The sequence below is a fragment of the Burkholderia pseudomultivorans genome (assembly GCF_902499075.1).
Classification (GTDB): Bacteria; Pseudomonadota; Gammaproteobacteria; order Burkholderiales; family Burkholderiaceae; genus Burkholderia; species Burkholderia pseudomultivorans.
Window position 1 is genome coordinate 1 of the sequence record NZ_CABVPP010000025.1, and the last position, 57,160, is coordinate 57,160.

Here is a 57,160-nt window from a genome sequence, read left to right on the forward strand (position 1 = left end):
GAGCCGCACGCGCTCGCGCAGCTGCGCGACCTCGCGCGCGCGGGTTCGGCCGCCGCGCAGGCGGCGCTCGGCATCGCGCTCGCCGACGCGCGCGAACCGGGGCTGCGCGACGAAGGGCGCGGCTGGCTGGAAACGGCTGCACAGGCGGAAGGTGCGGCCAACGCACCGGCCGCGCGGCGCGCGCAGCTTGCGCTCGGCAAGGCGCTGCTGCTCGGCAGCGGCGACGTCCCGAAGGACTATGCACGCGCGCACGCGCTGCTCGGTGCAGCGGCCGATCACGGCGATCCGGCCGCCGCGTACTACCTCGGGCTGATCTACCGCAGCGGCTACGGCACGGCCGCCGATCCCGTGCAGGCCGCGCACTGGTTCGAGATCGCGTCGCGCGCGGACATCCCGGCCGCGGATTTCATGCTCGCGAACGCGTACCGCGACGGCAGCGGCGTGCCGCGCGACGAAGCGCGCGCGCTCGCGCTGTACCAGCGCGCGGCCGAGCACGAGTTGCCGGAAGCCGTGCAGACGCTCGCGATGGCGTATCGCAACGGCGAACTGGGGCTGCGGCCCGACGCGGACGAGTTCCACGCGCAGTGGATCGAGACCGCGCATGCGTTGAAGCATCCGGTGGTGGCGCCGTGACGGTTCGGCGGGTTTAGCGCAACGCACGACGGCGGGCAGAACCGCAACGGCCCGACATGCCCGGCGTCCCTCGATCGATCCCTATGTTTCGGGACCGATCGAGGGACGCCGGTCGACGTGCGCCCGGCGCGCGCACCGCCGCCCCCTGTCGCTACAATAAGCGCCATGAACACCCCCACCTCCCCCGACACGCCCGAATCCGGCGCCGCGCACATCGCGCGCAACCGGCTCGACGCGCACCTGGACGCCGCGCCGCGCGCGTGGCCGCTCGACATCGTCGCCGCCACCGGCTCGACCAACGCCGACCTCGCCGCCCGCCTGAAGGCGCTGCCGCGCGCCGCGAACGCGCTGCCCGCGCCGCTCGTGCGCGTCGCGTTCGAGCAGACGGCCGGACGCGGCCGGCAAGGCCGGCCGTGGTTCGCGCAGCCCGGCAACGCGCTGCTGTGCTCGGTCGGCTGCATCGTGCCGCGCCCGGTCGACGCGCTCGGCGGCCTGAGCATCGCGATCGGCGTCGCGCTCGCCGAAGGACTCGCCGCCCTGCCGCTCGACACCCGCACGCGCGTCGCCGTCAAATGGCCGAACGACCTGCTGCTGACGGCCGACGACGACGGCACGCCGCGCATCGTCGGCAAGCTCGCGGGGATCCTGCTGGAAACCGTCTGGACCACCGCCGACGCCACCGCCGTCGTGATCGGCTTCGGCATCAACGTGCGCGGCGCGGAAGCCGTCGCGACGGAAGTCGATGCGCTGCGCGCCCGCGACGCCAGGCTGGCGAGCGGCCTGCCGCCGGCCGCGCTGTCGGCCGGATGGGCATCCGCGAACCTGACCGATACGCTCGCCGCGTCGCTGAACGCGCTCACGCCCGCGCTCGCGCAGTTCGCCAGCGACGGGCTCGCGCCGTTCCTGCCGCGCTGGCATGCACTGCATGCGTATGCGGGACGCGAAGTCGTGCTGCTCGAACAGGGCGTCGAGCGCGCGCGCGGCATCGCGACCGGCATCGACGCGGCCGGCCAGCTGCTGCTCGACACGCCGAACGGCCCGCAGGCGATCGCGGCCGGCGACGTCTCGCTGCGCGAAGCGCAATGAGCGAACCGCATCTGCTGATCGACGCCGGCAACAGCCGGATCAAGTGGGCGCTCGCCGATGCGCAGCGCACGCTCGTCGAGACGGGCGCATTCGGCCATGCGCGCGACGGCGGCACCGATCCGGACTGGGCGAAGCTGCCGCGCCCGCGCGGCGCATGGATCTCGAACGTCGCGGGCGCCGACGTCGCCGCGCGGCTCGATGCGCTGCTCGACGCGCACTGGCCGGGCCTGCCGCGCACGGCGATCCGTTCGCAGCCGGCCCAATGCGGCGTGACGAACGGCTATACGACGCCCGAGCAGCTCGGCAGCGACCGCTGGGCCGGCCTGATCGGCGCACGCGCGGCGTTCCCGGACGAGCATCTGCTGATCGCGACGTTCGGCACCGCGACGACGCTCGAAGCGTTGCGCGCGGACGGCCGCTTCACCGGCGGGCTGATCGCGCCGGGCTGGGCGCTGATGATGCGCGCGCTCGGCACCCACACCGCGCAGCTGCCGACGCTGACGACCGACATCGCGAGCGGGCTGCTCGCGGACGCGCAGGCCGAGCCGTTCCAGGTCGACACGCCGCGCTCGCTGTCGGCCGGCTGTCTGTATGCGCAGGCGGGGCTGATCGAGCGCGCGTGGCGCGATCTCGCCGCCGCGTGGCAGGCGCCGGTGCGGCTCGTGCTCGCGGGCGGCGCGGCCGACGACGTCGCGCGCGCGCTGACGCTGCCGCATACGCGGCACGATGCGCTGATCCTGTCCGGGCTCGCGCTGATTGCCGCGTCAACGGCGGCGCCGGCCTGACGCAAAGGCGTATCGAGCCTGCCCGCGCGAGCGACGATCAACGGCATAACGCCGCCGCGACGCCGGCACTGCCCGTGCAATCGCCGCACCGGCCGTCGCCGCAAACGGCAAAAAGCCGGCCACGTGGCCGGCTCGACTGAATGACGACAGGGAGTCTCGACGATGCTGCGCTGGCTAATCGCTGTTCTCTTTCTCGCCAACCTGCTCGCGGCCGCACTCGCGAACGGGCTGTTCGGCCCGCTGCCGGCGGCGGGCCCGCGCGAGCCGGGCATGCTGTCCCGCCAGGTACAGCCCGACGCACTGCATGCGATGCCGCTCGCGCAGGCGGTCGATCAGCCGGTCGTCGGCGGGCCGATCGCGCCGCCCGGCGTCGACGCCGAGCCGCTCGCGGCGCCCGCGCACTGACGGCGCACGGCCGCGACGCTTGCGGCTGCTCGCGACCGCTTACGGCTGCTGCGCGCGCACCTTCTTCAGCAGCGCCGTGGTCGAGCGGTCGTGCTCGAACGGAATCGCGAGCGCGCGACCGCCCCAGCCGCGCACGATGGCCGATTCCGGCAGCGCGTCCATGTCGTAGTCGCCGCCCTTCACGAGGATGTCCGGATGCACGGCCTCGATCAGCGACACCGGCGTCTTTTCCTCGAACTTCACGACCCAGTCGACGCTTTCCAGCGCCGCGAGCAGCGCCATCCGGTCGTCCTCGCGGTTGATCGGCCGGTCGTCGCCCTTGCCGAGCATGCGCACCGACGCGTCGCTGTTCACGCCGACGATCAGGCAGGCGCCGAGCGCCTTCGCGTCGGCGAGATAGGTCACGTGGCCGCGATGCAGGATGTCGAACACGCCGTTCGTGAACACGACGGGCGACGGCAGCGATGCGCGCAGCGCGACGAGGGCATCGCGGGTGATCAGCTTGCGTTCGAAGGAGACGGGCATGATGGAGGTCGGGCGGAATGGAAGATGGATGCGGCTGCGCGCCCGCAGGCGCCGGGCGGCCGCGCCAGATAAAAAGCCCGCCGGACGGGCCGGGCGGGCTTCACGTGGCTCACGCGATGCAGCGTGCGGCGCGCCGGCGGTGCATCGCGCCGGAGCCGCCGCTGCATACGGCGGCCGGCCTCAGGCCGGCTGCGCGGCCGACGACGGGCCGCCTTCGGACTGCAGGCGCCCCGTGACTTCCTTGCGATAGCGGTTCAGTTCCTGCGCGGTCGCGAACGTGCGCTCGAACAGGATAGACAGGTTGTGCAGGATGCGCTCGACGACCTTCTTTTCCCATTCGCCGTCGAAGCGGATCTGCTCGTCGAGCCAGCGCTCGAGCCATTCCGGATCGGGCAGGCGCGACTGCACGGTATCGCGCGGGAACAGCGCCTGGTTCACGTGCAGGTTGGTCGGGTGCAGCGGCTTCTCGGTGCGGCGCGCCGACGCCATCAGCACGCCGATCTTCGCGAACGCCGCACGCGCGACGTCGCCGCAGTTGTTCAGCGCCTTCTTCATGTAGCGCAGGTACGCGCCGCCGTGGCGCGCCTCGTCGCGCGAGATCGTCTCGTAGATGTGCTTGATGACCGGCTCCGTGTGCCAGTCGGCCGCGCAGCGGTACCAGTGGTTCAGGCGGATCTCGCCGCAGAAGTGCAGCATCAGCGTCTCGAGCGGCGGCGCCGGATCGAACTCGAAGCGCACCGCGTGCAGCTCCTCCTCGCTCGGCACCATTTCCGGCTTGAAGCGGCGCAGGTATTCCATCAGCACCAGCGAATGCTTCTGCTCCTCGAAGAACCACACGCTCATGAACGCGGAAAAATCGCTGTCGTGCTGGTTGTCGCGCAGGAACATCTCCGTGGCGGGCAATGCCGACCATTCGGTGATCGCGTTCATCTTGATCGTCCTCGCCTGCTCGTCGGTGAGCAGCGAAGCGTCGAACTTGTCCCACGGAATGTCCTTCTCCATGTCCCAGCGGACGGCTTCGAGCGACTTGTAAAGTTCCGGATAAAGCATGGTGTTCATGATGGTCCCGCCCCTGTTCTGCGCAATGCGACTTCTCTCAACGTGACTGTTGCCGCCAGGCGCGCACGCGCGCCTTTTGCAGCCAAGACTCTAATTTTACGCGTGAAACCAGCCCCCGGACGCGCGTTCCGCGTCCGGCAGCCGAGCGGCCGCGTCGCCGCCGTGGCGCACGCCGCAACCGCGCTCCGCTCGAACGGAACCGGCCGCGCGTGCCTGAGTGGGGGCCGGCGCCTGCCGGCTCGCTGGCGAACCCGTCCCCGGCTCCGGCGGGCCCCGGAGGGGTTCCCGTATGGACGCCGGCTCGGCGGGCTGCTCGATATGGTGTATTCGGCGGCGGCCATGATAGCACGCGTCCATGACGGATCCGAGAAGCCGACCCGGTCCCGTCCCGCCAATCGTGGTGCGGCGATCCGTCGCGGCCGCGCGTCGCGAAAATGCAACCCGATCGCATCAGACCCGCATTTCGCCGGCCGGACGGTCGTCGTCGGCGGGCATACCGGCATCGGGCATACCGGCATCGGGCATACCGGCTTCGGGCGTACCGGCTGCAAGTGCCGCCGCGGCACGCCCGCCCGCGGCACCCGAATCCGCCACGGCCATACCCGACGCAGCGGCACCGGCACCCGACCCGCCGCCGTCCGCCCTTGCGATCCAGTCCGCGAGCGTGTCGCGCTGCGCGCGCCCGTCGCGGTAGCCGAGCTCGATCAGCTCGCGCGTGAACGGTTCCTCGAACAGCAGATAGCTCGCGAACGACGAGCCGGCCGGCTGGCTGCCGCCGATCGCGCCGAGCAGCCCGCGCATCGTCGCCGGCATCTGCTTCAGGTGCTTCGCGGCAATCAGCTCGATGCGCTCGGACGGCGCGATCGCGAGCACGTCGACGTGCCGCCAGCCGCTGTCCACCTCGACCTGGTGCGGCAGGTGCTCGATCATCCGGTTGATGTGCTCGATGCGCTCGATGTCCGAGCCGATCGAATCGAGGAATACGCTCGCGAGCACCTGCTGGCCGATCTGCGCGAGCGTCGGATAGCCGCGCACGAGGCCCGCGCCGTTCGCGGCGGGGATCTCGGGCCGCGGATCGGCCGCGCCGATGACGACGATCCGGTCCGCGCCGAAGTGGATCGCCGGCGACAGCGGCGCGATCTGCCGGATCGAGCCGTCGCCGAAGTATTCGATCTGCCCGTCGAGCACGAGCGGCACGGCCGGAAACACGAACGGAATCGCCGACGACGCGAGCAGGTGCGACGCCGACAGATCGACGAGCCGCGCGGTGCGCTGCGCGCGCCGCCACGCCTGGATCGGTTCGGCCGCCTGGTAGAACGTCAGGTGACGGCCGCTCGAATAGCTGAGCGCCGTCACCGCGAGCGCGTGCAGCAGGCGCGCCTCGAGCATCTGCTCGATCCGGTGGAAGCTCAGCTCGCGCTGCAGCAGATGCGCGAGCGGCGTGTTGTCGAGCAGCCCGCGCGGCGAGCGGCGGGCGGCCCAGCCGAAGGTCATCGTCGCGAGCCAGCGCGCGCCGGCCGCGGCGATTCCGAGCCAGTCGGTGCGATAGACGTAGTCGGGACGCAGGTGCTCCCAGAATTCGAGCAGGCGCCGCACGCCGTGCGAGAAATCGTCCGCGTGGCTCGCGATCGACGTCGCATTGATCGCGCCGGCCGACGAGCCGCACACGACCGCGAACGGCAGCGTGTGCCGCTGCGGATCGGCCTCGCGCGTGATCTCGGCCAGCGCCTTGAGCACGCCGACCTGATAGGCGGCACGCGCGCCGCCTCCCATCAGTACGAGCGCGAGCCGCATGATCGACCTGCTACCGGCGGCGCGTCACGTCGAGCGCTTCGGCGGACGGGTTTCGGGCGACGAAGCCGCCGCCGCACGCGCCGCGGCCGAGCCGGCCGGCTTCGCACGCTTCGCGGCGGGCTTGCGCGGCGCGGCGGCTGCAGCAGCGGGCGCGGCCGCCGGTTCCGGCGCGGCGTTGCCCGCCGACTGCGCACCCGGTGCACCCGGCGCACCCGGCTGTATGCCCGGCTGCGCCATCGCCAGGCTGGCGAGCTGGTTGAACTGCGTCTGCAGCAGATTCCACCAGCCGGACGGGTCGAACGCCGCGTTCTGCGCGGCATCGCCATCCGCCGGCGCATTCGCGGCACCGGCGGCACCCGCAGCGGCGCCGGCATCCGGCGCGGCAGCCTTCGCGGCCGCGACGGCCGCGTCCTCGGCGGCCGACATCGAAGTTTGCGCGAACGCGCCGAACGCGCGCAGCGTCGCGAGCGTTGCGCGCTGCACTTCGAGCGCCTGGATTGCGGACTGCAGCATCCCGAGATTGAGTTTCAGCCACTGCTCGACCGCGCGCAGATCGGTGATGCGCTTGTCGAGTTCCTCGACGCTCGTGAGCGGCGCCATCATGTCGGACATGCTCGACAGCGACGGCGGCAGCCCCGACGCGGCGCCGGGAAACGGCGTCATCCCGCCGAACGGCGACATCCGGATCATGTCCCACATCCGGTCGAGCATATCGGCGGGCTTGAAGCCGGCAAAGCCGGCGAAAGGATTGGAGCCGGGGGTATCGGTGGTCATACGCGGATCCTGTTGACTGGGAAAGCACCGCGGCCGGCGTCTCGCGCGACCGCGTGGTTCGATCATAGCGCGCGTCAGAACGGCGCGTCGCCGGGGAACGCGGGCGGCCGGCGCTCGCGCAGCGAATGGATGCCCTCCTGAACGTCGGGCCCGGAAAAGCCCATGAATTCGAGCGCGAGCGACGCGTCGAAGGTCGGCCCGGCCGAGCGCAGCCAGTTGTTGAGCGCGTACTTGGTCCAGCGGATCGCCGACTGCGAGCCGTTCGCGAGCCGCTCGGCCAGCTCGTACGCCTTCGGCAGCAGGTCGGCCGGCTCGACCGCAAGCGACACGAGGCCGATGCGCTCGGCCTCCTCGCCGCTCACCGGCTCGCACAGCAGCAGGTAGTACTTCGCCTTCGCCATCCCGCACAGCAGCGGCCACACGATCGCCGCGTGGTCGCCGGCCGCGACGCCGAGCCGCGTATGGCCGTCGATGATGCGCGCGTCCTTCGCGGCGATCGAGATGTCGGCGAGCAGCCCGGCGACGAGCCCCGCGCCGACCGCCGGCCCGTGCATCGCGGACACGATCGGCTTGCTGCAGTTGATCACGTTGTAGACGAGGTCGCGCGCCTCGCGCCAGACGCGCGCGCGCACGTCGAAGTCGTTCGCCATCGCCTCGACGAGCGCGAGGTCGCCGCCCGCCGAAAAGCCCTTGCCCTCGCCGCGGATCACCGCGACGCGCGTGTCGGGATCGCGATCGACGTCGCGCCAGATGTCGGCCAGTTCGCGATGCATGCGATCGTTCGCGGTCGCGAGACTGCTGCGGTTCACGCCCTCGCCGCTCATCACGATATCGAGCACGCCGTGTTCGCGGCGTGTCACCTTCAGTGCTTGATAACCGCTGTAGGCGGCGAGATCGGCCATGCGCTGCTCCTTGCTGGGCTGTTGGATCGAGTGTAGCCAAGCCCGCGCGGGCAAACATCGGGCGAAACCCGGCGCGCGGGCCGAGGCCGTGTCTCGCCGTGGCGGCGAACGCGTCAGGCTGCGCCGTCGGGCGGTGCGACCGACTGCTCGATCGCGCCGAAGATCGACTTGCCGGCCGCATCGAACATCTCGATGCGCACCGTATCGCCGTAGCGCATGAATTCCGTCTGCGGCGCGCCGTGCTCGATCGTCTCGAGGCAGCGCTTCTCGGCGATGCAGCAGTAGCCGCGCTTCGCGTCCTTGTTCGACACGGTGCCCGAGCCGACGATCGTGCCCGCGCGCAGGTTGCGCGTCTTCGCCGCGTGCGCGATCAGCTGGCCGAAGTGGAACACCATGTCGGTGCCCGCATCGGGCTGGCCGACCTTCTTGCCGTTCCAGTGGACGATCATCGGGCGGTGCACGCGGCCTTCGCTCCACGCGTCGCCGAGTTCGTCGGGCGTCACCGCGACCGGTGCGAACGCGGTCGCCGGCTTGCTCTGGAAGAAGCCGAAGCCCTTCGCGAGCTCGGCCGGAATCAGGTTGCGCAGCGACACGTCGTTTACCAGCGTGACGAGCCGCACGGCCTTCAGCGCATCGTCGGGCGTCGCGCTCATGCGCACGTCGCCGGTGATCACGGCGACTTCCGCCTCGAAATCGATGCCCCACTCCTCGGACGGGCACACGACGTCGTCGCGCGGACCGATGAAATCGTCGCTGCCGCCCTGGTACATCAGCGGATCGGTCCAGAACTCCGGCGGCATCTCCGCGCCGCGCGCACGCCGCACCAGCTCGACGTGGTTCACGTACGCGGAGCCGTCGGCCCACTGGAACGCGCGCGGCAGCGGCGCCATGCAGTTGGCCGGGTCGAAAGCGAACGCATGGCGCGCGCGGCCGTGGTTCAGCGCGTCGTACAGGTCGCGCAGCTGCGGTGCGTAGAACGCCCAGTCGTCGAGCACGCGCTGCAGCGTCGGCGCGATCGTGTCGGCAATCGCCGCGGTGTGCAGGTCGCGCGATACGACGATCAGCTGGCCGTCGCGCGTGCCGTCCTTCAGCGAAGCAAGTTTCATAAGGGGGAATCTGCCGTTGTAGTGACGATGGAAGGAATCTATTTTACGATGGTGAATCCGCGCGGCGCGACGATGATGTGCGCCGCTTCCGTCCCGACCCTTGCCGCGTTTCGCGCCTGCAGCCCATGCCCGCCAGCCAGCTTCCCGACGACGATCTCGCCGAACCCGACACCGACGACGCCGCTGCCGGCGAAAACGGCGAAAAGGTCCGCTCCGGCATCCAGTCGATCGAGGTCGGCTTTCGCCTGCTCGACGTGCTGACGAGCGAGCCGCGCGCGATGATGCTGCGCGATCTCGCGCAGCGCGCGGGCATGAGCCCGGCGAAGGCGCATCGCTACCTGGTCAGCTTCTCGCGGCTCGGCGTCGTGTCGCAGGATCCGGTGTCGGGCCGCTACGAACTCGGCGGCTTCGCGCTGCAGATGGGGCTCGCGCGGCTCGCGCGCGTCGACGGCGTGAAGCTCGCGCGGATCGCGCTGACCGAATTCCGCGACCGCCTCGACCAGACGGTCGGCATCGCCGTATGGGGCAACCAGGGGCCGACGATCGTGCACTGGATGGAGTCGAGCCATCCGGCGAAGGCGTCGCTGAAGCTCGGCGACGTGATGCCGCTGCTCGGTTCCGCGACGGGCCTGCTGTTCGCCGCGTACCTGCCGCGCAGCAAGACTGCCGCGATGCTCGAGCGCGAACTCGCCGATACGCGCCGTTCGCCGCATCATGGCGGCCCGCGCACGCTCGACGAGGTCGAGACGGTGCTCGCCGACGTGCGCGCGCATCAGGCCGCGCGCGTCGAAGGGATGCTGCTGCCGACGATCCACGCCTTCTGCATGCCCGTGTTCGACGCGGTCGGCGAGCTGGCACTCGCGATCGTCGCGCTCGGGCAGGAAGGCTCGTTCGACATCGCGTGGGGCGGCGAGATCGACACCGCGCTGCGCGCCACCGCGCAAAAACTGTCGTACGAACTCGGCTATAGTCCCGACGCGCGCGACGATTGACGCATATGACGCGCCGCGAACGCGCGGCGCATCCGACGGTCCGATTCCTGTGGCGCAACCGCGCCGGATGCCACGCGCGCTCCAACCCCGTTCCGACTGCCGATGCCGCCTGCCGACGCCCGCCCCCGCTTCGCCCTGCCCCGCCGCTGGCTGCGCGCGGGCATTGCGCTCGTCGTCGTGCTGGTGCTGCACGCGCTCGCCGCGCTGTGGCTGATGCGCAATCGCGATGCGTTCACGCCGACGCCGCCTGCCGAAGTGCCCGTGCAGATCGAGCTGCTGAAGCCGCAGCCGATCGAGCGGCAGCCCGCGCCGCAACCGGTTGCACCGGCTGCACCGGCAGCGCCGAAGCCGGCCGCGCCGAAGCCGGCCGCGCCGAAACCCGCCGCGCCGAAGCCCGCGCCGCCGCAAGCGCCGGTCCTCACATCGACACAGACCGCCGATAACGGCGTGCCGCCGCCGTCGGCCGCATCCGCGGCGAGCGGCGTACCGGGCGCATCAGGCGCGTCGGGTGCGCAAGCCGCATCGGCCACCGCCGGCGCGAGCGCCGCCGCAACGCCCGGCCCGGCGACGAGCGGCGTGAAATTCTCCGCGCCGCCGTCCGGCGACCTGCAGTACGACACGTTCTACAACGGCATGCAGAACATGATCGGCACGATCCACTGGCGCACCGACGGCCGGACCTACGACCTGGCCGTCTCGATGCCCGTGCCGTTCGTCGGCCCGTTCAGCTATCGCAGCGAGGGCCGCATCGATGCGTTCGGCATCGCGCCCGACCGTTACGTCGAGAAGCGCGGCCGGCGCCCCGAGGACATCGCGATCTTCAACCGCGAGATCCGCCAGGTGGTGTTCACGCGCACGCCGAACAACGCGCCGCTGCCCGACGGCGTGCAGGACCGCTTCAGCATGCTGATGCAATTGTCGGGCCTCGTGCGCGGCAATCCGGCCGCGTACAAGCCGGGCGTCACGCAGCAGTTCTTCGTGATCGACAACAACAGCGGCGAGACGTGGCCGATCACGGTGATCGGCGACGAGCAGGTGCAGACGCAGGCCGGCATCGTGCAGGCGCGGCACTTCATGCGCCTGCCGCGCCGCGACGGCGACACGCGCCGCATCGACATGTGGCTCGCGCCGTCGCTCGGCTGGCTGCCCGCGCGGCTCGTGCAGACCGAGCCGAACGGCGCGCAGATCGAGCTGCTGTGGCACGGACGGCTCGCGCCGCCCGCGGCGGACGCAACGAACGCGCCTGCCGCCGCGTCGTCGCCGGAAGCGGCGCCACCCGCCGCGTCTGCGGTACAGCCGGCACAACCGGCGCCGCCGCCCGCCGTACAGCCGCCCGCCGAGCCGCCCGCACCGCCCGCGTCGTCGCCCGCAGCCCCCTGAATGCCGGCGAATCGGCAAATTCGACCGATTGCAATATCCGGTGAAATAGCCGATGACACTCTTTAACAACTATTTCAGTCCACGGGCACACAATGGGAAACGTTTCATAGACATCGGCTTCTAACCGATACACCCCACGCGAACGGGAACGGGGTGTGCAGCGCAAGCCCCTTGAAACCGGCAAAGCCTGCCCCACCTAGGGGACAACAAGGCCAGATGCCACTGCGAAGAGGAGTGCCGCCATGCAAATGATCTACAACAGCCCCAACTACTGCGTCGTCGAATTCGCGCCGCAGGCCGGCCACCATCTGATGAATGCCGGCGGATACGAAATCGTCGACAAGAACGCGCAGCGCGAAATCTTCATCGACGGCGAGCTTGCCGAACGATTCCGCGCCCACGTGAAGCAACTGATCGAGGAAGAACCGTCGCTCGACGAAGTCGACGAGTTCCTCGGACAATTCGACAGCCTGATGATGATGCCCGTCGTCCTGCACTGACGACCACGGCCCGGCGCTCGCGCGACCGGGCCATTCGCCGCGCATCCGCACGCGGCTCGCGAGCACTCCGATCACGCCCCCGCCCGGTTCGCCGGGCGGGGGTTTTCATTTGGCGCACCGGCGCGCGCGACACGTCATCCGCACGTCATACGCCCGGCCGCGCGAGCCCGGGCGGCGGCCGGGCGCACCGGCTACAATGTCGGTTTTCCCGTTTTCGCGCTCTTCCGCCATGTCTGCGTCCCCTCTCGCCGCTTCCGCCGCCCCGCTCGACGCGTCCTACACGCGCGGCGCCGAACTGCCCGCGCTGCTGAAGTCGCGGATCCTGATCCTCGACGGCGCGATGGGCACGATGATCCAGCGCTACAAGCTCGACGAAGCCGCGTATCGCGGCGAGCGCTTCAAGGATTTCGCGCGCGACATCAAGGGCAACAACGAGCTGCTGTCGATCACGCAGCCGCAGATCATCCGCGAGATCCACGACCAGTACTTCGCGGCCGGCGCGGACATCGTCGAGACCAACACCTTCGGCGCGACGACCGTCGCCCAGGCCGACTACGGGATGGAAGACCTCGTCGTCGAGATGAATGTCGCGTCGGCGAAGCTCGCGCGCGAGTCGGCGGCGAAATACGCGACGCCCGACAAGCCGCGCTTCGTCGCCGGTGCGATCGGGCCGACGCCGAAGACGGCCAGCATCTCGCCGGACGTCAACGATCCGGGCGCGCGCAACGTCACGTTCGACGAGCTGCGCGCGTCGTACTACCAGCAGGCGAAGGCGCTGCTCGACGGCGGCGTCGACCTGTTCCTGGTCGAGACGATCTTCGACACGCTGAACGCGAAGGCCGCGCTGTTCGCGCTCGACGAGCTGTTCGAGGACACCGGCGAGCGCCTGCCGATCATGATCTCGGGCACCGTCACCGACGCGTCGGGCCGCATCCTGTCCGGCCAGACGGTCGAGGCGTTCTGGAATTCGCTGCGCCACGCGAAGCCGCTCACGTTCGGCCTGAACTGCGCGCTCGGCGCGGCGCTGATGCGCCCGTACATCGCCGAGCTCGCGAAGCTGTGCGACACCTACGTGTCGTGCTACCCGAACGCGGGCCTGCCGAACCCGATGGCCGAGACCGGCTTCGACGAGACGCCGGACGTCACGTCGGGCCTGCTGAAGGAATTCGCGCAGGCCGGGCTCGTGAATCTCGCGGGCGGCTGCTGCGGCACGACGCCCGAACACATCGCCGAGATCGCGAAGGCGCTCGCCGACGTGAAGCCGCGCCGCTGGCCGAGCCAGTACGGCAACGACGCCTGACCCGACCGCCCCACGCTCTTCATCACACGAATTCGCACCGCCATGACCGATCACACGATGCGCCTTGCCGGCCTTGAGCCATTCAACGTCACGCCCGGGACGCTCTTCATCAACGTCGGCGAACGAACCAACGTCACCGGCTCGAAGGCATTCGCGCGGATGATCCTCAACGGCCAGTTCGACGAGGCGCTCGCCGTCGCGCGCCAGCAGGTCGAGAACGGCGCGCAGGTGATCGACATCAACATGGACGAGGCGATGCTCGATTCGAAGGCGGCGATGGTGCGCTTCCTGAACCTGATCGCGTCGGAGCCGGACATCGCGCGCGTGCCGATCATGATCGACTCGTCGAAGTGGGACGTGATCGAGGCCGGCCTGAAATGCGTGCAGGGCAAGGCGATCGTGAACTCGATCTCGCTGAAGGAAGGCGAGGACGCGTTCCGCCATCACGCGAACCTGATCCGCCGCTACGGCGCGGCCGCCGTCGTGATGGCGTTCGACGAGAAAGGCCAGGCCGACACGTTCGAGCGCAAGACCGAGATCTGCAAGCGCTCGTACGAGTTCCTCGTCAACGAGGTCGGCTTCCCGCCGGAAGACATCATCTTCGATCCGAACATCTTCGCGGTCGCGACCGGCATCGAGGAGCACAACAACTACGCGGTCGACTTCATCGAGGCGACCCGCTGGATCAAGCAGAACCTGCCGTACGCGAAGGTGAGCGGCGGCGTGTCGAACGTGTCGTTCTCGTTCCGCGGCAACGACCCGGTGCGCGAGGCGATCCACACCGTGTTCCTGTATCACGCGATCCAGGCCGGGATGGACATGGGCATCGTGAACGCGGGCCAGCTCGGCGTGTACGCGGATCTCGACCCGGAACTGCGCGAGCGCGTCGAGGACGTGATCCTGAACCGCCGCGACGATTCGACCGACCGCCTGCTCGAGATCGCCGACAAGTTCAAGACCGGCGCCGCGAAGAAGGAAGAGAACCTCGAGTGGCGCAACCAGCCGGTCGAGAAGCGGCTCGCGCACGCGCTCGTGCACGGCATCACGAACTTCATCGTCGAGGACACCGAAGAAGCGCGCGCGAAGATCGCCGCCGAAGGCGGCCGCCCGATCAACGTGATCGAAGGGCCGCTGATGGACGGGATGAACATCGTCGGCGACCTGTTCGGCCAGGGCAAGATGTTCCTGCCGCAGGTCGTGAAATCGGCGCGCGTGATGAAGCAGGCCGTCGCGCACCTGATCCCGTTCATCGAGGAAGAAAAGCGGCTGCTCGCGGAAGCGGGCGGCGACGTGCGCGCGAAGGGCAAGATCGTGATCGCGACCGTCAAGGGCGACGTGCACGACATCGGCAAGAACATCGTGTCGGTCGTGCTCCAGTGCAACAACTTCGAAGTGGTCAACATGGGCGTGATGGTCCCGTGCAACGAGATCCTCGCGAAGGCGAAGGTCGAGGGCGCGGACATCATCGGGCTGTCGGGGCTGATCACGCCGAGCCTCGAGGAAATGGCGTACGTCGCGTCGGAAATGCAGCGCGACGACTACTTCCGCGTGAAGAAGATTCCGCTGCTGATCGGCGGCGCGACGACCTCGCGCGTGCACACGGCAGTGAAGATCGCGCCGAACTACGAAGGCCCGGTCGTCTACGTGCCCGACGCGTCGCGCTCGGTGTCGGTCGCATCGAGCCTGCTGTCCGACGAGGGCGCGGCGAAGTATCTCGACGAGCTGAAGTCCGACTACGAGCGCATCCGCGACCAGCACGCGAACCGCAAGGCGCAGCCGATGGTCACGCTCGCCGAGGCGCGCGCGAACAAGACGAAGATCGACTGGGCGAACACGACGCCGGTGAAGCCGAAGTTCATCGGCCGCCGCGTGTTCCGCAACTACGACCTGAACGAGCTCGCGAACTATATCGACTGGGGCCCGTTCTTCCAGACCTGGGATCTCGCGGGCCCGTACCCGGCGATCCTGAACGACGAGATCGTCGGCGAATCGGCGCGGCGCGTGTTCTCCGACGCGAAATCGATGCTCGCGCGCCTGATCCAGGGCCGCTGGCTGACCGCGAACGGCGTGATCTCGCTGCTGCCGGCGAACACGGTCAACGACGACGACATCGAGATCTATACCGACGAATCGCGCTCGGAAGTGCTGCTCACGTGGCGCAACCTGCGTCAGCAGAGCGTGCGCCCGGTGGTCGACGGCGTGATGCGGCCGAACCGCTCGCTCGCCGATTTCATCGCGCCGAAGGAATCGGGCGTCGCCGACTACATCGGGATGTTCGCGGTGACGGCCGGCATCGGCGTCGACGCGAAGGAAAAGCAGTTCGAAGCCGATTTCGACGACTACAGCGCGATCATGCTGAAGGCGCTCGCAGACCGCTTCGCGGAAGCGTTCGCCGAAGCGATGCATGCGCGCGTGCGCCGCGAACTGTGGGGCTACGCGAGCGGCGAGACGCTCGACAACGACGCGCTGATCGCTGAAAAGTACACGGGCATCCGCCCGGCGCCCGGCTATCCGGCCTGCCCCGACCACCTCGTGAAGCGCGACATGTTCGCCGCGCTGCAGGCGGACGAAATCGGCATGAGCGTGACCGATTCGCTGGCGATGCTGCCGGCCGCGAGCGTGTCGGGCTTCTACCTCGCGCATCCGGACAGCACGTACTTCTCGGTCGGGAAAATCGGCCAGGACCAGCTCGAGGACTACGCGAAGCGCATGGCGCTGTCGCTCGACGACGCGCGCCGCGCGCTCGCGCCGCAGCTCTGAGCGCGTCGCCCCGGCATTCGCGGCCGGGGCGCGCACCGCGATTTTCGTCAGACAAAATAAAAAGCCCGCTCGAAAGCGGGCCTTCGGTTTCCTTTCTTTCCTTTCGGACTACCGGGAAAACGGGCTCAGAAGCCCCAGTGCACGTCGGCCTCGCCGGCCTTCGCTTCGCGCAGCATGGTCAGGAACGGCGCGACGCGCTGGGCCAGGCTCGGCGGCACTTCGTGGTGCGCGTGATCGGCGTCGTCTTCGTGGAAGTGGCCCGCGTGCTCCGCGCGCTCCTGCTTCGCCTGCGCGACGGCGCCTTCCAGCTTTGCGATCGCGTGGTCCAGTTCGTCGTGCGTAATCACGCCGCGCTCGCCCAGTTGCTTGCCGACCAGACCCAGCACGTATACGGCGAAATCCTTCAGCACGTCGAGATCCTGTGCCGCCTTGCTCTTGAACGTAATCATGACAATTCCCTTTTCATCTTGTTGTGCCTGCGCAGCGCGGTTGGGGGACGCCGGCAGACCGGCGTCCGGCCTCGCGGACGCGGGGCGCCTGAGCGGCATATTAGCACCTGTTAAAATTCTGCGATCCCTGAAACGCGCGCTTAAAAAGCGCGCCGGCGGCCCGGCCTTCCCGGCCGCCACCAACGAAGCCTTCTACCAGCATGCTGCCAGCACACAAACAGACCCTCGAAGCCCTGCTCGCGGATAGCGTCAAGCAGGTCGCACACGCGCTGAAAGGCGCCGACTCCGCGTTCGTCGCCCCGACCATCACGCTGGAGCGCCCGAAGGTCGCCGCGCACGGCGACGTCGCGTGCAACGTCGCGATGCAGCTCGCCAAGCCGCTCGGTGCGAACCCGCGCCAGCTCGCCGAGAAGATCGTCGCCGAGCTCACGGCCCGGCCGGACGCGCAAGGGCTCGTCGAGGCCGCCGAGATCGCCGGCCCGGGCTTCATCAACCTGCGCCTGACGGCCGCCGCCAAGCAGGCCGTGGTCGCCGCGGTGCTCGCGCAGGGCCGCGCATTCGGCACGTCGGAGCGCGAAAAGGGCAAGCAGGTGCTGCTCGAATTCGTGTCGGCGAACCCGACCGGCCCGCTGCACGTCGGCCACGGCCGCCAGGCCGCGCTCGGCGACGTGCTCGCGAACGTGATCGCGAGCCAGGGCTACGCGGTGCACCGCGAGTTCTACTACAACGACGCGGGCGTGCAGATCGGCAACCTCGCGATCTCGACGCAGGCGCGCGCACGCGGCCTGAAGCCCGGCGACGCGGGCTGGCCGGAAGCCGCGTACAACGGCGAATACATCGCCGACATCGCGCGCGACTACCTGAACGGCGAGACGGTCGCCGCGAAGGACGGCGAGCCGGTCAAGGGCGCGGGCGACGTCGAGGACCTCGACGCGATCCGCAAGTTCGCGGTCGCCTACCTGCGCCACGAACAGGACATGGACCTGCAGGCGTTCGGCGTGAAGTTCGACCAGTACTACCTGGAGTCGTCGCTGTACAGCGAAGGCCGCGTCGAGAAGACGGTCGACGCGCTGATCAAGGCCGGCATGACCTACGAGCAGGACGGCGCGCTGTGGCTGCGCACGACCGACGAAGGCGACGACAAGGATCGCGTGATGCGCAAGTCGGACGGCACGTACACGTACTTCGTGCCGGACGTCGCGTACCACGTGACGAAGTGGGAGCGCGGCTTCACGCAGGTGATCAACATCCAGGGCTCGGACCACCACGGCACGATCGCGCGCGTGCGCGCCGGCCTGCAGGGGCTGCACATCGGCATCCCGAAGGGCTATCCCGACTACGTGCTGCACAAGATGGTCACCGTGATGCGCGACGGCCAGGAAGTGAAGCTGTCGAAGCGCGCGGGCAGCTACGTGACGGTGCGCGACCTGATCGAATGGTCGGGCGGCGCGGCGCCGGGCCAGGAAGCGGCGCCCGACCTGATCGACGAGGCGACCATCACGCGCGGCCGCGACGCGGTGCGCTTCTTCCTGATCTCGCGCAAGGCCGACACCGAGTTCGTGTTCGACATCGACCTCGCGCTGAAACAGAACGACGAAAACCCGGTCTATTACGTCCAGTACGCGCATGCGCGGATCTGCTCGGTGCTCAACGAGCTGAAGTCGCGCTACAACGTCGAGGTGGCGCAGCTGCCGGGCGCCGACCTGTCGCAGCTCACGAGCCCGCAGGCCGCATCGCTGATGCAGAAGCTCGCCGAATATCCGGACATGCTGACGCACGCCGCGAACGAGCTGGCGCCGCACGCGGTCGCGTTCTACCTGCGCGATCTCGCTGGCGAATTCCACTCGTTCTACAATGCGGAGCGCGTGCTGGTCGACGACGAAGCGCCGCGCAATGCGCGCGCCGCGCTGCTCGCCGCGACCCGGCAGGTGCTCGAGAACGGTCTGGCGATGCTCGGCGTGTCCGCGCCCGCCAAGATGTAAGCGGCCCGAAGCGGGCTGCGAACGGCCGCGGCAGGCGCGCCTGCCGCAGGGGCGCCTGCCGCGGCACTTTCACGATTCTTTTTGCAGGTGACTCAAGCAATGGCACAACCACGCCGCACTTCGAAGCAATCGAAACAAGCCGGAGGGACATTTCTTGGAATCGTGCTGGGCCTGATCGTCGGCCTCGCGATTGCCGTGGTGGTGGCGCTCTATATCACGCGTTCGCCGTCGCCGTTCGTGTCGAAGGTCGCGCCGCCGCCGGCCGACAACGGCGCGAGCCAGCCGCAGCAGTTCGATCCGAACCGCGCGCTGCAGGGCAAGACGCCGGGCCAGCCGGTGCCGCAGGCTGCGCAGCCCGCGCCGCCTAACACCGCGCCGGGCCAGGCCGCAAACCAGACCCAGGGCGGCCTGCTGCCCGAGCCGCAGATCGTCGAGGTGCCGCCGTCGGCCAACGGCTCGAGCGGCACGCCGAACACGACCGCGTCGAACAACGGCGTCGCCGTCGCGCCGAAGCCGGCCGACAATACGCCGCCGAAGAAGACGCAGCCGCAGCAGCAGGCCGGCGAAGACGACCTCGCCCGTTTCGCCGCGCAGAAGCAGGCGCAGCAGGCTGCCGCGCAGAAGCAACAACAGCAGCAACTGGCCGCGAACACGCCGAAGCCGACGTCGTCTGCCGCGCCCGCCGCCGCCGCGAAGCCGCCGAGCGCGAACGACGCGAACACCGGCTACTTCCTGCAGGTCGGCGCGTACAAGACGGAAGGCGACGCCGAGCAGCAGCGCGCGCGCCTGGGCTTCCAGGGTTTCGAGTCGAAGGTGTCGAAGCGCGACGTGAGCGGCGTGACCTACTTCCGCGTGCGCGTCGGCCCGTTCTCGAAGTTCGAGGATATGAACTCGGCCCGTCAGCGTTTGTCCGATGCAGGTGTCGATACGGCGGTGATCCGCTTCACGAAGCAGTAAGCGGCCGGCCGCGCCACGCAGAACCCGTTACGTTTCGTAACCCGAGCAACTGATGCGACGTTCACAACATGAAAAAACTGATTAGCACGCTCCTTCTGTCCCTGGGCCTCGTGGCCGGCTTCGCGCAGACCGCGGCGGCAGCGCCCCCGCCGCCCAGCAAGGGCTTCGAGACCATGAAGTCGCCGCAGCCGGTGTCCGCGCCGGCCGGCAAGATCGAAGTGATCGAATTCTTCTGGTACGGCTGCCCGCACTGCTACGAATTCGAGCCGACGATCGAAGCGTGGGTGAAGAAGCAAGGCAGCAACATCGACTTCAAGCGCGTGCCGGTCGCGTTCCGCGACGATTTCATCCCGCACTCGAAGTTGTATTACGCGGTGTCCGCGCTCGGCATCAGCGAGAAGGTCACGCCGGCGATCTTCGACGCGATCCACAAGCAGAAGAACTACCTGCTGACGCCGCAGGCGCAGGCCGACTTCCTGGCGACGCAGGGCGTCGACAAGAAGCAGTTCATGAACGCGTACAACTCGTTCAGCGTGCAGAGCGAAGTGAACCAGTCCGCCAAGCTGCTGAAGGACTACGGGATCGACGGCGTGCCGACGATCATCGTCCAGGGCAAGTACAAGACGGGCCCCTCCTACGCGGACGGCATCCCGGCTACCACGCAGGTGCTCGACTACCTCGTGAAGCAGATCCAGGACAAGAAGCTCTGATCCCCGCCCGCGCGCCGGCATGACTACTCCGCTGAAGGTCTTCATCACCGGCGCATCGAGCGGCCTCGGCCTCGCGATGGCCGAGGAATACGCGCGACAGGGCGCCACGCTCGCCCTCGTCGCACGCCGCACCGATGCGCTCGACGCATTCGCGCGGCGCTTCCCCGCCCTCTCCATCTCCGTCTATTCCGCCGACGTGCGCGACCCCGACGCGCTGGCCGCCGCGGCCGCGTCGTTCATCGCCGCGCACGGCTGCCCCGACGTCGTGATCGCGAACGCGGGCATCAGCCAGGGCGCCGTCACGGGCCAGGGCGATCTGAAGGCGTTCCGCGACGTGATGGACATCAACTACTTCGGGATGGTCGCGACCTTCGAGCCGTTCGTCGGCCCGATGACGGCCGCGCGGCACGGCACGCTGGTCGGCGTCGCGAGCGTCGCCGGCGTGCGCGGGCTGCCCGGCTCCGGCGCGTACAGCGCGTCGAAGTCGGCCGCGATCAAGTATCTCGAATCGCTGCGCGTCGAGCTGCGGCCGGCCGGCGTCGGCGTCGTGACGATCGCGCCCGGCTACATCCGCACGCCGATGACCGCGCACAACCCGTACCGAATGCCGTTCCTGATGGACGCCGACCGCTTCGCCGCGCGCGCGGCGCGCGCGATCGCGCAACAGCACGCGTTCCGCGTGATTCCGTGGCAGATGGGCGTCGTCGCGAAGGTGCTGCACGTGCTGCCGCGCTGGCTCTACGACCGCCTGTTCGAAAAGGCGCCGCGCAAGCCGAAGGCCGGCGCGCACTGAACGCCGCGCGCGGCGACGCCGGCGCGTAGCATGCCCCGCCGCGCGGCGCCGCGCCGCGCCGCATCACCCCGTTCCCGCCGCCCCGGCGCCCGTTCCGTCGCGAACGCAGCCGTTTTTCGCCCAATTCGCGGCGTTCCGACGCCTTTTTCCACGCACCGCGCGCTTTGCCGGTATGCTATTCGTCAGCTGCGCGGGTCCGTGCGTTTCCGGGCCCGCGCCCGCATCCCGTCATCAAGCAAAAAGCAGAAGCCACGTGGGAGATCCTATGCAGGTCAAGCTGTTCGCCGCGGCCGCCGTCGCCGCCGCCCTCGCCGTTCCCGGCCTCGCCGCCGCCAAGCCGCTCACCGTCTGCACGGAATCGAGCCCGGACGGCTTCGACGTCGTCCAGTTCAACTCGCTCGTCACGACCAATGCGTCGGCCGACGTGATCTTCAACACGCTCGTGTCGTACGACGAAGCCGCGAAAAAGGTCGTGCCCGCGCTCGCCGACAAGTGGGAAGCCAGCGCCGACGGCCTGACCTACACGTTCCACCTGCGCCCGAACGTCGCGTTCCAGACCACCGACTACTTCAAGCCGAGCCGCCCGCTGAACGCGGACGACGTCGTGTTCACCTTCAGCCGGATGCTCGACGACGCGAACCCGTGGCACAAGGTGGCCGGCGCGAGCGGCTTCCCGCATGCGCAGTCGATGGGCCTGATCAAGCTCGTGAAGTCGGTGTCGAAGGTCGACGACAGCACGGTGAAGTTCGTGCTGAACGAGCCGAACGCGACCTTCGTGCCGATCCTGACGATGGGCTTCGCATCGATCTACTCGGCCGAATACGCGGACCAGCTGCTGAAGGCCGGCAAGCAGGCCGACCTGAACGCGAAGCCGATCGGCACCGGCCCGTTCGTGCTGAAGAGCTACACGAAGGACGCGCTGATCCGCTACGACGCGAACCCGTCGTACTGGGGCGCGAAACCGAAGGTCGACCGGCTGATCTACGCGATCACGCCCGATCCGTCGGTGCGCATGCAGAAGGTGAAGGCCGGCGAATGCCAGATCGCGCTGTCGCCGAAGCCGCAGGACGTACTCGCCGCGAAGGGCGAAAGCGCGCTGAAGGTCGTGCAGACGCCCGCCTTCATGACCGCGTTCGTCGCGCTGAACACGCAGAAGAAGCCGCTCGACAACGACAAGGTGCGCGAGGCGCTGAACCTCGCGTTCGACCGCGCGACCTACCTGAAGGTCGTGTTCGACAACACCGCGACGGCCGCGAACAACCCGTATCCGCCGAACACGTGGAGCTACGCGAAGGACGTCGCGCCCTATCCGTACGATCCGGCGAAGGCGAAGCAACTGCTCGCGCAGGCCGGTTTTCCGAACGGCTTCTCGACGACGATCTGGACGCGCCCGACCGGCAGCGTGCTGAACCCGAACCCGAAGGCCGGCGCCGAGCTGCTGCAGGCCGATCTCGCGAAGATCGGCGTGAAGGCCGACGTGAAGGTGATCGAATGGGGCGAGCTGATCAAGCAGGCGAAGCTCGGCCAGCACGACCTGCTGTTCATGGGCTGGGCCGGCGACAACGGCGATCCGGACAACTACCTGACGCCGCAGTTCAGCTGCAACGCGGTGAAGTCCGGCATCAACTTCGCGCGCTACTGCGACGCGCGGCTCGACAAGCTGATCGCCGACGGCAAGGCGACCGCCGATCAAGGCAAGCGCGCGAAGCTGTACGAAGCGGCGCAGAAGATCATTCACGACCAGGCACTGTGGATTCCGCTCGGCTATCCGACCGCGGCGGCGCTCACGCGCGCGAACGTGAGCGGCTATCGCGTGAGTCCGTTCGGACGGCAGAACTTCACGACGGTCGCCGTGCAGTAAGGTGCGGCAGGCGCGCGAGCGACGGTGCGCCGGCCCGTCGCTTGCGGCCCCGCTTATGGCTGCCGCCACGCCCACCGGCGCGCTCGTCGCATTTCCTTCCGCTTCGACGACGGCGTCACGCTGTTCGATTCGCTCGACCTCGTGATCGACCGTACGCCGAACCGACGCATACGATGCAATGGCATCGCGACGGGTGGCGCTACGAACCTGTCGCGTGACGAAACGAAAACGACATCACGGCTCGCCGCGACGACCGTCGTCGCCGAACAGCTGCTCGAACAGGCGCCTGGATTCGCGCAAGCCCTCGTCGGTCAAGACAATGGATTTCGCGTGGTTCACGGGATTGCCGATCAGGCCGCGCGCGTACAGGCGATTCAGGACATCCCAATCGAACCCCTTCCATGCGCGATTGTGATCGTGCAGCGTCAACTGCAGCAGCGCGAGGACTGCATCGTCAATTGCCGTCGTATCGATTGCCATGGGATTTGCACTCCGATATCCGTGCGTGTCCGGTCACGCGCCCTGCGCGTCAAGCGTGGCGAGCAACTTGATGAAGTTGCGCTTCGCACGATACGTCTGACGGATCGCCGCGAGTTCAGCGTCGAATTCCGCGCGTTGCCGATGCGCCGCGCGTAGCGCGCCGATCGCCTGCACGATGCGGAACGCGTCGTCGTAACGCGCACCGCCGGTTCCTCGTTCGACAGCGATCGGCAACAGCCGGTGATACAGCGCGATCGCATCGGCAGGATGCGTCTTCGCGCGTGCAGCCGCCATCGCCGGCCACACGCCGGTCTCGACCGGGCCGCCGCCGAACGCGTCCCATGCCGCAACATCGTCTTTTTCCGCGAGCAGCAGCTTGACGAGTTCGGTACGCGCCGGCGGTTGCCAGCCGCGCCGCACGTGGCCGGTGCGGGTCTGCGTTTCCTGGCTTCGCGCGAGCGTCAGCAAATGCGAAATCGCACGCTCCCGCACGGCAGCGCGCCGCTTCGTCGCGTTGGCAACCTTCATCAACGCCGCAAATCCTTCCGCAGTCGGATAATCGTCGAAACGCCGCCAAGCGAGTTCATCGGCCCGGTCGAAATCGCGGCGACGCAAGTATTCGTCGATACAGAAGCCGAGAAGATGCATATCGTGCCGCTCGCCTGCTTCGCGCAAACCGCGCTCGGCCCATGCCAGCGCTTCGTCGAAGCGGCCGTGCTCGGCACACAATTCGGCAATTTGCGCAAACCGGTACGGCGCCGACAAATCCTTAGACCAGATGCGAATCAGCGCATCGACGTCGCCGTCGTGCTTCGCCAGCGACTCCATCGCGTGCTCGAGGTTCGCGCGCACCGAATCGTACGCGCGTCGATCGTCCGCTCCCGCCGGCTGCGCCGGCAACGCAGCCCAGCTTCGTTCGACCAGCTCGCGATACCGGCTCAACCCCGTCTGGCCGAGCGATTCCTCGTAGGCCGGCAGCAGGTCGCGGAACGTATCCCATTTCCCGGCGACCTGCAGCCGGAACAGGCGCTCGGCAAGCCCGACCGGATCCGGTCGCGTCCGTCGGCAGGCGTCGAGATGCAGTTCCGCCAGTTCGTAGATCCCCGGCGCCACGCTGCCGTCCGAGTCGTCGATCTGCTCGAGGCTCGCTTCCGCATCGGCGATGGCGAGTTCGGTCAGCTCGACCACGTGTGCGGCGTGCGAGCCGTCGAGTTGCCGACGCAACATGCCGGCCAGCTCGACAAGGTTCTCGCCGTAAAGATGCGCCTCGTCCCAGGCGAGCGGCCGCGCCACGCGTGCCAGTTGACGGACCGCCGCCTTCAGGCTTTCGGCGTCGTCGGCCGTCGCGGCGCGCGCCTCGAACAGCAGTCTGTCGCGCAACGACCGGTCGCGCTCGGCCGCGTCGAACAGCCGGTCGCGCAACGCGTCCGCGTCCAGCGTCGCCAGATATTCGCGAATCAGTTCCGCATAAGTCTTGCGCTTTCGTCTCGGGCGCGCCGGCTCGGGCTCCTCGCGACGGAAGACTTCCTCGCCGCTGTTTTCGAGCCACGACAACGCAACGGCCACCGCATGCTTGCAGAACGCGCCGTCTTCGCCGACCGGACAATTGCACGCATAGTCCAGCGCGCCGTCGTCGCCCACCGCCAGTTCGACGTCGTAGCGATAGGTGCCGCGCACACGCGCCGAGACCGAGCCGTCGCGCTCGGTCAGCCGTGAGACGACGCCGTCGTGGTAATACGCTTCGCCACGTGCGAAGGATCGTGGGTCGGCCAGTTCGCGGATCGCCGCGAGCGTCAGGACATCGCCAAGGGAAACGCTACGCGGCATCGTTCATCGCGAATAGACTGGGTAACGCCGACGATTGTACAAAAACCGCCGCCGGCGCTTCCCCGATACGCTCCCGCTCAACGCCGCGCAAAATGCAGCACGCCGTCCTCGCCCTGCTCGCGCACGAGCTCGCCCGCGAGCCACAGCAGGTTCAGGTGCGCGATCGCCTCGCCGAGCGCGAAGGTCATCTGGTGAATGTCGAGTTCGCGGCGGCGGAACATGATCGGCACGATGTCGGCCGCGCTCGCCGGCCGCTCCGCGCACGCGACGCGCACTTCGTCGAGCCGCGCGTCGTGGTGCGCGCGCAGTTGCGCGACGCGCGTGCGCACGCCGCGAAACGGCTTGCCGTGCGACGGCAGCACCAGCGTGTCGGGCGCCATCGTCTCGTAGCGGCCGAGCGATTCGAGATACAGCGCGAGCGGATTCGCTTCCGGCTCGAGGTCGAACACCGACACGTTCGTCGAGATGCGCGGCAGCACCATGTCGCCGGAGATCAGCACGCCGTCCGCTTCGCTGTGCAGCGCGCAATGTTCAGGCGAATGGCCATAGCCGGTCACGACGCGCCACCTGCGCGCGCCGATCGTCAGCGTGTCGCCTTCGCGCAGGCGCCGGTAGCGCGGCGGCACGGACGGCACGAGATCCGAGTAGTAGCTGCGGCGGTTGCGCAGCTTGTCGAGCGCGACGGGATCGGTCAGGCCGTGGCGCGCGAAATGATCGGCTGCAGCCGCGCCGCCGGCATTCGAACCGTTGCCGGCCGCCATCAGGCAGCCGAACATGTATTCGCCGAGCGTCATCCACAGCCGCACGTTCCAGCGCCGCCGGTCGCCGCCTTCGCACAGCCAGTTCGCGAGGCCGAAGTGGTCGGGATGGCAGTGCGTGACGATCACGCGCAGCACGGGCAGGCCGTCGAGATGCGTGTCGAAGATCTGCTCCCAGTGCGTGCGGATCGCGTCCGACGAGATCCCGCAATCGACGATCGTCCAGCCGGCCTGTCCGTCGATCTCGTCGCGCAGCAGCCACAGGTTGATGTGATCGAGCGAGAACGGCAGCGGCATGCGCAGCCAGCGCACGCCGGGCGCGACCTCGAACGTGTCGCCCGCAGCGGGCAGCGTATCGGCGAAGGGGTAGTCGAGTTGGTGTTCCAGTGCGTTCATCGGTGGGGCGTCTCGTCGTTATCGGTGCGGGGCGCGCGTGCGGGCAGGCCGCCGCGGGCGTTCCGCCGATTCTATCGCCGTCTCGCGAAACACGCGCCCGGCGGCCCCGGGCAGGTCAAAAAAAGTTCGTGCCAGAATCGGTTCCGTACCCGCATCTTTACGCGAAGTTGCAGCGAACGGCGCCCAACCGCCGGCAACCGGCCGGTTCAGCGCCCGGCGCGCGGTGCGCGGGAACGCATTGCAACGCCGACTTGGGCGCTAAAATGGCGAGTGCAGCGAACGGCCCCTCTGCCCCTTTTGAGCGAGCTTGCCCGCATGAATCACTTCCCCAAACTGCTGTCGTCGCAGATCGGTTTCGACGTCGCGCAGACGATGCTCGAAAACTTCGACCGCCACTACCGGATCTTCCGCGAAGCGGCCGTCGAAGCGAAGACGCTTTACGAGCGCGCCGACTGGCACGGGCTGCAGCGGCTCGCGCGCGAGCGGATCACGTCGTACGACGAGCGTGTGCAGGAATGCGTGGAGCTGCTGGAGGACGAATACGACGCGGAGAACATCGACGACGAGGTCTGGCAGCAGATCAAGCTGCACTACATCGGCCTGCTGACGTCGCACCTGCAGCCCGAATGCGCGGAGACGTTCTTCAATTCGGTGTGCTGCAAGATCCTGCACCGTTCGTACTTCAACAACGATTTCATCTTCGTGCGCCCGGCGATCTCGACCGAATACCTCGAGAGCGACGCGCCGGCCGCGAAGCCGACCTACCGCGCGTACTATCCGGGCACCGACGGGCTCGCGGCCACGCTCGAGCGCATCGTCACGAACTTCCAGCTCGAGCCGCCGTTCGAGGACCTGACGCGCGACATCGGCTGCGTGATGCAGGCGATCCACGACGAGTTCGGCCATTTCGACGAAGCGCCGAATTTCCAGATCCACGTGCTGTCGTCGCTGTTCTTCCGCAACAAGAGCGCGTACATCGTCGGCCGCATCATCAACGCCGACCGCGTGCTGCCGTTCGCGGTGCCGATCCGCCACGTGCGCGCGGGCCTGCTGTCGCTCGACACGGTGCTGCTGCGCCGCGACCTGCTGCAGATCATCTTCAGCTTCTCGCACTCGTATTTCCTCGTCGACATGGACGTGCCGTCCGCGTACGTCGACTTCCTGTGCACGATCATGCCCGGCAAGCCGAAGGCCGAGATCTACACGTCGGTCGGCCTGCAGAAGCAGGGCAAGAACCTGTTCTACCGCGACCTGCTGCATCACCTGTCGCATTCGAGCGACCGCTTCATCGTCGCGCCCGGGATCAAGGGCCTCGTGATGCTCGTCTTCACGCTGCCGTCGTTCCCGTACGTGTTCAAGGTGATCAAGGACCAGTTCCCGCCGCCGAAGGACACGACGCGCGCGCAGATCATGGAGAAGTATCAGCTCGTGAAGCGCCACGACCGCCTCGGGCGCATGGCCGACACGCTCGAGTATTCGAGCGTCGCGCTGCCGCTCGCGCGGCTCGACCATGCGCTGGTGCGCGAACTCGAGAAGGAAGTGCCGTCGCTGCTCGAATACGAGGACGACAATCTCGTGATCCGGCATCTGTACATCGAGCGCCGGATGACGCCGCTCAACCTGTACCTGCAGAACGGCACCGACGCGGAAGTCGAGCACGGCGTGAAGGAATACGGCAACGCGGTGAAGGAGTTGATGAAGGCCAACATCTTCCCCGGCGACATGCTGTACAAGAACTTCGGCGTCACGCGCCACGGCCGCGTCGTGTTCTACGACTACGACGAGATCGAGTACCTGACCGACTGCAACGTGCGCCGCGTGCCGCCGCCGCGCAACGAGGAGGACGAACTGTCCGGCGAACCGTGGTATACCGTCGGCCCGCACGACATCTTTCCGGAAACCTACGGACCGTTCCTGCTCGGCGACCCGCGCGTGCGCGCGATCTTCATGCGGCATCACGCGGACTTCTTCGATCCGGCGCTGTGGCAGGCGAGCAAGGACAAGCTGCTGCAGGGCGAATTGCCCGACTTCTTTCCGTACGACGCGTCGCTGCGCTTTTGCGTGCGCTATCCCGAGCGCTTCGGCGCGACGGACGACGACCGCGCGGGCGGCGCGCAGCGCGCGGCCTGATCTTCAAACACACCATATCGACCGATTGCCGATAATGGAAACCACCCCGATGAATACCCAAGACCACCCGCTCTCGCACCTGTTCGACAACAACGACGCCTGGGTCAAGCGCAAGCTCGCCGACGACCCGCAGTTCTTCACGCGCCTCGCCGACCAGCAGGCGCCCGAGTATCTGTGGATCGGCTGCTCGGATTCGCGCGTGCCGGCGAACCAGATCATCGGCCTGCCGCCGGGCGAAGTGTTCGTACACCGCAATATCGCGAACGTCGTCGTGCACACCGATCTGAACTGCCTGTCGGTGATCCAGTTCGCGGTCGACATCCTGCGCGTAAAGCACATCATGGTGGTCGGCCACTACGGCTGTTCGGGCGTCAACGCGGCGCTGCACAACCGCCGCGTCGGCCTCGCCGACAACTGGCTGCATCACGTGCAGGACGTGCGCGAACGGCACGCGGCGCTGCTCGACGAATGGCCGGTCGGCGAAGCGCGCTATCGCCGCCTGATCGAGCTGAACGCGATCGAGCAGGTCGTCAACGTCTGCCGCACGACGATCGTCAACGACGCGTGGGCGCGCGGCCAGTCGCTGACCGTGCACGGGCTCGTGTACGGCGTGCACGACGGCCGGATGCGCAACCTCGGGATGGCCGTGTCGAATTTCGACGCGCTCGACGAAACCTACCGGCGCTGCGTCGCATCGCTGACCGCGCGCGGCCAGCACGCGCCCGACAACGACATGATCGCGGCCGACGCCGCGCAGCTCGACGAGGTCGCGCAAACGGTCGTCGATACGCTGAAGCACGCCGGCGACACGAAGTAAGCACCGACACGGCACACCGCACGAACAAGGAGTGGCGCACATGAAAACCGTACTGATCGTCGGCGCATCGCGCGGCCTCGGCCGCGAATTCGTCCGGCAATACCGGCGCGACGGCTGGAACGTGATCGCCACCGCGCGCGACGACGCGTCGCTCGCCGCGCTGCGCGAACTCGGCGCGCATGCGCACGCGCTCGACATCGCGCAGCCCGAGCAGATCGCCGCGCTCGGCTGGAAACTCGACGGCGAGCGGCTCGACGCGGCCGTCGTCGTGTCGGGCATCTACGGGCCGCGCACCGAAGGGGTCGAAACGATCACTTCCGAGGATTTCGACGCGGTGATGCACACCAACGTGCGCGGGCCGATGCAGCTGCTGCCGATCCTGCTGCCGCTCGTCGAGGACGCGCGCGGCGTGCTGGCCGTCGTGTCGAGCCGGATGGGCAGCATCGCCGAGGCGACCGGCACGACCGGCTGGCTGTACCGCGCGAGCAAGGCCGCGCTGAACGACGTGCTGCGCATCGCGTCGCTGCAGACGCGCCACGCCGCGTGCATCTCGCTCCATCCGGGCTGGGTGCGCACCGACATGGGCGGCTCGCAGGCCGCGATCGACCCGGAAACCAGCGTGACCGGCATGCGGCGCGTGATCGCCGAGGCCGGTGCGGACGTCTCGCAGGCCAACGGCCGATTCTTCCAGTACGACGGCATCGAGCTGAGCTGGTAAGCATTCGTCATAATTGACAACCAGCCGTCGTTAATTCCCGTCCTGCATGATTTCGAACCGACCTGACGCGTGCCCGTGCGGCGGCGCGTCCCCTGCTTCCGCCGGCAAAACCCCGGTGCCGCGCTATGCGGCCTGCTGCGGCCGCTTCATCGACGGCGGCGCGGCCGCGCCGACCGCGCTCGAGTTGATGCGCTCGCGGTACAGCGCGTACGTGCTCGGCGCGACCGACTACCTGCGCGCGACCTGGGATCCGCGCACCTGCCCGGCCGATCTCGACGCCGACCCCGACGCCCCCGACGCGCCGCGCTGGCTCGGCCTCGCGGTCAAGCGCCACGCGCCGCTCGACGAACGGCACGCGGAGGTCGAGTTCGTGGCCCGCTACAAGGTCGGCGGGCGCGCGTACCGGCTCCACGAGACGAGCCGCTTCGAGCGCGACGAGCGCGGTTTCTGGCGCTATGTCGACGGCGATGTAAGCGAGCGCTGACAAATACTTGCTGTGTCAGACGCCGGGTTATTCCTGCATTGCACAACCCGAATTTGTCGGGCTACGATGACCCTCGGTTTGGTCATGTTGCATGGCAGGGCTTACGAATGGCGTTCAGCAAGGTATTGGTGGGATGGATGGCGGCCTGTGCGCTGTCGGCCGCTCAGGCCGATACGCTGCCGGGCGTCAATGCTGGCGTCAGCCCCGCGAACGGGTCGCTCGCGCGCGCCGAGCGCTTCGACTATGGCGACTCGGGCCTGCCGCAGGTCGCGGCCAACCTGAACGAGCAGATCGTTCGCATTCCGGCCGACGCGTCGGGCGCCGTGACGCTCGAGGCGACGCTCTTCAAGCCGGACGGCCCCGGCCCGTTCCCGCTCGTCGTGTTCAACCACGGCAAAAATACCGGCGATCTCCATCTGCAGCCGCGCAGCCGGCCGCTCGCGTTCGCGCGCGAGTTCGTGCGCCGCGGCTATGCGGTGATCGCGCCGAACCGCCAGGGCTTCGCGGGCTCGGGCGGCACCTATCAGCAGGAAGGCTGCAACGTCGGCAAGAACGGCCTCGCGCAGGCCGCCGACGTCGATGCGACGATCCGCTACATGTCGCGCCAGCCGTACGTCGATGCGTCGCGCATCGTCGTCGCCGGCACGTCGCACGGCGGCCTCGTGTCGGTCGCGTACGGCACCGAAGCCGCACCGGGCGTGCGCGGCATCATCAATTTCTCCGGCGGGCTGCGCCAGGATCTGTGCGACGGCTGGCAGAAGAACCTGGTCGACGCGTTCGACCAGTACGGCGCGCACACGGCCGTGCGCTCGCTGTGGCTGTACGGCGACAACGATTCGGTGTGGACCCCCGCGCTCGTCGCGCAGATGCACGACGCGTACGTGTCGCACGGCACGCAGGCGCAGTTCGTCGATTTCGGCCGCTACAAGGACGACGCGCACCGGCTGATCGTCGATCGCGACGGCGTGCCGGTGTGGTGGCCGGCCGTGCATGCGTTCCTCGCGGAGCTGAACCTGCCGACCGCCGTGCGTTATGCGGTCGCGAACCCGCACGAGCCGAAGGCAACCGGCTACGCGTCGATCGACGCGGTCGACGCGGTGCCGTTCCTCGACGAAGCCGGCCGCGACGGCTATCGCCGCTTCCTGAGCCAGCATCCGAGCCGCGCGTTCGCGGTGTCGTCGGAAGGCGCGTGGTCGTGGGCCGAAGGCGGCGACGACCCGATGGCGCTCGCGCTCGACAACTGCTCGAAGCAGGGCGCCGGCGCGTGCCGGCTGTATGCGGTCAACGACCGCGTCGTGTGGAACGCGAATACGCAAACCGCCGACAACGGCGACGGCGATACGCGCAGCGCCGATACGCGCGCGCTGGCGTCGCGCTGACGCACCCCTTTCCTTTTCCGCTTGTTCCCTCCTCTGCGCAGGCGCGCCGACGCATGTGCCCGTGCCGACGGGCAGCGCCGGCATCACGCTCGTTCGACCGGCGATCCACGGCCTGAATGCGCGATGCGCCATCGCCCTCCCGGCCGGTTCCCATCCGTTCGCGCCGGAGGCAAGCGCCCGATCTCCACGGCCGGTCGATCGCTCCCCTGCGCCAACCCGCGCGCTGCGCCGCTCATCCTTCCCCGAATTCCACGCGCCGTCGCCCGCCCCTGCCGACGATTTTTTCCATTGGGGGGTCTCACTCGAACGTCGTCATCTGCGGCGATTTCGTGACATCTGGCGCGTACCGTCCCGAGCGCCCCCGATCTGCGTCCAACTCCCGTCCGGCAAGGCTTTGCGGCGTTTGTAACCGCTAGTGCAACGTGCCGCGGAACACGCTAATCTCTGCGCGTTTCAGTGTCCCGCCGGTCGTTCGCCGGCAGGCCGCAGTCCAGCGCGGCGCGCCGCATCCCGATGCCGCGCACCGCCGTTTTACCCCCGGAGTCGCCTTGAGTACGCCAGCCACCGACGACTGGGTCGCGCGCAGCCTGCGCGCGGTCTGGCATCCCTGCACCCAGATGAAGCACCACGAGCGCCTGCCGCTCGTTCCCGTCGCGCGCGGCGCGGGCGTATGGCTGTACGACCGCGACGGCCGCCGCTACTTCGACGCGATCAGCTCGTGGTGGGTCAACCTGTTCGGCCATGCGAACCCGGACATCAACGCGGCGCTGAAGGATCAGCTCGACACGCTCGAGCACGCGATGCTCGCGGGCTGCACGCACGAACCCGCGATCGAGCTCGCCGAGCGGCTGCATGCGCTGACCGCGAACACGCTCGGCCATGCGTTCTTCGCGTCGGACGGCGCGTCGGCGGTCGAGATCGCGCTGAAGATGAGCTTTCACGCGTGGCGCAACCGCGGCCGCGCGGACAAGCGCGAGTTCGTGTGCGTCGCGAACAGCTATCACGGCGAGACGATCGGCGCGCTCGGCGTGACCGACGTCGCGCTGTTCAAGGACGCATACGATCCGCTAATCCGTCACGCGCACGTGGTCGCGTCGCCGGATGCGCGCGGCGCGCTGCCGGGCGAGACGGCCGCCGACGTCGCGGGCCGCGCGCTCGCGGACGTGCGGCGCCTGTTCGTCGAACGCGGCGAGCGGATCGCCGCGCTGATCGTCGAGCCGCTGGTGCAGTGCGCGGCCGGCATGGCGATGCACGATCCGTCGTACGTGCGCGGGCTGCGCGCGCTGTGCGACGAATTCGGCGTGCACCTGATCGCCGACGAGATCGCGGTCGGCTGCGGCCGCAGCGGCACGTTCTTCGCGTGCGAGCAGGCCGGCGTGTGGCCCGACTTCCTGTGCCTGTCGAAAGGCATCAGCGGCGGCTACCTGCCGCTGTCGCTCGTGCTCACGCGCGACGACGTGTTCGCGGCGTTCTACGACGACGACACGACGCGCGGCTTCCTGCATTCGCACTCGTACACCGGCAACCCGCTCGCGTGCCGCGCGGCGGTCGCGACGCTCGACCTGTTCGCACGCGACGACGTGCTCGCAAACAACGCGCGCAAGTCGGCCGCGATGCGCGCGGCGCTGGCTCCGCTCGACGCGCACCCGGACGTGCGCCACCTGCGCGAGCGCGGCACGCTGTTCGCGTTCGACGTCGCGCTCGACGGCGACGCGGCGCGCGGCTTCTCGCGACGCTTCTTCGAGCGCGCGCTCGAACGCGAACTGCTGCTGCGCCCGATCGGCACGACCGTGTACCTGATGCCGCCGTACGTGATGACCGACGACGACATCGCTTGGCTCGCGCAGCGCACGCGCGACACGCTCGACGCCACGCTCGCGGAGGTCGCACGATGAGCCTGCTCGATACGCTGCAGCGCGGCCTCGCCGATCTCGACGCGCAAGGGCTGCGCCGCGTGCGCCGCACCGCCGACACCGCGTGCGATGCGCACATGACGGTCGACGGCCGCGCCATCGTCGGTTTCGCCAGCAACGACTATCTCGGCCTCGCCGCGCATCCGGCGCTGGTCGCCGCGTTGGGCGAAGGTGCGCGGCGCTACGGCTCCGGCAGCGGCGGCTCGCACCTGCTCGGCGGCCATTCGCGCGCGCACGCGACGCTCGAGGACGAACTCGCCGCGTTCGCGGGCGGCTTCTGCGACGCACCGCGCGCGCTGTACTTCAGCACCGGCTACATGGCGAACCTCGCCGCGATGACGGCGCTGACCGGCAAAGACGCGACGATCTTCTCCGACGCGCTGAACCACGCGTCGCTGATCGACGGCGCGCGGCTGTCGCGCGCGAACGTGCAGGTCTACCCGCACGCGGACACGGCCGCGCTCGCCGCGCTGCTCGACGCATCCGACGCCGAAACCAAGCTGATCGTCAGCGACACCGTGTTCAGCATGGACGGCGACATCGCGCCGCTCGCCGAACTCGTCGCGCTGGCCGAGCGGCACGGCGCGTGGCTCGTCGTCGACGATGCGCACGGCTTCGGCGTGCTCGGCCCGCAGGGCCGCGGCGCACTGGCCTCCGCCGCGCTGCGCTCGCCGCACCTCGTCTATGTCGGCACGCTCGGCAAGGCCGCCGGCGTCGCGGGCGCGTTCGTCGTCGCACACGAAACCGTGATCGAATGGCTGATCCAGCGCGCACGCAGCTACATCTTCACGACCGCCGCGCCGCCGGCTGTCGCGCATGCCGTATCGGCGAGCCTGAAGCTGATCGCCGGCGACGAAGGCGACACGCGCCGCGCGCATCTCGCCGCGCTGATCGAGCGCACGCGTGCGCTGCTGCGCAAGACGCGCTGGCAGCCGGTCGATTCGCACACGGCCGTGCAGCCGCTCGTGATCGGCAGCAACGACGCGACGCTCGTCGCGATGCGCGCGCTCGACGCCCACGGCCTGTGGGTGCCCGCGATCCGGCCGCCGACGGTGCCGGCCGGCACGTCGCGACTGCGCATCTCGCTGTCCGCCGCCCATTCGTTCGACGATCTCGCGCGACTCGAAGCGGCGCTGATCCACGCCAGCGAGGCCGCATGACCGCGCCGCTTTCACTGTTCGTCACCGGCACCGACACCGAGATCGGCAAGACCTTCGTCTCGGCCGCGATGCTGCACGGCTTCGCGCGGCACGGGTTGCGCGCGGCCGCACTGAAACCGGTCGCGGCCGGCGCGTACGAACGCGACGGCGTGTGGCGCAACGAGGACGCCGACCAGCTCGACGCGGCCGCGAACGTCGTGCTGCCGCCGGCGCTGCGCACGCCGTTCCTGCTGAAGGCGCCGGCCGCGCCGCATATCGTCGCCGCGCACGAAGGCGTGGCGCTCGACATCGACACGATCGTCGCGTGCCACCGCGAAGCGCTGACGCGCGCGGACATCGTCGTCGTCGAAGGCGTCGGCGGCTTCCGCGTGCCGCTGAACGACACGCAGGACACCGCCGATCTCGCGGTCGCGCTCGGCCTGCCCGTGGTGCTCGTCGTCGGCGTGCGGCTCGGCTGCATCAGCCACGCGCTGCTGACGGCCGACGCGATTCGCCAGCGCGGCCTCACGCTCGCCGGCTGGGTCGCGAACCACGTCGATCCGGCCATGTCGTATGCGGACGAGAACGTCGCGACGATCCGCGACTGGCTCGCGCGCGAACACGGCGCGCCGCTCGTCGGCCGCATCGCGCACCTGAGCCCGGCCGCCCCCGAATCCGCCGCGTCGATGCTCGACATCGACGCGCTCGTCGACACGCTGCACGCCGCGCAGCGTTGACCCCACCGATCCCCCGAATCCATCCAGTCCACGACAGGAAAACGATATGACCCAAGCCCAGACCGTCGCCGCGCAACCCGACGCGATTCCCGTGGCCGCTCCGGCGCCGCAGCGCTGGCGCGTCGCCGACGTCGTCGCGCTGTTCGAGCTGCCGTTCAACGACCTGCTCTTCCGCGCACAGCAGGTGCATCGCGAGCATTTCGATGCGAATGCGGTGCAGCTGTCGACGCTGCTGTCGATCAAGACCGGCGGCTGCGAGGAAGACTGCGGCTACTGCTCGCAGTCGTCGCACCACGACACGGGCCTGAAGGCCGAGAAGCTGATGGACGTCGACGCGGTGCTCGACGCCGCGCGCGCCGCGAAAGCGAACGGCGCGAGCCGCTTCTGCATGGGCGCCGCGTGGCGCAACCCGAAGGAGCGCCACATGCCGGCGCTGACCGAGATGGTGCGCGGCGTGAAGGAACTCGGCCTCGAGACCTGCATGACGCTCGGCATGCTGGAAGACGAGCAGGCGCAGCAGCTCGCAAGCGCGGGCCTCGACTACTACAACCACAACCTCGACACGTCGCCGGAGTTCTACGGCCAGGTGATCTCGACGCGCACGTACCAGGATCGCCTCGACACGCTCGACCGCGTGCGCGACGCAGGCATCAACGTATGCTGCGGCGGCATCATCGGGATGGGCGAGTCGCGCCGCGAGCGCGCGGGCCTGATCTCGCAGCTGGCGAACCTGAACCCGTATCCGGATTCGGTGCCGATCAACAACCTCGTCGCGATCGAGGGCACGCCGCTCGAAGGCACCGCGCCGCTCGACCCGTTCGAGTTCGTGCGCACGATCGCGGTCGCGCGGATCACGATGCCGAAGGCCGTCGTGCGCCTGTCGGCCGGCCGCGAGCAGCTCGACGACGGGCTGCAGGCGCTGTGTTTCCTCGCCGGCGCAAACTCGATGTTCTACGGCGACCAGCTGCTGACGACCAGCAACCCGCAGTCGCAGAAGGACCGCGCGCTGTTCGAGCGCCTCGGCATCCGCGCGAGCGACGCGGACGCGATGTCGGCCGACGCGTAAGCCGCCGCGCGTCGCGGATTCGTCCGTCCTCTAAACGAAAAAGCCGGGATCCGTCCCGGCTTTTTCGTTGCCGTCCGGCTCGCGCGCACCGGCACGGTGCCGCGCTCACGCGCCGCCGCCGACCGCCCTCGGCTCCATGAAGGTGTGCCGGAAATAATCGCGCACCGCGTGCATCGCGGGGCTCAGCTCGATATTCTTGCGCCATGCGAGGCCGACGCTCATCGGCGGCACCGGGTCGCGCAGCACGATCGTCTCGATGCGCCGCCCTTCGAGCGACCACGGCCGATACACCATGTCGGACAGCACCGCGACGCCGGTGCCGTTCGCGACCATGCTGCGCACGGCCTCGACCGACGAGGTGCGCAGGATCACGTTCGGCCGGTACGGCGTCTCGTTCCAGTAGCGCATCGCCGTCTGCCCGGCCTCGTCCACCGTCAGCATCACGAACGGTTCGCGCGCGACCTCGGCGAACGTCACGCTCTCGCGCCTGAGCAGCGGATGATGCGCGCCGACCCACAGCCGGCGCACCGAATGGATCACCGGCTCCAGCACGAGTTCGGGGTTCGACACGTTCGACGTCAGCAGCACGGCCATGTCGTAGCGGCCCGCGATCAGCCCTTCCTCGATCGATTCGCGGTTCAGCTCGTGCAGATGGATCGTCAGCCGCGGATACAGCGTGTTCAGGCGCAGCACGTGATGCGGCAGGAAGTAGCCGAGCACCGTGTAGCTCGCGGCGATCGCCAGCGTGCCCGTCAGCGTGCTTTCGAGGTTCGGGATCCGCATCGCCTCGTCGACCGACGACAGGATCGCGTACGCATGATTCAGGAAGCGCCGCCCCGTATCGGTCAGCGTGACGCCTGCCGACGTGCGCAGGAACAGCTGCGTGCCGAGGCTGTCCTCCAGCTCCTTGATCGCGCTCGTCACCGCGGACTGCGAGATCGTCAGCTGGATCGCGGCCTGCGAGATCTGGCCGAGTTCGGCGGTCGCGACGAAGTACTTGAGCTGTCTGAGGGTCAGGGCCATGGTCGACGGAAAACTGATGGAGGCGCGATAAACATCATATCAACCGTGCCGCGACGCTGAGCCGGCTTTCGTGAAAACCCTGCCGTCCCTGCTTCAGCAGCCCTGGCGGGCCGTTTTCGGCGATATCGAAAAAATCGATACCCTGGCATATAAAAATAGAACTATTTTGACTCGCCCCACGCGGCTAACCTCGCTTCAACACGGTTTCGACACGCGCACCGACGCCGGCGAACCGGAGAACCTGGAGGAACACACCGTATGAGGAAGCACAGCGTCGACCTGAATTCCGACATGGGCGAAGGCTTCGGCCCGTGGACGATCGGCGACGGCGTCGACGAGCAGATCATGCCGCTGATCAGCTCGGCGAACATCGCCACCGGCTTTCATGCCGGCGACCCGAACATCATGGCGCGCACGGTGCAGCTCGCGCGCGACGCCGGCGTCGGCATCGGCGCGCACCCGGGCTTTCGCGACCTGGTCGGCTTCGGCCGCCGCACGATCGCCGAATCGCCGCAGGCGCTCGTCAACGACATCGTGTATCAGCTCGGCGCGCTGCGCGAGTTCGCGCGGCTGAACGGCGTGAGCCTGCAGCACGTGAAGCCGCACGGCGCGCTGTACATGCACGCGGCCGCCAGCGAGACGTTCTCGCGGCTGCTGATCGAGACGCTGCAGCGCATCGATCCGGGCCTGTTGCTGTACTGCATGGAAGCGTCGGCCACCTGCCGCGTCGCCGCCGAATACGACCAGCCGGTGGTGCGCGAGTTTTATGCGGACCGCGACTACGACCGCAGCGGCTCGATCGTGTTTACGCGCCGCGTCGGCCGGCTCGACCCGCGCCAGGTCGCCGACAAGGTGCTGCGTGCGTGCATCGACGGCAAGGTACGCACGGTCGACGGCGACGACATCGACATCGATTTCGATTCGGTCTGCATCCACAGCGACACGCCGGGCGCGCTCGCGCTCGTGCGCGAAACGCGCGACGCGCTGACCCGCGAAGGCATCCGCACCGCCGGCCCGCAGCCGCTCGCCGCGCAACACTGATTCAAGGAGACAAAAAGATGGCATTGCACGACATCGTCAGCCCGCTGCCGGGCACCTTCTACCGGCGCCCGGCGCCCGATGCGGACTACTACGTCGCGCTCGATGCGACGGTGGCCGCCGGCGCCGTGGTCGGCCTCGTCGAAGTGATGAAGCAGTTCACCGAGATCGAGGCCGAGGTGCCGGGGCGCGTTGTCGAGCTGCTCGTCGAGGACGGCGAGCCGGTCGACGCGGGACAGGTGCTGATGCGGATCGAGGGGTGATGCGATGAATCCGGCAACCTCCTGCGACGCGTTCTATCGCCCGTCGCGCATCCGCACCGTGCTGGTCGCGAACCGCGGCGAAATCGCGGTGCGCGTGATTCGCGCCGCGCACGAGCTCGGGATGCGCGCAGTCGCCGTGGTCAGCGATGCGGACCGCGACAGCCTCGCCGCCCGCATGGCCGATGAAGCGATCCACATCGGCTCGTCGCATGCGGCGAAGAGCTACCTGAATCCCGCCGCGATCCTCGATGCCGCGCGGCAATGCGGCGCGGACGCGATCCATCCCGGCTACGGCTTCCTGTCCGAGAACGCCGCATTCGCCGCGCAGGTCGAAGCGGCCGGCCTGATCTTCGTCGGCCCGGACGCGCGGGTGATCGCGACGATGGGCGACAAGGCGCGCGCCCGCGACACCGCGCGGCGCGCCAACGTGCCGACCGTGCCGGGCAGCGACGGCGTCGTGCAGTCGCTCGACGCCGCGCGCGAGGTGGCGGCGCGCATCGGCTATCCGGTCATGATCAAGGCGGCCGCGGGCGGCGGCGGGCGCGGCATCCGCGTCGCGCACGACGCCGCGCAGCTCGACGCCGAGCTGCCGCTCGCGCAGCGCGAGGCGCAGGCCGCGTTCGGCGACGGCGGCGTCTATCTGGAGCGCTTCATCGCGCGCGCGCGGCACATCGAAGTGCAGGTGCTCGGCGACGGGCGCGACGTGGTCCATCTGTTCGAACGCGAATGCTCGCTGCAGCGCCGCCGCCAGAAGATCCTCGAGGAAGCGCCGTCGCCGTCGCTGACGCCGGCGCTGCGCGCCGAGCTGTGCGCATCGGCGACGCGTCTCGCGCGCGAAGTCGGCTATCGCAGTGCGGGCACGCTCGAATACCTGTTCGACGACGCGCGCGGCGAGTTCTACTTCATCGAGATGAACACGCGCATCCAGGTCGAGCATCCCGTGACCGAAGCGATCACCGGCATCGACCTCGTGCGCGAAACGCTGCGCATCGCCGACGGCGAGCCGCTGCGCTTCGCGCAGCAGGACATCGCGATGCGCGGCGCGGCGCTCGAATGCCGGATCAATGCGGAAGACCCGCTGCACGACTTCCGCCCGAATCCCGGCCGGATCGACGCGCTCGTGTGGCCGACCGGCCCCGGCGTGCGCGTCGACTCGCTGCTCTATCCGGGCTACGTCGTGCCGCCGTTCTACGACTCGCTGCTCGCGAAGCTGATCGTGCACGACGAGAGCCGTGCGGCGGCGCTGCAGCGTCTGTCGCGCGCGCTCGGCGAACTGCAGGTCGACGGCATGAAGACCACCGCGCCGCTGCACGCCGCGCTGCTCGCCGACGCCGACGTCCGCGCCGGCCGCTATCACACCAATTTCCTCGAGGCGTGGATGCCGCGATGGCGTGCGGCGCTCGACGCTGCGGCTGTCGCGGCGAGCCGGTCCGCACCCGCCTCCGGATCCGAATCAGCAAACGCAAACGCAGACGCGACGCGCGTCGGGGAGGCGCTGTGACGACCCGCTATACGTTCGGCGGCGACGAGTTCGTGTTCGTCGAGATCAGCGAAGCGATGTCGCTCGACGCCTTCTTCAAGGGCACCGCGATCACGCGCGAGCTGCAGCGCCGCGCGGTGCCCGGCATCACCGAGATCTGCCCGGCCAACGCGTCCTACCAGGTGCGCTACGACCCGGACACGCTCGCGCCCGACGCGCTGGTCGCGCTGCTGAAGTCGATCGAGGCCGACGTCGGCGAAGCGTCGCTCGAGCTCGACACGCGCATCGTCGAGGTGCCGGTGCTCTACAACGATCCGTGGACGCACGAGACGATGATGCGGTTCCGCGAGCGCCATCAGGATCCGTCGTCGACCGATCTCGAATACGCGGCGCGCATCAACGGCAAGCGCGACGTCGACGACTTCATCGCCGCGCATTCGGGCGCGCCGTGGTTCGTGTCGATGGTCGGCTTCGTCGCGGGCCTGCCGTTCATGTACCAGATGGTCGAGCGCGAACGCCAGCTCGAAGTGCCGAAATACCTGCGGCCGCGCACCGACACGCCGAAGCTGACGGTCGGCCACGGCGGCTGCTTCGGCTGTATCTACTCGGTGCGCGGCGCGGGCGGCTACCAGATGTTCGGCGTGACGCCGGCGCCGATCTTCGATCCCGAACAGCGGCTCGACTATCTGCGCGACTTCATGGTGTTCTTCCGCCCCGGCGACATCGTGAAGTTCCAGCCGATCGATCGCGCCGCGTACGACGCGGCCGTCGCGGCCGTCGAAGCCGGCACGTTCTCGCTGCGCGTGCGCCCCGTGAAATTCTCGCTCGACGCGTTCCGGCGCGATCCCGATGCGTACAACCGTTCTCTCGTCGAGGTGCTGCATGCAAGCTGACGCGCACAAGCTGATCGAGGTCGTGAAGCCCGGCCTCGCGACCTCGGTCCAGGACCTGGGCCGGCAAGGCTACTACCACGTCGGCATTCCGCCGTCGGGCTCGCTCGACCTGTACGCGTCGCGTGCGGCGAACCTGCTGGTCGGCAATCCCGAGCAGGCAGCCGTGCTCGAATGCACGCTGCTCGGTCCCGAGCTGCTGTTCCACACCGACGCGCTGATCGCCGTGACCGGCGCGGAGATGACGCCGAAGATCGACGGCGTCGGCCAGCGCTGCAACGTCGCGCTGCGCATCCGCGCGGGCAGCGTGCTGTCGTTCAGCTACGTGAAGGGCGGCGCGCGCGCGTATCTCGCGGTCGCGGGCGGCATCGACGTGCCGGTCGTGCTCGGCAGCCGCTCGACGTATGCACTCGGCGCGATCGGCGGCCATGCGGGCCGGCGTCTGCAGAAAGGCGACCGGCTGCCGGTCGGCGCGGCACGCGGGTCGGCCCGCGAAGGCCTCGAGCTGCCGCCGGCCGTGTGCCGGCCGCTCGACAGCCAGGTCGAGCTGCGCGTGCTGACCGGCCTCTACCACTACCGTCTGAGCGACGAATCGGCGCACACGTTCTTCGACGACGAATGGACGGTCGCGCCCGAGGCGGACCGCATCGGCTATCGCTACAAGAACGGTCGCGCGCTGCAGTTCAGGCCGCGCGAGCAGCCGTTCGGCGCGGGCGCCGATCCGTCGAACATCGTCGACGCGTGCTACCCGATCGGCTCGATCCAGGTGCCGGCCGGGCTCGAGCCGATCATCCTGCATCGCGACGCGGTGTCGGGCGGCGGCTACGCGACGATCGGCACGGTGATCAGCGCCGACCTGGACCTGATCGGCCAGATGCAGCCCAACCATCGCGCGCGCTTCGTGCGCGTGACGATGGCCGATGCGCTCGCCGCGCGTCGCGAGTACCAGCGACGCCTCGCGCTGCTGCACGCCGTGCTGCAGGACTGAGCGCAGGACGCCCGGCCGCCGCGCCGGGCGCTTGCCGCCGCAGCACCGCTGCCCCAGCGGTCGTTTTCCGCCTTTCGTATTTCGTTTCCCGCCCGCGCAGCCGCGCGCCGCGCGGCGGGGACGCTCGCGCGTTGTTTCTGCCGGACCGGTTGCCCGCCCGACGTCGGGGCAACCCTGCGGAGCGCATGCGCCGCAGCCGCGACGTCGTTCGCCGTTTCGCTCACCAAGGAGCACGCTCATGGCCAACCTGGCTCAGGCCCGCACCGACGAGGATCTCGACCTGTCGACGCTCGCCATTCCCGATCACGCGCGCATGCCGCCCTTCTCGCTGACGATGGCGTGGTGGGCCGTGTGCAGCGCGGTGTTCTACATCGTCGTCGGCGCCACGCTCGCACTCGCCTACGGCGCGCGCAACGCGCTGATCGGGATGGCGCTGTCGGTGGTGTCGTACGGCGCCGTCAACGCGATCATCAGCCGCTACGCGATCCGCACGGGGCTGTCGGTCGCGCTGTTCTCGCGCGTGCTGTTCGGCAGCGCGGGCGCCGCGCTCGCGACGCTGATCTTCTTCGCGACAGCGATCTACTACGCGGTGTTCGAAGGCTCGGTGATCGCGATCGCCGCGCATCACCTGTTTCCGGCGCTCGACTACAAATGGGCCGCGCTGCTCGTCGTCGGCTACAGCGTGCCGCTCGTGTTCGGCAGCGTGCAGCACTGGCTCGACAAGTTCAACGGCGTGCTGCTGCCGTTCTACCTGCTCGGGCTGCTCGCGGCGGTCGGGCTCGCGACGGCCGAATACGGCTATCACGCCGCGTGGCTCGACGTCGGCCCGGCCGGCGGCGCGCCGGCTGGCGGCTGGTGGCACTGCTTCGTCTACTACATGGGCGTGTGGGTGCTGATGATGTTCACGTTCGACTATGCGCGCTTCGGCCGCAGGCAGGACGCGCGCTATCACGGCCGCTTCAACTTCGGGATGCCGTTCTACCTCGTCACGTTCCTGCTGAACGGCGCGGCCGGCATCTATCTGGTCGGCACGATTCCCGGGCTCGGTACGCTGTCCGAAGTCTCGGTCGTGCTCGCGCTGCTGAAGCTGATGGGGCTGTGGGGCCTGCTGTTCGTATGGGTCACGCAGTCGCGCATCAACACCGCGAACTACTACCTCGCGACGGTCAACATGCAGGCGTTCTTCCAGAAAGTGGCCGGCCTGCGCGCGCCGAAGTTCGTGTGGGCGCTGGTGGTCGGCGCGGTGGTCTATGCGCTGATGATGGCCGACATCTTCTCGCGGATCCTGCAGGCGCTCGCGTACCAGGGCATCTTCGTCGTCGCGTGGGTCGGCGTCGCGCTCGCGCATATCCTGTCCGCGCGCTACGGCGAACTCGTCGGCGACGACGTCGAATGCCGCGACGCGCATGTGCCGACCTTCAACCCGGGCGGGCTCGCCGCGTGGTTCGCGGGTGCGTTCGCCGGGCTCGCGCTGAACCAGGCGAGCGGGTTTGCCGCGTCGCTGTCGGCGCCGGCGACCTTCGCCGTGTCGTGGCTCGTCTATCGCGCGCTGCTCGGCAGCGCGAAGCGCACCTGGTTCGTGCGGAACACGTGACGGTGCGGGAACGACCGCGTCACACGTGCTGCGCGGCGCCGTCGAGCGTCGCGCGCACCTTCGCGACGAGCGTTTCGTCGACCGGCGCCAGCACTTCGCCGCGCGGGCGCACGCCCGAACCGAAATGCACCGCGCGCACGCCGGTGGCCCGCACGAAATCGCCAACCGCGTCGAGCGTGAGGCCGGAGCCGGCCAGCACCGTGCAGGTCGTGCCGGCGGCCTGCCGCACCATGCGCGTGATCGTCGCCACCGCATCGAGCACCGACGGACGGCCGCCCGAGGTCAGCACCGAGGTGACGGCCGGCACGCGCAGCAGCGCATCGAATGCGGCGTTGAGATCGCGCGACACGTCGAACGCGCGATGAAAGGTGAGCGCGCGGCCGTCCGCGGCCGCGGCGATGCGCGCGAGCGCGTCGAGGTCGATGTCGCCGCGCGCGTCGAGCGCGCCGAACACGACGCCGTTCGCGCCGGCCGCGACGGCCGCGCGCACGTCGCGCTCGATCACGCGCAGATCGTCGGCGTCGTAGACGAACGAGCGGCTGTGCGGCCGCACGATCACGTTGACCGGAATCGGCACGGCCGCCACGACGGCCTCGACCAGACCGACGCTCGGCGTCAGCCCGCCTTCGCCGATCGCGGTCACGAGTTCGAGACGGTCGGCGCCCGCGCGGGCGGCGGCCTTCGCATCGCCGACGGTCGTGGCGATCACTTCGAGCAGAACGGAAGAAGCGGCGGTTCGGTTCATGGGCAGGGCGCGAATCGTCGGAGGGATTCGCGCATCCTAGCCGAGCGGCGCGAACGGCGCCAGCGTGCGGGCGCGGGTGCGGCGCACGCCGACGTCGCGCAGGCGTGCGGCGCCGGGCGCATCCGGGCGCGGCCTCCGGCACGCCGCGCGCTCACCCGTCAGCCGATCGCTGCCGCAAGCCGGCCCTAATTCGCGTCGGCGGCGTCCTCGGCCCAGTCGATATCGCCGCACAGCACGCGCTGCGCATCGCCGACCCGCACCGCGACCGACAGCGTCACGCACGGCTGCACCTCGTTGATCGACAGGTACGGGCGCGTCACCTGCACGCGCCCGGGTTCGGCGATCGCGGTGCGGAAATACGGCCGCCGCAGCCAGTTCGCGCCCTGCGCGTCCGACAGCGGCGAGAAACGCGCCTCGCGCAGCGCGCGATCGGCGCGCAGCACGACGTTGCGGCCGGCCTGCCGGCCCTGCGCGTCGAGCAGGAAGCAGCGCGCCGCGTCGTCGAGCGCGAGGAAGTTCCAGCACACCTCGTCGAGCGGCTCGCCTGCCGCGAGGCGTTCGGCCGCGCGCTCGAATGCACGCAGGTAGGGCACGAGACGCTGCGCATCGCGCCGCTCGCGCGCGTCGGCCTGCTGGCGATAACGCTCGGTCAGCTCGACGATGCAGCCCGTCGCGGCCGCGCTGTCGGGCAGCCCCGGCGCCGGGCGGCCGAAGTAGTAGCCCTGCACGAAATCGGCTTCGCACGACAGCGCGATCTGCGCCTCGTGCTCGGTCTCGATCCCTTCGACGAGCACCAGCTTGCCGGCCTCGTGCAGCAGCGTGACGAGCCCGTGCAGGATCGCGCTCGGCCCGGTGCGGTGCGCAGCGTGCGACAGCATGATGCGGTCGAGCTTCACGATGTCGGGGTCGAGCTGCCAGATCCGCTCGATATTCGAGTGGCCCGCGCCGAAATCGTCGAGCGCGATCAGGAAGCCCTGCGCACGGAACGCGCGCACCGCGTCGGCGAGCCGCTCGATGTCGTCCGCGCGCTGTTCGAGCACCTCGAGCACGATGCGGCGCGGCGGCACGCCGAGCCGCTTCAGGTTCGCGAGCAGCGCGGCGGCCTGGAACGGATCGGTCAGCACGCCCGGATGCACGTTCAGGAACAGCCACTCGCGCTCCGCGCCGAGCAGCGCGAAATTCTCGAGATGCAGCGCCTGCGCGAGCCGGTCGAGCTGCAGCAGCTCGCCGTGACGCGCGGCGTCGCCGAATACGTCGAGCGGCGACACGGGCCGGTCGAGCGTGTCGTGCGCGCGCAGCAGCGCCTCGTAGCCGACCGCGCGCTGATGCGACAGGCTGAATATCGGCTGGAACACGGTCGTGAGCGTCAGGTCGCGATGCCGCGTCGCGAGGCGCTCGAAGCCGGAGCTCACCTCGCGCTCGAACCGGTATGGCGACGCAGCGGCCGGACGCTCCTGTTGCACGATCGTCATACCTTCCTCCTCGGAGCGGTTTGCATGGGGAACGCGGCGGCTGACGAACCGGACGGCGCGCGGCATGGAAATATCATGGATCAACCCTCGGTTTTCCGGTCGGGACCGGACGGCAGCCATGCATCAAGCAAGCTCCGTGCAAGCCGCGACGACGCCCGCCGCGCGGTTGCGCACGGCTGCCGCACCAGCGTGGCGCAGCCGCGATGCACCGTTTTGAGGCATCCGCACCGGCGCACTCGAGCGCAGCGGTCACGCCGGCACGCTAAACTCCGTACGGTCGTTTCATTTCCCGCATGCGCCGTATCGATGGAAATCGTCTTCACAGTCCTGATCCTGCTGCTCACCGTCGCGCTGTCCGGCGCGCTGACGCGCACCTTGCCGCTGCGGCTGCCGTTGCCGCTGATGCAGATCGCGTTCGGCGCGATCCTCGCGTGGCCGAAGTTCAACCTGCACGTCACGTTCGATCCCGAAATCTTCATGCTGCTGTTCATTCCGCCGCTGCTGTTCGCTGACGGCTGGCGGATTCCGAAACGCGAGCTGTACCTGCAGCGCCGCGCGATCCTGATGCTCGCGTTCGGGCTCGTGTTCATGACGGTACTCGCAGTCGGGTACTTCGCGCATTGGCTGATTCCCGAGTTGCCGCTCGCCATCGCGTTCGCGCTCGCGGCCGTGCTGTCGCCGACCGACGCGGTCGCGCTGTCCGGCATCGCCGGCAAGGGACGGATCCCGCCGCAGCTGATGCACATCCTCGAAGGCGAGGCGCTGATGAACGACGCGTCCGGCCTCGTCGCGCTGAAGTTCGCGGTCGCCGCCGCGCTGACCGGCATGTTCTCGCTGCGCGACGCATCGCTCACCTTCGTGATCGTCGCCGCCGGCGGGCTCGCGACGGGCGCGGCCGTGTCGTGGATATTCAGCGCGGTGTCGACCCGCTTCCTGAACGCCGAGCAGGAAGGCGATCCGGCCCCCGGCATCGTGATGACGCTGCTGGTGCCGTTCGCGGCCTACCTGATCGCCGAGCACCTCGGACTGTCGGGCGTGCTCGGGGCCGTCGCGGCGGGGATGATGATGAATTACACGAGCTTCTCGCGCAAAAGCACGGTCGCGTCGCGCGTGCGCGCGGAAAGCACCTGGGCGATGATCGAGTTCGTGTTCAACGGCATGGTGTTCATCATGCTCGGGCTGCAGCTGCCGCACATCATCGGCCGCGCACTCGTCGATGCGCACCACACCAGCGACGCGCTGCTCGGCCGGATGCTGTTCAACGTCGTCGCGATGACGCTCGCGCTGTACGCGATCCGCTTCCTGTGGGTGTGGCTGCTGCGCTGGTTCGCGAGCCGGCGCGCGGCGCGCCAGGGTCTCGCGGGCACGATGGCCGGCGTGCGCACGATCGCGGTGATGACGGTCGGCGGCGTGCGCGGCGCGGTTACGCTCGCCGGCGTGCTGTCGATCCCGGTCGCGCTGCGCGACGGCGTGCCGCTGCCCGGCCGCGACACCGCGATCTTCATCGCGTCGGCGGTGATCCTCGTGTCGCTGGTGGTCGCGGTGATCGGCCTGCCGCTGCTGCTGCGCGGCGTGCGTTCGACGCGCAACCCGCTCGCCGACGAGGAGCGCATCGCGCGCGCGGCTGCCGCGCAGGCGGCGATTCGCGCGATCGATTCGTCGCACGACGCGATCGCGACCGACCTCGACGAATCGGGCGCCGCACGCTGCGCGGACATCTCCGCGCGCGTGATGGACCAGTATCGCCGCCGGCTCACCGCGCTCGCCGACGATGGCCCGACGCCGCGCGCGGAAGCGAAACAGTCCGAGACGATGGAACTGCAGATGCGGATCGCGGCGGTGCGCGCGGAGCGCTCGGCGCTGTACCGGCTGCGCAGCGAGAGCAAGATTTCGGACGAGACGCTGACGAAGCTGCTGCGCGAGATCGACCTGTCGGAAACCGCGCTGTCGACCCGCAAGAAGGGTATCGTCTGACGGCGCGGTGAACGCCGCGGGCGCGCAAAGCCGTGCGGCCTGCGCCGGCCCGTAAAGAAACGGCGACGCCCGCGCGTCGCCGTTTTCACGTCCGGGCGGTGTCGAGCCTACTTCGCGACGACGACCGGAATCCCCTTCAGCATGCCCGCGCCCTTCATCTCGTCGAGCGCATGCTGGACGGCCGCGCTTGTCGCCGCGTCGATGCCGAGCTGCAACGCCAGCTCGCGCTCCGTGCGCTTCACGCCGGCCAGGTTGCGCAGCTTCACGTGACCGAAGCCGCGCACGCGCGCATGCAGTTCGGCAAGCTGCACGACAAGCGCCGCGTTGCCGGCCGTCGTCACGGCGAACGCGCGCGTCAGCGTCGTCTCGTAGTCGTCGGCGAGTGCGCGCTCCATCCTGCGCTCGACGGTGCGGCCGAACGGATCGAGCCACGTGCCGCGCAGGCCGCGCACGCGCGCCATCACGCCGAACACCGGCCACATCCACTGGCCGAACACGCGCTTGCGCGGCGCGCTGCCGTCGCGGCCGGCCTTCGCGACCGTCGGCGGCGCGAGGTTGAACTTCACGCGGTAATCCTGCCCCGGCACGCCTTCGAACTGCGCTTCGAGCGCGGTGCGGAACGCGCCGTCCGCATACAGACGCGCGACTTCGTATTCGTCCTTCACCGCGAGCAGGCGATAAAAGGTCGTCGCGACCGCGCGCGTCAGCGTATCGTCGCCCTTCGCGCGCGCGGCGCCCACGAGTGCGCGGTAGCGCTCGACGTAGCGCGCGCCGCCGTATGCGTGAAGGCGCGTCTCGCGATCGGCGACCAGTTCGTCGAGCGTCTGCGGCGCGGCGTGCGCGGCCGCCGTGTGGCGCGCGTTCCACAACGCATCGAGGCCCGCCGCATCGCCGGCTGCCATCCGGCCGACCGAGAACGCGAGCTTGTTCATCGGCACCGCGACGTTGTTCAGCTCGATCGCGCGCATCATCGCGGCGAGCGACACCGGCACGAGGCCGAGCTGCCACGCGTAGCCGAGCATCAGGATGTTCGCGCCGATCGTGTCGCCGAGGAACTTCGCGGCGAGCGCCTGCGCGTCGCAGCTCGACAGGAAGCCGTCGCCGGCCGCGTGGCGCATCTTCTCGAGCAGCGCGTCCGCATGCAGGTTCGCGTCGGGGTTCTGCACGAACGATGCATTCGGAATCCGGTGCGTGTTGACGACGATTCGCGAGCGCTCGTGACGCACCGTCTGCAGCGCTTCGGCGCTGGCGCCGACCACCATGTCGCAAGCGAGCAGCACGTCGGCCTGCTGCGTGTCGATGCGCACCTGGTTCAGCCAGTGGTCGTTCGACGCGATCCGCACGAACGACAGCACCGAGCCGCCCTTCTGCGCGAAGCCCATGAAGTCGAGCACCGACGCGCTCTTGCCTTCGAGATGCGCGGCCATGCTGATCAGCGCGCCGACCGTCACGACGCCGGTGCCGCCGACGCCCGTCACCAGCATGTCGTACGGCGCCGCGTCGAGATGGGTCGCGGGCACCGGCAGCGCGTCGACGCGCACGGCCAGCGCCGCCTCGTCGAACGCCGCGCCGGCGGCCTTCTTCAGCGCCGCGCCTTCGACCGTCACGAAGCTCGGGCAGAAGCCGTTCACGCACGAATAGTCCTTGTTGCACGACGATTGATCGATCCGGCGCTTGCGGCCGAGCAGCGTTTCCAGCGGCTCGACCGACAGGCAGTTCGACTGCACGCCGCAGTCGCCGCAGCCTTCGCACACCGCGTCGTTGATGAACAGGCGCTTGTCCGGGTCGGGGAATTCGCCCTTCTTGCGGCGGCGGCGCTTCTCGGCCGCGCAGGTCTGGTCGTAGATCAGCACGGTGACGCCCGGCGTCTCGCGCAGCTCGCGCTGCACCGCGTCGAGTTCGCTGCGGTGATGGAACGTCGTGCCGGCCGGGAACAGCCCGTGATGGCCATCGTACTTCTGCGGCTCGTCGGACACGACGACGAAGCGCGACACGCCTTCGGCCTCGACCTGCCGCGCGATCTGCGGCACCGAGATGCTGCCGTCGACGGGCTGTCCGCCCGTCATCGCGACCGCGTCGTTGTACAGGATCTTGTAGGTGATGTTCGCCTTCGCGGCGACCGCCTGGCGGATCGCGAGGATGCCCGAGTGGAAGTAGGTGCCGTCGCCGAGGTTCTGGAACACGTGCTTCGTGTTGGTGAACATCGCGTGCGCGGCCCAGTCGACGCCCTCGCCGCCCATCTGGATCAGCCCGGTCGTGTCGCGCTCCATCCACGACGCCATGAAGTGGCAGCCGATGCCGGCCTGCGCGATCGAGCCTTCCGGCACTTTCGTCGACGTGTTGTGCGGGCAGCCCGAGCAGAAATACGGCGTGCGCTTCACCGCATCGGCCTCGTTCGACAGGATCTGCGGCGCGACCAGGTCGACGACGCGCTCGCGGCGGTCGAGCGCCGGCTTGTGGCGCGCGAGCCATTCGGCGAACACGGGCAGGATCCGCGACGGACGCAGTTCGCCCAGCTCGGACAGCAGGCACGCGCCCGCCGCATCGTGCTTGCCGAGCACGCGCGGACGCGCGGCGTCCGAGCGGTTGTACAAGTAGTCCTTGATCTGCTGCTCGATCACCGGGCCCTTTTCCTCGATCACGAGCACTTCGGCGAGGCCGTCGACGAAGGTTTCGATGCGCGTCATCTCGAGCGGATACGACAGGCCGACCTTGTAGATCCGCACGCCGGCCGCGTCGAGATCGGCGACCGTCAGGTCGAGGCGGCGCAGCGCCTCCATCAGGTCGAGGTGCGCCTTGCCGCAGGTGACGATGCCGACGTTCGCGTGCGCGGACGGCGCGATCCATTTGTCGATGCTGTTGGTGCGCGCGAAGTGGCGCACCGCGTCGAGCTTCGCGGCGAGGCGCGCCTCGATCGTCAGGCTCGGCAGGTCGGGCCAGCGGTTGTGCAGGCCGCCTGCGGGCGGCGTGAAGCCTTGCGGCGCGGGCCAGTGCGTCTGCAGCGCGTCGAGATCGACGGTCGAGCCGGACTCGACGGTCTCCGAGATCGCCTTGAAGCCGACCCACGCGCCCGAATAGCGCGACAGCGCCCAGCCGTACAGCCCGAATTCGAGCATGTCGGCGATGTTCGACGGGTTCACGACCGGCATGTGCCACGCGATCATCGCGAAATCGCTCTGGTGCGGCATCGACGACGACACGCAGCCGTGATCGTCGCCCGCGACCACGAGCACGCCGCCGTGCGGCGACGAGCCGTACGCGTTGCCGTGCTTCAGCGCGTCGCCCGCGCGGTCGACGCCCGGGCCCTTGCCGTACCACATCGCGTACACGCCATCGACGGTGCGTTCGGGATCGGCCTCGACGCGCTGCGTGCCGAGTACCGCGGTGCCGCCGAGTTCCTCGTTGATCGCGGGCAGGAAGCGCACGCCGCTCGCGTCGAGCAGTTTCTTCGCCTTCCACAGCTGCTGGTCGACCATGCCGAGCGGCGAGCCGCGATAGCCGCTGACGAAGCCGGCCGTGTTCAGGCCCTGCGCGGTATCGGCCGCGCGCTGCATCAGCAGCAGCCGCACCAGCGCCTGCGTGCCGGTCAGGAAGATCCGGCCGCGCGTCGCGCTCAGGTTGTCGGTCAGACGGTAGTCGGAAAGGGCGGGCGTGCCGTCGATCGGCAGGCGGGCTGTCATGGGGACGTCTCCTGATTTGTGCTGTTCTGGCTGCGCGGCGCGGCGTCGGGCGACGTCGGGCCGGCGGCAGCGCGATGGCTCTATTTTTTCGCGCGCAGCCGAGAATGTTTTTTCTCATCTTGCGCGGACCGCGCGGTGGCGAGAAAAACTGCGCAGCTTTTGGCGCGGATTTGAGAGAGTTTTCGCGCAGCGCCGGATCGGTCGGCGGTACGTGCCGGAACGGGGTGGCGGCATTGCCGGTCGCGACGGCGGCGGCCGGCGGGGATGGCGGCCGCGGGTTGGAAGCAGCCGGCTGTGGGCCGTGCGGCCAGGGTTTCGGGCGATTCGCGGCGGCATCCTCACCGTTGCCGCGCACAGCGTTTCGAGTGTCGCGGAAGGCCGGATGTCCACATTGCAGCTCGGCGGGCACCCTCACCGTTCGGTTGCACAGCGTTTCGGGTGGTTTTCACTCGGCGGCCGGATGATGCTCACCGATGAAATGCACAGAGATGCGAGTGATTGCCGGAAGAGGATATCCACATCGGCATTGGCCGAATCATGCGATTGCGCATGCTCTCACCTTGCAAATGCACAGGCGTTCGAGTGGTCGGTCGAGCCGGATATCCACATCGGAAACCGGCTTCGTTCATTGAACGCGGGTTGCGTTTGATGGACAATGCGCGGCGCGGCGGGCGATGAAAATCCGCCCCTTGCTCGGCCTGCTCTCCGATGCTCACCGTCGAAATGCACAGCGCGTCGAGTGGCTTCGGAGGCGGGATATCCACATGCGCGCGCATTCGTCGGGCGATCGGGAGGCCGCGCTCGTCGCGGAAAATGCCTGCCGCGCCGAATCGCTGCAACCGCGGGGCAGCCCCGCTGCATCGACGTTGCGCGCGATTGCGCAGCGACGCTCACCATCGAAATGCACAGGGTTTCGAGTGGGCGCGGAGGCCGGATATCCACATCGGCGCCGCTGCCGCCGTTCGCTCGCGCGCCGGCGCGATGCGATTCATGTCAGGGAATCATTCGCTCAGGATGTCCATCGAGCGAAGCGCGCTGTTTTCGTCGAAATCGCCTTCCCGATATATTCCGCCCGCGAGCCGCTCGCTGAATCCGGGCTTCGCTTTGACGAACCCGCAGTCACCTCCCGTCGCCAGCGCTTTTCCGTCCGGCAGCGGCGCAAGCGCGAAGCCGCTTCCCACCGCCTTGTTCATAGAACCGGTGGCGCACTGCGTACCGTTTTCCGCGTGGTTGAGATCAGCCGAATCGAGATCGAGGTTCTCGTGGGTCAGTGGCTATCGCGACGCGCTGCTCGGCATGATCGACCGGCAGTCGCGGAAAGCGAAAATCGAGGCCGCAGGCCGCCCCGTATGGCCCGCGCGCGATCATGCGCACGCGCTCACCGTTGCAAGACACAGGATGTCGAGTCGTTGCGACGGGCAGATATCCACAACGCATGTCGGTCAGGTTGATTCGAGTCGCAGTTCGAAGCGGCTGGCGGAAGCACCAGCGCCTTGACGGCGCGAAACCCTTGCCCGGACGGCCTCTGCCGGCAGATGCGCACACCCTCACCATCGAAATGCACAGCGCGTCGAGTCGTTTCGAGCGGAGATATCCACATCGATGCTCGCCCGATCGCTCGGCGGCGGGCACGCGTCCGCGTCACGTCCAATACCGCGAGCATCCACGTCGAAATCCTCGTCCGGTGCGGCCGAACGCACATCCTCACCATCGGGACGCACAGCGATTCGAGTCTTTGCGTGAGCCGGATATCCACATCGCCCCATGCTTCGTCCACCCGATCGCTCGCGCTCACCGTCGAGATGCACAGCAATGCGAGTCTGCCCGGGTCTCGGTTATCCACATCGAAACGCCGGCCCTGGTTCGATCGGCCACTCACCGTCGCGCGCGAAATGCGCGGCGAAGCGATCCTATCCGCGCCGCGGAAAAGCGCCCCGGGCACGGCCGTCACGCAGCGGACGGCTCCCTCTCACCGATGAAATGCACAGCGATGCGAGTCCATTCGCGGCCCGGATATCCACATCGCGACGCCAGCTTCGTCATACCGGACGCGCTTCGCACCCGTTCGAATACCGGATATCCACACGCCGCTGACACTCCGCCGGACCGCATTCCCGCGCATCGAATCGTGCGGGGGACCGGATACTACATCGAAACGAGCGTTTCATCCCGTTGAATGTTCGACGCTCACCGTTGAAAGTCACAGTTTTTTGCGTCGATTCGATCCACGGTTCCCGCATCCCGGCCGCCGCATCGGCATCGGGAACCTGACGTGCATGCGGCGCTGTCCGACGCGCCCGCTCTGCACAATCTGTTCACGGACCGCCCTGTCATCCGGAAAGTCGTGTGGATTTTCATTGCTAGTGCTTTTATAACTAGTTATAAAAATCCGCCCTCATCCATACGCCTCCCGGACGATGTTGCCCAAAGAAATCAAAGTCCCGCTCCCTCCGCGCCGCCCGCCCCTGTCCGAACCGCCTTCGGTCGGGTACGCTTGAGCCTCCAGCGATACCGACACCCCGACGCGGAGGCGCGATGAAGCTCTACTACTGGCCGAAAACCCGGGCGTTCCGGGCGCTGTGGATGCTCGAGGAGATCGGCGCCGTCTACGAGCTCGTACCGATCGACCTGCGCTCGCACGAACAGGGCAGCGACGCGTTCATCCAGGTCAATCCGATGGCGAAGCTGCCCGCGCTCGACGACAGCGGCGGCGGCGGCGCACCGTTCGCCGAATCGGGCGCCGTGCTGCTCTATCTCGCCGACCGTTGTCCAGCCGCCGGCCTCGGCGTCGCGCCGGACGATCCGCTGCGCGGCCGCTTCCTGCAGTGGATGTTCTTCACGCCGACCTGCCTCGAACCGGCGATGGCCGAGAAATTCACCGGCGCGTCGGGCAACCCGGTCGCATTCGGCTGGGGCAACATCGCGCGCGTGCAGCGCGCGCTCGCGCAGACGCTCGCCCATAGCCCGTGGCTCGTCGGCGACCACTTCACCGCGGCCGACCTGCTGCTCGCCAGCACGCTGAAGATTGCGTTCGATGCCCGTCTGCTGCCGCACGAAGGTGTGCTCGGCGACTACGTCGCACGCGCCGAGGATCGCGACGGCTATCGGCGCGCAGCCGCGATCGAACAGCGCGAAGCGGCGCGCCTGCTGCATGCGTGACGCGCGCGGCCGGCGCGCCTGCACCGCGACGGCCGGGCAGATCGCGACGCGCTCGACGTAACGCCATCCGCGCTGCGCATCGTCGCGGCGCGGCGGCGCATGGCGTGTCCCGCCCCGCCATCGGCAAAACGACGCTAGGCGCGCGGCGAAGCCTGCACCGCGCCGCCGGACACCACCGTCGCGCCCGGCAGCCCGCCGTCGCCGTCCGTGTCCGTGTCGGCCTCGACCGCGACGACCTCGTGAAAGTGCGTGTAGTCGATATGCGTGATGCCGCCCTCGTCGCGCATCAGATCGACATAGCGGTGACGCCAGCGGATCTGCGCGTGCGTCCACTCGTGACGCGCCTGCATCACCTGCGCGGTGGTCTCGTCCGAACCCTCGATCCGAAGCAGCAGCGACGCATCGCGCGCCGCGAGCGACTCGGGCGTCTCGCCGAACAGCGGGCTCGACTCGTCGATCACGTGCATCAGGTTCCAGCCGAGCAGGAAAATCGGATGCTCGCTGCGCACGAGCGGCAGGTCGTGGATCTTGCGCAGCGTGTAGCCCTCGTGCGTGGCTTCGATGCGCATCAGCCGCAGTTTCGCGCGCGCCTCCGCGATCACGTTCTGGCGCGCGTTCGCGGCCCGCACCATCAGCGTCATGCGGCCGTTCAGCGGCCGGACGATCGCGTACCGCGCGAACAGGATCTTCGCCTGCGGACGGGAAAACCGCGCGAACACGAGGCCCGTGGCCAGCGCGATGCCCGACATCCCGATGAAGATCTCGAACGTCGCGACCAGGTGCGCATAGACGGTCTGCGGGTGCATGTCGCCGTAGCCGACGGTCGCGAGCGTCTCGACGCTGAAAAAGAACGCGCCGCCGAAGCCGGCCGGCGACTGGTTCGCAATCGGCGCATGGCCGAGCAGGTAGAGCGTCGCGAAGCCGCCGTTGAGCAGCAGGAACAGCAGCGCGAGCGACAGGAAGAACACCGGCCAGCTCACCGTCAGCGCGCGGTGATAGAGGTCGCGCCAGCCGAGCGGCGGCATCCCGTACGCGACCACCGGGCGCGTGCCCGACCAGATCTTGCGGCCACGGCCGCGGGAGGCTGAGGAGGACGAATCGACGTTCATCGCGCGGCGCCTGAAGCAGGGAGGCGATGAGCGTAGCACGCGCGACGGCGCCCGGGAATGCGCGCCGACGCGAAGCAGGTACGAGGCGCCGCATGCCGGGCCGGCGAAAAAAACCGGCCGCGTGGGCGGCCGGCTTCGTTCGTATCGTGCGGCGCGATGCGCGGCCGTTACTTCCGGTCGACGATCACGCGATCGAACGTGCCGCCGTCGGCGAAGTGCGTCTTCTGCGCGTTCGCCCAGCTGCCGAAGACCTGCTCGACGCTGAACGTCTTCAGCGGCTTGAATTCGGCCGCATGCTTCTTCAGCACGTTCGCGTCGCGCGGCCGCAGATGATGCTGCGCGATGATCTCCTGCGCTTCCGGCGTGTACAGGTAGTCGAGATACGCCTGCGCGACCTTGCGCGTGCCCTTCTTGTCGACGACCTTGTCGACGACGGCGACGGGCGGCTCCGCGAGGATGCTCGCCGACGGATACACCGCGTCGAACGCCGCGCCCGACGCGCCGCTGTCCATCAGCGCGACCTCGTTCTCGAACGTGACGAGCACGTCGCCGATCCCGCGCTGCGTGAACGTCGTCGTCGCGCCCCGGCCGCCCGAGTCGAGCACCGGCACGTTGCGGAAGATCGCCTTCTCGAAATCGAGCGCCTGCTGGTCGGTCGCGCCCTTCAGCTTCTGATAGCCCCACGCGGCCAGGTACGCGTAGCGGCCGTTGCCCGACGTCTTCGGATTCGCGATGATCACCTGCACGCCCGGCTTCGCGAGATCGCTCCAGTCCTTGATCGCCTTCGGGTTGCCCTTGCGCACCAGGAACACCATCGTCGTCGAGTACGGCGAGCTGCTGTCCGGGAAGCGGGCGCGCCAGTCCTTCGGCAGCAGCTGGCCGCGCTCGGCGAGCAGGTCGATGTCGTTCGGCTGGTTCATCGTCACGACGTCGGCCTGCAGCCCCTGCAGCACCGACAGCGCCTGCGCGCTCGACGCGCCGTGCGACTGCTTGATCGTGACCGTCTCGCCGGTCTTCTGCTTGTACGCGGCGGCGAAGCTCGCGTTGATGTCCTTGTACAGCTCGCGCGTCACGTCGTACGACACGTTCAGGATCGACGTGTCCGCGTGCGCGGCCGTCGCCGCCATGACCAGCGCCGCCGCGCCCGT

General features: G+C 68.8%; 49 protein-coding genes (1 of these 49 cut by a window edge). 32 read left to right on the plus strand and 17 right to left on the minus strand.

What is annotated here, in order from left to right; all coding sequences use genetic code 11:
- The 4 genes from BST28156_RS17685 to BST28156_RS17700 all read left to right on the plus strand — a co-directional run.
- On the plus strand, positions 1 to 633 hold a 633-nt coding region (locus BST28156_RS17685), incomplete at its 5' end, for a tetratricopeptide repeat protein (RefSeq protein WP_174902920.1).
- 165 nt (positions 634 to 798) lie between these two features.
- The gene (locus BST28156_RS17690; RefSeq protein ID WP_174902921.1) at positions 799 to 1,719 is read left to right on the plus strand and encodes a biotin--[acetyl-CoA-carboxylase] ligase; all 921 of its coding nucleotides are present in this window, start codon (positions 799 to 801) and stop codon (positions 1,717 to 1,719) included.
- Positions 1,716 to 2,504: a type III pantothenate kinase gene (locus tag BST28156_RS17695; RefSeq protein ID WP_174902922.1), complete on the plus strand. Its 789-nt coding sequence runs from the start codon at positions 1,716 to 1,718 to the stop codon at positions 2,502 to 2,504. Before BST28156_RS17690 ends, BST28156_RS17695 begins: the two co-directional genes overlap by 4 nt.
- Positions 2,505 to 2,666: 162 nt before the next feature.
- Positions 2,667 to 2,909 carry a hypothetical protein gene (locus BST28156_RS17700; protein WP_060246729.1) on the plus strand — a complete coding sequence of 81 codons (243 nt, stop codon included), beginning with the start codon at positions 2,667 to 2,669 and terminating at the stop codon, positions 2,907 to 2,909.
- Between the two features lie 39 nt (positions 2,910 to 2,948).
- On the opposite strand, the gene rfaE2 is transcribed toward BST28156_RS17700, so the two are convergent.
- The 6 genes from rfaE2 to BST28156_RS17730 form a co-directional block, all read right to left on the minus strand.
- Positions 2,949 to 3,434: a D-glycero-beta-D-manno-heptose 1-phosphate adenylyltransferase gene (gene rfaE2 / locus BST28156_RS17705; RefSeq protein WP_060246727.1), complete on the minus strand. Its 486-nt coding sequence runs from the start codon at positions 3,432 to 3,434 to the stop codon at positions 2,949 to 2,951.
- A gap of 180 nt (positions 3,435 to 3,614) precedes the next feature.
- Positions 3,615 to 4,493 (minus strand): hypothetical protein, encoded by an 879-nt coding sequence (locus BST28156_RS17710; RefSeq protein ID WP_009695773.1) that lies wholly within the window; start codon positions 4,491 to 4,493, stop codon positions 3,615 to 3,617.
- A gap of 450 nt (positions 4,494 to 4,943) precedes the next feature.
- Positions 4,944 to 6,287 (minus strand): patatin-like phospholipase family protein, encoded by a 1,344-nt coding sequence (locus BST28156_RS17715; protein ID WP_059601021.1) that lies wholly within the window; start codon positions 6,285 to 6,287, stop codon positions 4,944 to 4,946.
- A gap of 24 nt (positions 6,288 to 6,311) precedes the next feature.
- Complete coding sequence (locus BST28156_RS17720) at positions 6,312 to 7,061, minus strand: PhaM family polyhydroxyalkanoate granule multifunctional regulatory protein (protein WP_174902923.1); 750 nt, start codon at positions 7,059 to 7,061, stop codon at positions 6,312 to 6,314.
- A 74-nt stretch (positions 7,062 to 7,135) separates the two neighbouring features.
- On the minus strand, positions 7,136 to 7,963 hold the full coding sequence (locus BST28156_RS17725) for an enoyl-CoA hydratase/isomerase family protein (protein ID WP_174902924.1): 828 nt from the start codon (positions 7,961 to 7,963) through the stop codon (positions 7,136 to 7,138).
- A 113-nt stretch (positions 7,964 to 8,076) separates the two neighbouring features.
- Entirely contained in the window at positions 8,077 to 9,069 is a 993-nt protein-coding gene (locus BST28156_RS17730; RefSeq protein ID WP_174902925.1) for a fumarylacetoacetate hydrolase family protein, read from the minus strand.
- A gap of 125 nt (positions 9,070 to 9,194) precedes the next feature.
- On the opposite strand from BST28156_RS17730, the gene BST28156_RS17735 reads away from it, so the two are divergent.
- From BST28156_RS17735 to metH, 5 genes are all read left to right on the plus strand, one after another.
- A complete protein-coding gene (locus tag BST28156_RS17735; RefSeq protein ID WP_060246715.1) occupies positions 9,195 to 10,061 on the plus strand; it encodes an IclR family transcriptional regulator in 867 nt (288 codons plus the stop codon).
- A 102-nt stretch (positions 10,062 to 10,163) separates the two neighbouring features.
- On the plus strand, positions 10,164 to 11,441 hold the full coding sequence (locus tag BST28156_RS17740) for a DUF3108 domain-containing protein (protein ID WP_174902926.1): 1,278 nt from the start codon (positions 10,164 to 10,166) through the stop codon (positions 11,439 to 11,441).
- Positions 11,442 to 11,683: 242 nt separating this feature from the next.
- Positions 11,684 to 11,941, plus strand: a complete 258-nt coding sequence (locus tag BST28156_RS17745; RefSeq protein ID WP_009693455.1) for a BTH_I0359 family protein — start codon at positions 11,684 to 11,686, stop codon at positions 11,939 to 11,941.
- Positions 11,942 to 12,170: 229 nt separating this feature from the next.
- Positions 12,171 to 13,241 (plus strand): homocysteine S-methyltransferase family protein, encoded by a 1,071-nt coding sequence (locus BST28156_RS17750; RefSeq protein WP_060246711.1) that lies wholly within the window; start codon positions 12,171 to 12,173, stop codon positions 13,239 to 13,241.
- A 42-nt stretch (positions 13,242 to 13,283) separates the two neighbouring features.
- Positions 13,284 to 16,001: a methionine synthase gene (gene metH, locus BST28156_RS17755; RefSeq protein ID WP_174902927.1), complete on the plus strand. Its 2,718-nt coding sequence runs from the start codon at positions 13,284 to 13,286 to the stop codon at positions 15,999 to 16,001.
- Positions 16,002 to 16,126: 125 nt separating this feature from the next.
- On the opposite strand, the gene BST28156_RS17760 is transcribed toward metH, so the two are convergent.
- Positions 16,127 to 16,450 (minus strand): DUF1840 domain-containing protein, encoded by a 324-nt coding sequence (locus BST28156_RS17760; RefSeq protein WP_009693452.1) that lies wholly within the window; start codon positions 16,448 to 16,450, stop codon positions 16,127 to 16,129.
- A gap of 200 nt (positions 16,451 to 16,650) precedes the next feature.
- Between BST28156_RS17760 and argS the strand changes: the two genes are divergently transcribed.
- The 5 genes from argS to BST28156_RS17785 all read left to right on the plus strand — a co-directional run bounded on the left by argS (position 16,651) and on the right by BST28156_RS17785 (position 22,753).
- On the plus strand, positions 16,651 to 18,432 hold the full coding sequence (gene argS / locus BST28156_RS17765; protein ID WP_060246706.1) for an arginine--tRNA ligase: 1,782 nt from the start codon (positions 16,651 to 16,653) through the stop codon (positions 18,430 to 18,432).
- 99 nt (positions 18,433 to 18,531) lie between these two features.
- Positions 18,532 to 19,389, plus strand: a complete 858-nt coding sequence (locus BST28156_RS17770; protein WP_060246704.1) for an SPOR domain-containing protein — start codon at positions 18,532 to 18,534, stop codon at positions 19,387 to 19,389.
- Between the two features lie 68 nt (positions 19,390 to 19,457).
- The gene (locus BST28156_RS17775; RefSeq protein ID WP_060246703.1) at positions 19,458 to 20,099 is read left to right on the plus strand and encodes a thiol:disulfide interchange protein DsbA/DsbL; all 642 of its coding nucleotides are present in this window, start codon (positions 19,458 to 19,460) and stop codon (positions 20,097 to 20,099) included.
- Positions 20,100 to 20,118: 19 nt separating this feature from the next.
- Entirely contained in the window at positions 20,119 to 20,892 is a 774-nt protein-coding gene (locus tag BST28156_RS17780) for an SDR family oxidoreductase (RefSeq protein ID WP_174902928.1), read from the plus strand.
- Between the two features lie 265 nt (positions 20,893 to 21,157).
- On the plus strand, positions 21,158 to 22,753 hold the full coding sequence (locus BST28156_RS17785) for an ABC transporter substrate-binding protein (RefSeq protein ID WP_060246700.1): 1,596 nt from the start codon (positions 21,158 to 21,160) through the stop codon (positions 22,751 to 22,753).
- Positions 22,754 to 22,987: 234 nt separating this feature from the next.
- Here the strand turns inward: BST28156_RS17785 and BST28156_RS17790 are convergent, their stop codons facing one another.
- The 3 genes from BST28156_RS17790 to BST28156_RS17800 all read right to left on the minus strand — a co-directional run bounded on the left by BST28156_RS17790 (position 22,988) and on the right by BST28156_RS17800 (position 26,214).
- Positions 22,988 to 23,233, minus strand: a complete 246-nt coding sequence (locus BST28156_RS17790; protein WP_174902929.1) for a DUF6429 family protein — start codon at positions 23,231 to 23,233, stop codon at positions 22,988 to 22,990.
- 33 nt (positions 23,234 to 23,266) lie between these two features.
- Positions 23,267 to 25,060, minus strand: a complete 1,794-nt coding sequence (locus BST28156_RS17795) for an SWIM zinc finger family protein (protein ID WP_174902930.1) — start codon at positions 25,058 to 25,060, stop codon at positions 23,267 to 23,269.
- A 77-nt stretch (positions 25,061 to 25,137) separates the two neighbouring features.
- Complete coding sequence (locus tag BST28156_RS17800) at positions 25,138 to 26,214, minus strand: MBL fold metallo-hydrolase (protein WP_174902931.1); 1,077 nt, start codon at positions 26,212 to 26,214, stop codon at positions 25,138 to 25,140.
- A 315-nt stretch (positions 26,215 to 26,529) separates the two neighbouring features.
- Between BST28156_RS17800 and aceK the strand changes: the two genes are divergently transcribed.
- From aceK to bioB, 9 genes are all read left to right on the plus strand, one after another.
- A complete protein-coding gene (aceK, locus tag BST28156_RS17805) occupies positions 26,530 to 28,344 on the plus strand; it encodes a bifunctional isocitrate dehydrogenase kinase/phosphatase (RefSeq protein WP_060246693.1) in 1,815 nt (604 codons plus the stop codon).
- A 49-nt stretch (positions 28,345 to 28,393) separates the two neighbouring features.
- Complete coding sequence (gene can, locus BST28156_RS17810) at positions 28,394 to 29,161, plus strand: carbonate dehydratase (protein ID WP_060246691.1); 768 nt, start codon at positions 28,394 to 28,396, stop codon at positions 29,159 to 29,161.
- A 40-nt stretch (positions 29,162 to 29,201) separates the two neighbouring features.
- Positions 29,202 to 29,879 carry an SDR family oxidoreductase gene (locus tag BST28156_RS17815; protein WP_060246932.1) on the plus strand — a complete coding sequence of 226 codons (678 nt, stop codon included), beginning with the start codon at positions 29,202 to 29,204 and terminating at the stop codon, positions 29,877 to 29,879.
- 46 nt (positions 29,880 to 29,925) lie between these two features.
- The gene (locus BST28156_RS17820; protein WP_060246690.1) at positions 29,926 to 30,363 is read left to right on the plus strand and encodes a YchJ family protein; all 438 of its coding nucleotides are present in this window, start codon (positions 29,926 to 29,928) and stop codon (positions 30,361 to 30,363) included.
- Positions 30,364 to 30,470: 107 nt separating this feature from the next.
- A complete protein-coding gene (locus tag BST28156_RS17825) occupies positions 30,471 to 31,742 on the plus strand; it encodes a dienelactone hydrolase family protein (protein ID WP_174902932.1) in 1,272 nt (423 codons plus the stop codon).
- A gap of 548 nt (positions 31,743 to 32,290) precedes the next feature.
- The gene (bioA, locus tag BST28156_RS17830; RefSeq protein WP_174902933.1) at positions 32,291 to 33,637 is read left to right on the plus strand and encodes an adenosylmethionine--8-amino-7-oxononanoate transaminase; all 1,347 of its coding nucleotides are present in this window, start codon (positions 32,291 to 32,293) and stop codon (positions 33,635 to 33,637) included.
- Positions 33,634 to 34,815 (plus strand): 8-amino-7-oxononanoate synthase, encoded by a 1,182-nt coding sequence (gene bioF, locus BST28156_RS17835; RefSeq protein ID WP_174902934.1) that lies wholly within the window; start codon positions 33,634 to 33,636, stop codon positions 34,813 to 34,815. Before bioA ends, bioF begins: the two co-directional genes overlap by 4 nt.
- Positions 34,812 to 35,531 (plus strand): dethiobiotin synthase, encoded by a 720-nt coding sequence (gene bioD, locus BST28156_RS17840; RefSeq protein ID WP_060246680.1) that lies wholly within the window; start codon positions 34,812 to 34,814, stop codon positions 35,529 to 35,531. The genes bioF and bioD overlap by 4 nt, the downstream gene beginning before the upstream one ends.
- Positions 35,532 to 35,577: 46 nt before the next feature.
- Complete coding sequence (gene bioB / locus BST28156_RS17845) at positions 35,578 to 36,597, plus strand: biotin synthase BioB (protein WP_060246678.1); 1,020 nt, start codon at positions 35,578 to 35,580, stop codon at positions 36,595 to 36,597.
- Positions 36,598 to 36,702: 105 nt separating this feature from the next.
- Here the strand turns inward: bioB and BST28156_RS17850 are convergent, their stop codons facing one another.
- Positions 36,703 to 37,620, minus strand: a complete 918-nt coding sequence (locus tag BST28156_RS17850; protein ID WP_040128345.1) for a LysR family transcriptional regulator — start codon at positions 37,618 to 37,620, stop codon at positions 36,703 to 36,705.
- Positions 37,621 to 37,690: 70 nt separating this feature from the next.
- On the opposite strand from BST28156_RS17850, the gene BST28156_RS17855 reads away from it, so the two are divergent.
- The 7 genes from BST28156_RS17855 to BST28156_RS17885 all read left to right on the plus strand — a co-directional run bounded on the left by BST28156_RS17855 (position 37,691) and on the right by BST28156_RS17885 (position 43,873).
- Positions 37,691 to 37,882 (plus strand): hypothetical protein, encoded by a 192-nt coding sequence (locus BST28156_RS17855; protein WP_174902935.1) that lies wholly within the window; start codon positions 37,691 to 37,693, stop codon positions 37,880 to 37,882.
- On the plus strand, positions 37,879 to 38,661 hold the full coding sequence (locus BST28156_RS17860; RefSeq protein ID WP_174902936.1) for a 5-oxoprolinase subunit PxpA: 783 nt from the start codon (positions 37,879 to 37,881) through the stop codon (positions 38,659 to 38,661). The genes BST28156_RS17855 and BST28156_RS17860 overlap by 4 nt, the downstream gene beginning before the upstream one ends.
- A gap of 17 nt (positions 38,662 to 38,678) precedes the next feature.
- The gene (locus BST28156_RS17865) at positions 38,679 to 38,921 is read left to right on the plus strand and encodes an acetyl-CoA carboxylase (RefSeq protein WP_174902937.1); all 243 of its coding nucleotides are present in this window, start codon (positions 38,679 to 38,681) and stop codon (positions 38,919 to 38,921) included.
- Positions 38,922 to 38,925: 4 nt separating this feature from the next.
- Complete coding sequence (locus tag BST28156_RS17870; protein ID WP_174902938.1) at positions 38,926 to 40,422, plus strand: acetyl-CoA carboxylase biotin carboxylase subunit; 1,497 nt, start codon at positions 38,926 to 38,928, stop codon at positions 40,420 to 40,422.
- Positions 40,419 to 41,294 carry a 5-oxoprolinase subunit B family protein gene (locus BST28156_RS17875; protein WP_060246671.1) on the plus strand — a complete coding sequence of 292 codons (876 nt, stop codon included), beginning with the start codon at positions 40,419 to 40,421 and terminating at the stop codon, positions 41,292 to 41,294. Before BST28156_RS17870 ends, BST28156_RS17875 begins: the two co-directional genes overlap by 4 nt.
- Complete coding sequence (locus BST28156_RS17880) at positions 41,284 to 42,279, plus strand: 5-oxoprolinase subunit C family protein (protein WP_174902939.1); 996 nt, start codon at positions 41,284 to 41,286, stop codon at positions 42,277 to 42,279. The genes BST28156_RS17875 and BST28156_RS17880 overlap by 11 nt, the downstream gene beginning before the upstream one ends.
- 238 nt (positions 42,280 to 42,517) lie before the next feature.
- Positions 42,518 to 43,873: a purine-cytosine permease family protein gene (locus BST28156_RS17885; protein ID WP_060246667.1), complete on the plus strand. Its 1,356-nt coding sequence runs from the start codon at positions 42,518 to 42,520 to the stop codon at positions 43,871 to 43,873.
- Between the two features lie 19 nt (positions 43,874 to 43,892).
- Here BST28156_RS17885 and BST28156_RS17890 read toward each other — a convergent pair whose 3' ends face one another.
- Together BST28156_RS17890 and BST28156_RS17895 are read right to left on the minus strand one after the other, a co-directional pair.
- A complete protein-coding gene (locus BST28156_RS17890; RefSeq protein WP_040128356.1) occupies positions 43,893 to 44,618 on the minus strand; it encodes a copper homeostasis protein CutC in 726 nt (241 codons plus the stop codon).
- A 185-nt stretch (positions 44,619 to 44,803) separates the two neighbouring features.
- A complete protein-coding gene (locus BST28156_RS17895) occupies positions 44,804 to 46,090 on the minus strand; it encodes a sensor domain-containing phosphodiesterase (protein ID WP_174902940.1) in 1,287 nt (428 codons plus the stop codon).
- Between the two features lie 306 nt (positions 46,091 to 46,396).
- Between BST28156_RS17895 and BST28156_RS17900 the strand changes: the two genes are divergently transcribed.
- The gene (locus BST28156_RS17900; RefSeq protein WP_174902941.1) at positions 46,397 to 48,064 is read left to right on the plus strand and encodes a Na+/H+ antiporter; all 1,668 of its coding nucleotides are present in this window, start codon (positions 46,397 to 46,399) and stop codon (positions 48,062 to 48,064) included.
- A gap of 107 nt (positions 48,065 to 48,171) precedes the next feature.
- On the opposite strand, the gene BST28156_RS17905 is transcribed toward BST28156_RS17900, so the two are convergent.
- Together BST28156_RS17905 and BST28156_RS17910 are read right to left on the minus strand one after the other, a co-directional pair.
- Complete coding sequence (locus BST28156_RS17905) at positions 48,172 to 51,744, minus strand: indolepyruvate ferredoxin oxidoreductase family protein (protein WP_174902942.1); 3,573 nt, start codon at positions 51,742 to 51,744, stop codon at positions 48,172 to 48,174.
- 1,001 nt (positions 51,745 to 52,745) lie between these two features.
- Positions 52,746 to 52,937, minus strand: a complete 192-nt coding sequence (locus BST28156_RS17910) for a hypothetical protein (protein ID WP_174902943.1) — start codon at positions 52,935 to 52,937, stop codon at positions 52,746 to 52,748.
- 1,342 nt (positions 52,938 to 54,279) lie between these two features.
- Here BST28156_RS17910 and BST28156_RS17915 point away from each other — a divergent pair.
- Entirely contained in the window at positions 54,280 to 54,903 is a 624-nt protein-coding gene (locus BST28156_RS17915; protein WP_060246659.1) for a glutathione S-transferase family protein, read from the plus strand.
- A 134-nt stretch (positions 54,904 to 55,037) separates the two neighbouring features.
- Here BST28156_RS17915 and BST28156_RS17920 read toward each other — a convergent pair whose 3' ends face one another.
- Positions 55,038 to 56,012 carry an ion channel gene (locus BST28156_RS17920; protein WP_174902944.1) on the minus strand — a complete coding sequence of 325 codons (975 nt, stop codon included), beginning with the start codon at positions 56,010 to 56,012 and terminating at the stop codon, positions 55,038 to 55,040.
- A gap of 167 nt (positions 56,013 to 56,179) precedes the next feature.
- Positions 56,180 to 57,160 carry the 3' portion of a sulfate ABC transporter substrate-binding protein gene (locus BST28156_RS17925; RefSeq protein WP_060246654.1) on the minus strand. It continues 36 nt past the right edge of the window, so only the last 981 of its 1,017 coding nucleotides appear in the window; the start codon falls outside the window, past its right edge; the stop codon is at positions 56,180 to 56,182.

Excerpts from the sequence above, each read along its gene's own strand:
- BST28156_RS17790 (WP_174902929.1), bottom strand. The coding sequence starts at position 23,233 with ATGGCAATCGATACGACGGCAATTGACGATGCAGTCCTCGCGCTGCTG.
- BST28156_RS17745 (WP_009693455.1), top strand. The coding sequence starts at position 11,684 with ATGCAAATGATCTACAACAGCCCCAACTACTGCGTCGTCGAATTCGCG.
- BST28156_RS17820 (WP_060246690.1), top strand. The coding sequence starts at position 29,926 with ATGATTTCGAACCGACCTGACGCGTGCCCGTGCGGCGGCGCGTCCCCT.
- bioD (WP_060246680.1), top strand. The coding sequence starts at position 34,812 with ATGACCGCGCCGCTTTCACTGTTCGTCACCGGCACCGACACCGAGATC.
- BST28156_RS17865 (WP_174902937.1), top strand. The coding sequence starts at position 38,679 with ATGGCATTGCACGACATCGTCAGCCCGCTGCCGGGCACCTTCTACCGG.
- BST28156_RS17920 (WP_174902944.1), bottom strand. The coding sequence starts at position 56,012 with ATGAACGTCGATTCGTCCTCCTCAGCCTCCCGCGGCCGTGGCCGCAAG.
- BST28156_RS17710 (WP_009695773.1), bottom strand. The coding sequence starts at position 4,493 with ATGAACACCATGCTTTATCCGGAACTTTACAAGTCGCTCGAAGCCGTC.
- aceK (WP_060246693.1), top strand. The coding sequence starts at position 26,530 with ATGAATCACTTCCCCAAACTGCTGTCGTCGCAGATCGGTTTCGACGTC.
- BST28156_RS17700 (WP_060246729.1), top strand. The coding sequence starts at position 2,667 with ATGCTGCGCTGGCTAATCGCTGTTCTCTTTCTCGCCAACCTGCTCGCG.
- BST28156_RS17690 (WP_174902921.1), top strand. The coding sequence starts at position 799 with ATGAACACCCCCACCTCCCCCGACACGCCCGAATCCGGCGCCGCGCAC.
- BST28156_RS17780 (WP_174902928.1), top strand. The coding sequence starts at position 20,119 with ATGACTACTCCGCTGAAGGTCTTCATCACCGGCGCATCGAGCGGCCTC.
- bioB (WP_060246678.1), top strand. The coding sequence starts at position 35,578 with ATGACCCAAGCCCAGACCGTCGCCGCGCAACCCGACGCGATTCCCGTG.
- BST28156_RS17735 (WP_060246715.1), top strand. The coding sequence starts at position 9,195 with ATGCCCGCCAGCCAGCTTCCCGACGACGATCTCGCCGAACCCGACACC.
- BST28156_RS17915 (WP_060246659.1), top strand. The coding sequence starts at position 54,280 with ATGAAGCTCTACTACTGGCCGAAAACCCGGGCGTTCCGGGCGCTGTGG.
- BST28156_RS17695 (WP_174902922.1), top strand. The coding sequence starts at position 1,716 with ATGAGCGAACCGCATCTGCTGATCGACGCCGGCAACAGCCGGATCAAG.
- BST28156_RS17785 (WP_060246700.1), top strand. The coding sequence starts at position 21,158 with ATGCAGGTCAAGCTGTTCGCCGCGGCCGCCGTCGCCGCCGCCCTCGCC.
- BST28156_RS17725 (WP_174902924.1), bottom strand. The coding sequence starts at position 7,963 with ATGGCCGATCTCGCCGCCTACAGCGGTTATCAAGCACTGAAGGTGACA.
- BST28156_RS17760 (WP_009693452.1), bottom strand. The coding sequence starts at position 16,450 with ATGATTACGTTCAAGAGCAAGGCGGCACAGGATCTCGACGTGCTGAAG.
- BST28156_RS17775 (WP_060246703.1), top strand. The coding sequence starts at position 19,458 with ATGAAAAAACTGATTAGCACGCTCCTTCTGTCCCTGGGCCTCGTGGCC.
- BST28156_RS17720 (WP_174902923.1), bottom strand. The coding sequence starts at position 7,061 with ATGACCACCGATACCCCCGGCTCCAATCCTTTCGCCGGCTTTGCCGGC.
- BST28156_RS17825 (WP_174902932.1), top strand. The coding sequence starts at position 30,471 with ATGGCGTTCAGCAAGGTATTGGTGGGATGGATGGCGGCCTGTGCGCTG.
- BST28156_RS17740 (WP_174902926.1), top strand. The coding sequence starts at position 10,164 with ATGCCGCCTGCCGACGCCCGCCCCCGCTTCGCCCTGCCCCGCCGCTGG.
- metH (WP_174902927.1), top strand. The coding sequence starts at position 13,284 with ATGACCGATCACACGATGCGCCTTGCCGGCCTTGAGCCATTCAACGTC.
- BST28156_RS17910 (WP_174902943.1), bottom strand. The coding sequence starts at position 52,937 with ATGAACAAGGCGGTGGGAAGCGGCTTCGCGCTTGCGCCGCTGCCGGAC.
- BST28156_RS17885 (WP_060246667.1), top strand. The coding sequence starts at position 42,518 with ATGGCCAACCTGGCTCAGGCCCGCACCGACGAGGATCTCGACCTGTCG.
- BST28156_RS17900 (WP_174902941.1), top strand. The coding sequence starts at position 46,397 with ATGGAAATCGTCTTCACAGTCCTGATCCTGCTGCTCACCGTCGCGCTG.
- can (WP_060246691.1), top strand. The coding sequence starts at position 28,394 with ATGAATACCCAAGACCACCCGCTCTCGCACCTGTTCGACAACAACGAC.
- BST28156_RS17890 (WP_040128356.1), bottom strand. The coding sequence starts at position 44,618 with ATGAACCGAACCGCCGCTTCTTCCGTTCTGCTCGAAGTGATCGCCACG.
- argS (WP_060246706.1), top strand. The coding sequence starts at position 16,651 with ATGCTGCCAGCACACAAACAGACCCTCGAAGCCCTGCTCGCGGATAGC.
- BST28156_RS17870 (WP_174902938.1), top strand. The coding sequence starts at position 38,926 with ATGAATCCGGCAACCTCCTGCGACGCGTTCTATCGCCCGTCGCGCATC.
- BST28156_RS17715 (WP_059601021.1), bottom strand. The coding sequence starts at position 6,287 with ATGCGGCTCGCGCTCGTACTGATGGGAGGCGGCGCGCGTGCCGCCTAT.
- BST28156_RS17770 (WP_060246704.1), top strand. The coding sequence starts at position 18,532 with ATGGCACAACCACGCCGCACTTCGAAGCAATCGAAACAAGCCGGAGGG.
- BST28156_RS17860 (WP_174902936.1), top strand. The coding sequence starts at position 37,879 with ATGAGGAAGCACAGCGTCGACCTGAATTCCGACATGGGCGAAGGCTTC.
- BST28156_RS17880 (WP_174902939.1), top strand. The coding sequence starts at position 41,284 with ATGCAAGCTGACGCGCACAAGCTGATCGAGGTCGTGAAGCCCGGCCTC.
- rfaE2 (WP_060246727.1), bottom strand. The coding sequence starts at position 3,434 with ATGCCCGTCTCCTTCGAACGCAAGCTGATCACCCGCGATGCCCTCGTC.
- BST28156_RS17815 (WP_060246932.1), top strand. The coding sequence starts at position 29,202 with ATGAAAACCGTACTGATCGTCGGCGCATCGCGCGGCCTCGGCCGCGAA.
- BST28156_RS17850 (WP_040128345.1), bottom strand. The coding sequence starts at position 37,620 with ATGGCCCTGACCCTCAGACAGCTCAAGTACTTCGTCGCGACCGCCGAA.
- bioF (WP_174902934.1), top strand. The coding sequence starts at position 33,634 with ATGAGCCTGCTCGATACGCTGCAGCGCGGCCTCGCCGATCTCGACGCG.
- BST28156_RS17800 (WP_174902931.1), bottom strand. The coding sequence starts at position 26,214 with ATGAACGCACTGGAACACCAACTCGACTACCCCTTCGCCGATACGCTG.
- BST28156_RS17895 (WP_174902940.1), bottom strand. The coding sequence starts at position 46,090 with ATGACGATCGTGCAACAGGAGCGTCCGGCCGCTGCGTCGCCATACCGG.
- BST28156_RS17750 (WP_060246711.1), top strand. The coding sequence starts at position 12,171 with ATGTCTGCGTCCCCTCTCGCCGCTTCCGCCGCCCCGCTCGACGCGTCC.
- BST28156_RS17730 (WP_174902925.1), bottom strand. The coding sequence starts at position 9,069 with ATGAAACTTGCTTCGCTGAAGGACGGCACGCGCGACGGCCAGCTGATC.
- BST28156_RS17905 (WP_174902942.1), bottom strand. The coding sequence starts at position 51,744 with ATGACAGCCCGCCTGCCGATCGACGGCACGCCCGCCCTTTCCGACTAC.
- BST28156_RS17795 (WP_174902930.1), bottom strand. The coding sequence starts at position 25,060 with ATGCCGCGTAGCGTTTCCCTTGGCGATGTCCTGACGCTCGCGGCGATC.